General features: G+C 65.3%; 58 protein-coding genes and 1 tRNA gene (2 of these 59 cut by a window edge). 37 read left to right on the top strand and 22 right to left on the bottom strand.

Annotation, left to right across the window (positions count from 1 at the left end; all coding sequences use genetic code 11):
• The 3 genes from QMK22_RS07025 to QMK22_RS07035 form a co-directional block, all read right to left on the bottom strand.
• Positions 1-505, bottom strand: partial view of a CYTH and CHAD domain-containing protein gene (locus tag QMK22_RS07025; protein ID WP_283496903.1) — the 5' end (the start) only. The gene continues 1013 nt to the left of window position 1, outside the view; 505 of the gene's 1518 nt are visible here — the first part of the coding sequence; it begins with the start codon at positions 503-505; its stop codon lies off the left edge, out of view.
• 26 nt (positions 506-531) lie between these two features.
• Entirely contained in the window at positions 532-1695 is a 1164-nt protein-coding gene (locus tag QMK22_RS07030) for a globin domain-containing protein (protein ID WP_283496904.1), read from the bottom strand.
• 114 nt (positions 1696-1809) lie between these two features.
• Positions 1810-2253: an RrF2 family transcriptional regulator gene (locus QMK22_RS07035; protein ID WP_283496905.1), complete on the bottom strand. Its 444-nt coding sequence runs from the start codon at positions 2251-2253 to the stop codon at positions 1810-1812.
• 54 nt (positions 2254-2307) lie between these two features.
• Between QMK22_RS07035 and QMK22_RS07040 the strand changes: the two genes are divergently transcribed.
• On the top strand, positions 2308-3051 hold the full coding sequence (locus QMK22_RS07040; RefSeq protein ID WP_283496906.1) for a trimeric intracellular cation channel family protein: 744 nt from the start codon (positions 2308-2310) through the stop codon (positions 3049-3051).
• 26 nt (positions 3052-3077) lie between these two features.
• Here QMK22_RS07040 and hisN read toward each other — a convergent pair whose 3' ends face one another.
• Positions 3078-3887: a histidinol-phosphatase gene (hisN, locus tag QMK22_RS07045; protein ID WP_283496907.1), complete on the bottom strand. Its 810-nt coding sequence runs from the start codon at positions 3885-3887 to the stop codon at positions 3078-3080.
• A 125-nt stretch (positions 3888-4012) separates the two neighbouring features.
• Here hisN and QMK22_RS07050 point away from each other — a divergent pair.
• Positions 4013-4088: transfer RNA gene (locus QMK22_RS07050), tRNA-Lys, on the top strand.
• A 302-nt stretch (positions 4089-4390) separates the two neighbouring features.
• The gene (locus QMK22_RS07055) at positions 4391-5233 is read left to right on the top strand and encodes a sulfurtransferase (RefSeq protein ID WP_283496908.1); all 843 of its coding nucleotides are present in this window, start codon (positions 4391-4393) and stop codon (positions 5231-5233) included.
• A gap of 58 nt (positions 5234-5291) precedes the next feature.
• On the opposite strand, the gene heR is transcribed toward QMK22_RS07055, so the two are convergent.
• Both heR and QMK22_RS07065 read right to left on the bottom strand, forming a co-directional pair.
• Complete coding sequence (heR, locus tag QMK22_RS07060; protein ID WP_283496909.1) at positions 5292-6092, bottom strand: heliorhodopsin HeR; 801 nt, start codon at positions 6090-6092, stop codon at positions 5292-5294.
• Between the two features lie 226 nt (positions 6093-6318).
• Positions 6319-6645: a cupin domain-containing protein gene (locus QMK22_RS07065; protein ID WP_283496910.1), complete on the bottom strand. Its 327-nt coding sequence runs from the start codon at positions 6643-6645 to the stop codon at positions 6319-6321.
• Between the two features lie 430 nt (positions 6646-7075).
• Here QMK22_RS07065 and QMK22_RS07070 point away from each other — a divergent pair, with 430 nt between their 5' ends.
• Positions 7076-7198: a hypothetical protein gene (locus tag QMK22_RS07070; RefSeq protein ID WP_283496911.1), complete on the top strand. Its 123-nt coding sequence runs from the start codon at positions 7076-7078 to the stop codon at positions 7196-7198.
• Positions 7195-8538, top strand: coding sequence for a J domain-containing protein (locus QMK22_RS07075; RefSeq protein WP_283496912.1), 1344 nt, complete (start codon positions 7195-7197; stop codon positions 8536-8538). The genes QMK22_RS07070 and QMK22_RS07075 overlap by 4 nt, the downstream gene beginning before the upstream one ends.
• A 112-nt stretch (positions 8539-8650) precedes the next feature.
• On the opposite strand, the gene QMK22_RS07080 is transcribed toward QMK22_RS07075, so the two are convergent.
• From QMK22_RS07080 to QMK22_RS07090, 3 genes are all read right to left on the bottom strand, one after another.
• Positions 8651-9025 (bottom strand): YccF domain-containing protein, encoded by a 375-nt coding sequence (locus tag QMK22_RS07080; RefSeq protein ID WP_283496913.1) that lies wholly within the window; start codon positions 9023-9025, stop codon positions 8651-8653.
• A gap of 168 nt (positions 9026-9193) precedes the next feature.
• A complete protein-coding gene (locus tag QMK22_RS07085; protein WP_283496914.1) occupies positions 9194-9841 on the bottom strand; it encodes a DUF1294 domain-containing protein in 648 nt (215 codons plus the stop codon).
• A gap of 88 nt (positions 9842-9929) precedes the next feature.
• Positions 9930-10409, bottom strand: a complete 480-nt coding sequence (locus QMK22_RS07090; protein WP_283496915.1) for a PPOX class F420-dependent oxidoreductase — start codon at positions 10407-10409, stop codon at positions 9930-9932.
• A gap of 145 nt (positions 10410-10554) precedes the next feature.
• Here QMK22_RS07090 and QMK22_RS07095 point away from each other — a divergent pair, with 145 nt between their 5' ends.
• Positions 10555-11709: an enoyl-CoA hydratase/isomerase family protein gene (locus tag QMK22_RS07095; protein ID WP_283496916.1), complete on the top strand. Its 1155-nt coding sequence runs from the start codon at positions 10555-10557 to the stop codon at positions 11707-11709.
• Positions 11706-12518, top strand: coding sequence for an enoyl-CoA hydratase (locus tag QMK22_RS07100; protein WP_283496917.1), 813 nt, complete (start codon positions 11706-11708; stop codon positions 12516-12518). Before QMK22_RS07095 ends, QMK22_RS07100 begins: the two co-directional genes overlap by 4 nt.
• Here the strand turns inward: QMK22_RS07100 and QMK22_RS07105 are convergent.
• Positions 12515-13216, bottom strand: coding sequence for a response regulator (locus QMK22_RS07105; protein WP_283497117.1), 702 nt, complete (start codon positions 13214-13216; stop codon positions 12515-12517). The two genes, QMK22_RS07100 and QMK22_RS07105, sit on opposite strands and share 4 nt — an antisense overlap.
• 4 nt (positions 13217-13220) lie before the next feature.
• Positions 13221-14897: a sensor histidine kinase gene (locus QMK22_RS07110; RefSeq protein ID WP_283496918.1), complete on the bottom strand. Its 1677-nt coding sequence runs from the start codon at positions 14895-14897 to the stop codon at positions 13221-13223.
• Positions 14898-15029: 132 nt separating this feature from the next.
• Between QMK22_RS07110 and QMK22_RS07115 the strand changes: the two genes are divergently transcribed.
• The 5 genes from QMK22_RS07115 (at position 15030) to QMK22_RS07135 (ending at position 21079) form a co-directional block, all read left to right on the top strand.
• A complete protein-coding gene (locus QMK22_RS07115; RefSeq protein ID WP_283496919.1) occupies positions 15030-16433 on the top strand; it encodes a cation:dicarboxylate symporter family transporter in 1404 nt (467 codons plus the stop codon).
• Between the two features lie 394 nt (positions 16434-16827).
• The gene (locus tag QMK22_RS07120) at positions 16828-18126 is read left to right on the top strand and encodes a quaternary amine ABC transporter ATP-binding protein (protein WP_283496920.1); all 1299 of its coding nucleotides are present in this window, start codon (positions 16828-16830) and stop codon (positions 18124-18126) included.
• Positions 18123-19034 carry an ABC transporter permease gene (locus tag QMK22_RS07125; protein WP_283496921.1) on the top strand — a complete coding sequence of 304 codons (912 nt, stop codon included), beginning with the start codon at positions 18123-18125 and terminating at the stop codon, positions 19032-19034. The genes QMK22_RS07120 and QMK22_RS07125 overlap by 4 nt, the downstream gene beginning before the upstream one ends.
• A gap of 116 nt (positions 19035-19150) precedes the next feature.
• Positions 19151-20047: a glycine betaine ABC transporter substrate-binding protein gene (locus QMK22_RS07130; RefSeq protein ID WP_283496922.1), complete on the top strand. Its 897-nt coding sequence runs from the start codon at positions 19151-19153 to the stop codon at positions 20045-20047.
• 135 nt (positions 20048-20182) lie between these two features.
• Positions 20183-21079 carry a glycine betaine ABC transporter substrate-binding protein gene (locus QMK22_RS07135; RefSeq protein ID WP_283496923.1) on the top strand — a complete coding sequence of 299 codons (897 nt, stop codon included), beginning with the start codon at positions 20183-20185 and terminating at the stop codon, positions 21077-21079.
• Positions 21080-21147: 68 nt separating this feature from the next.
• Here QMK22_RS07135 and QMK22_RS07140 read toward each other — a convergent pair whose 3' ends face one another.
• The 8 genes from QMK22_RS07140 to QMK22_RS07175 all read right to left on the bottom strand — a co-directional run bounded on the left by QMK22_RS07140 (position 21148) and on the right by QMK22_RS07175 (position 27747).
• Positions 21148-21612, bottom strand: coding sequence for a DUF1801 domain-containing protein (locus QMK22_RS07140; protein ID WP_283496924.1), 465 nt, complete (start codon positions 21610-21612; stop codon positions 21148-21150).
• A 169-nt stretch (positions 21613-21781) separates the two neighbouring features.
• Positions 21782-22780 (bottom strand): FKBP-type peptidyl-prolyl cis-trans isomerase, encoded by a 999-nt coding sequence (locus QMK22_RS07145; RefSeq protein WP_283496925.1) that lies wholly within the window; start codon positions 22778-22780, stop codon positions 21782-21784.
• Between the two features lie 166 nt (positions 22781-22946).
• Positions 22947-23540, bottom strand: a complete 594-nt coding sequence (locus QMK22_RS07150) for an energy-coupling factor transporter transmembrane component T family protein (protein ID WP_283496926.1) — start codon at positions 23538-23540, stop codon at positions 22947-22949.
• A gap of 40 nt (positions 23541-23580) precedes the next feature.
• Positions 23581-24261, bottom strand: a complete 681-nt coding sequence (locus QMK22_RS07155; protein WP_283496927.1) for an energy-coupling factor ABC transporter ATP-binding protein — start codon at positions 24259-24261, stop codon at positions 23581-23583.
• A gap of 19 nt (positions 24262-24280) precedes the next feature.
• Positions 24281-24889, bottom strand: a complete 609-nt coding sequence (locus tag QMK22_RS07160) for a biotin transporter BioY (RefSeq protein ID WP_283496928.1) — start codon at positions 24887-24889, stop codon at positions 24281-24283.
• Between the two features lie 98 nt (positions 24890-24987).
• Positions 24988-26838 carry a glycoside hydrolase family 15 protein gene (locus QMK22_RS07165; protein WP_283496929.1) on the bottom strand — a complete coding sequence of 617 codons (1851 nt, stop codon included), beginning with the start codon at positions 26836-26838 and terminating at the stop codon, positions 24988-24990.
• A 97-nt stretch (positions 26839-26935) separates the two neighbouring features.
• Entirely contained in the window at positions 26936-27439 is a 504-nt protein-coding gene (locus QMK22_RS07170; protein ID WP_283496930.1) for a hypothetical protein, read from the bottom strand.
• Between the two features lie 119 nt (positions 27440-27558).
• A complete protein-coding gene (locus QMK22_RS07175) occupies positions 27559-27747 on the bottom strand; it encodes a hypothetical protein (RefSeq protein WP_283496931.1) in 189 nt (62 codons plus the stop codon).
• 220 nt (positions 27748-27967) lie between these two features.
• Between QMK22_RS07175 and QMK22_RS07180 the strand changes: the two genes are divergently transcribed.
• The 14 genes from QMK22_RS07180 to serA all read left to right on the top strand — a co-directional run bounded on the left by QMK22_RS07180 (position 27968) and on the right by serA (position 43860).
• A complete protein-coding gene (locus QMK22_RS07180) occupies positions 27968-30178 on the top strand; it encodes a bifunctional alpha,alpha-trehalose-phosphate synthase (UDP-forming)/trehalose-phosphatase (RefSeq protein ID WP_283496932.1) in 2211 nt (736 codons plus the stop codon).
• A gap of 72 nt (positions 30179-30250) precedes the next feature.
• Positions 30251-31945, top strand: coding sequence for a dihydroxy-acid dehydratase (ilvD, locus tag QMK22_RS07185; RefSeq protein WP_283496933.1), 1695 nt, complete (start codon positions 30251-30253; stop codon positions 31943-31945).
• A gap of 68 nt (positions 31946-32013) precedes the next feature.
• Positions 32014-33807 (top strand): acetolactate synthase large subunit, encoded by a 1794-nt coding sequence (locus QMK22_RS07190; protein WP_283496934.1) that lies wholly within the window; start codon positions 32014-32016, stop codon positions 33805-33807.
• A 2-nt stretch (positions 33808-33809) separates the two neighbouring features.
• Positions 33810-34319 carry an acetolactate synthase small subunit gene (ilvN, locus tag QMK22_RS07195; RefSeq protein ID WP_283496935.1) on the top strand — a complete coding sequence of 170 codons (510 nt, stop codon included), beginning with the start codon at positions 33810-33812 and terminating at the stop codon, positions 34317-34319.
• Positions 34320-34361: 42 nt separating this feature from the next.
• On the top strand, positions 34362-35390 hold the full coding sequence (gene ilvC / locus QMK22_RS07200; protein WP_283496936.1) for a ketol-acid reductoisomerase: 1029 nt from the start codon (positions 34362-34364) through the stop codon (positions 35388-35390).
• A gap of 114 nt (positions 35391-35504) precedes the next feature.
• Positions 35505-36422, top strand: a complete 918-nt coding sequence (locus QMK22_RS07205; protein ID WP_283496937.1) for a hypothetical protein — start codon at positions 35505-35507, stop codon at positions 36420-36422.
• Positions 36419-37360: a hypothetical protein gene (locus QMK22_RS07210; RefSeq protein WP_283496938.1), complete on the top strand. Its 942-nt coding sequence runs from the start codon at positions 36419-36421 to the stop codon at positions 37358-37360. The genes QMK22_RS07205 and QMK22_RS07210 overlap by 4 nt, the downstream gene beginning before the upstream one ends.
• A gap of 27 nt (positions 37361-37387) precedes the next feature.
• Entirely contained in the window at positions 37388-38041 is a 654-nt protein-coding gene (locus QMK22_RS07215) for a DUF998 domain-containing protein (protein WP_283496939.1), read from the top strand.
• A 52-nt stretch (positions 38042-38093) separates the two neighbouring features.
• Positions 38094-39332, top strand: a complete 1239-nt coding sequence (locus tag QMK22_RS07220) for a S8 family serine peptidase (protein WP_283496940.1) — start codon at positions 38094-38096, stop codon at positions 39330-39332.
• A 22-nt stretch (positions 39333-39354) separates the two neighbouring features.
• The gene (locus QMK22_RS07225; protein WP_283496941.1) at positions 39355-39588 is read left to right on the top strand and encodes a hypothetical protein; all 234 of its coding nucleotides are present in this window, start codon (positions 39355-39357) and stop codon (positions 39586-39588) included.
• A gap of 215 nt (positions 39589-39803) precedes the next feature.
• Entirely contained in the window at positions 39804-41102 is a 1299-nt protein-coding gene (locus QMK22_RS07230) for an Nramp family divalent metal transporter (RefSeq protein ID WP_283496942.1), read from the top strand.
• Positions 41103-41185: 83 nt separating this feature from the next.
• A complete protein-coding gene (locus QMK22_RS07235; protein WP_283496943.1) occupies positions 41186-41722 on the top strand; it encodes a hypothetical protein in 537 nt (178 codons plus the stop codon).
• Positions 41719-42126, top strand: coding sequence for a bacitracin resistance protein (locus QMK22_RS07240; RefSeq protein WP_283496944.1), 408 nt, complete (start codon positions 41719-41721; stop codon positions 42124-42126). Before QMK22_RS07235 ends, QMK22_RS07240 begins: the two co-directional genes overlap by 4 nt.
• Positions 42127-42267: 141 nt before the next feature.
• Positions 42268-43860: a phosphoglycerate dehydrogenase gene (serA, locus tag QMK22_RS07245; protein WP_283496945.1), complete on the top strand. Its 1593-nt coding sequence runs from the start codon at positions 42268-42270 to the stop codon at positions 43858-43860.
• A 112-nt stretch (positions 43861-43972) separates the two neighbouring features.
• Here the strand turns inward: serA and QMK22_RS07250 are convergent, their stop codons facing one another.
• Positions 43973-44530, bottom strand: coding sequence for a TetR family transcriptional regulator (locus QMK22_RS07250; RefSeq protein ID WP_283496946.1), 558 nt, complete (start codon positions 44528-44530; stop codon positions 43973-43975).
• Positions 44531-44879: 349 nt separating this feature from the next.
• Between QMK22_RS07250 and QMK22_RS07255 the strand changes: the two genes are divergently transcribed.
• The 6 genes from QMK22_RS07255 to QMK22_RS07280 all read left to right on the top strand — a co-directional run bounded on the left by QMK22_RS07255 (position 44880) and on the right by QMK22_RS07280 (position 52026).
• The gene (locus tag QMK22_RS07255) at positions 44880-46364 is read left to right on the top strand and encodes an MFS transporter (RefSeq protein WP_283497118.1); all 1485 of its coding nucleotides are present in this window, start codon (positions 44880-44882) and stop codon (positions 46362-46364) included.
• Between the two features lie 74 nt (positions 46365-46438).
• Positions 46439-46798: a hypothetical protein gene (locus tag QMK22_RS07260; RefSeq protein ID WP_283496947.1), complete on the top strand. Its 360-nt coding sequence runs from the start codon at positions 46439-46441 to the stop codon at positions 46796-46798.
• Between the two features lie 174 nt (positions 46799-46972).
• Complete coding sequence (locus QMK22_RS07265; RefSeq protein WP_283496948.1) at positions 46973-48652, top strand: ABC transporter substrate-binding protein; 1680 nt, start codon at positions 46973-46975, stop codon at positions 48650-48652.
• A 13-nt stretch (positions 48653-48665) separates the two neighbouring features.
• Entirely contained in the window at positions 48666-49628 is a 963-nt protein-coding gene (locus QMK22_RS07270; protein WP_283496949.1) for an ABC transporter permease, read from the top strand.
• On the top strand, positions 49625-50458 hold the full coding sequence (locus tag QMK22_RS07275; protein WP_283496950.1) for an ABC transporter permease: 834 nt from the start codon (positions 49625-49627) through the stop codon (positions 50456-50458). The genes QMK22_RS07270 and QMK22_RS07275 overlap by 4 nt, the downstream gene beginning before the upstream one ends.
• Entirely contained in the window at positions 50455-52026 is a 1572-nt protein-coding gene (locus QMK22_RS07280) for a dipeptide ABC transporter ATP-binding protein (protein ID WP_283496951.1), read from the top strand. The genes QMK22_RS07275 and QMK22_RS07280 overlap by 4 nt, the downstream gene beginning before the upstream one ends.
• Here QMK22_RS07280 and QMK22_RS07285 read toward each other — a convergent pair.
• Positions 52023-52274 (bottom strand): DUF6458 family protein, encoded by a 252-nt coding sequence (locus QMK22_RS07285; RefSeq protein WP_283496952.1) that lies wholly within the window; start codon positions 52272-52274, stop codon positions 52023-52025. The two genes, QMK22_RS07280 and QMK22_RS07285, sit on opposite strands and share 4 nt — an antisense overlap.
• 114 nt (positions 52275-52388) lie before the next feature.
• On the opposite strand from QMK22_RS07285, the gene QMK22_RS07290 reads away from it, so the two are divergent.
• From QMK22_RS07290 to QMK22_RS07300, 3 genes are read left to right on the top strand one after another with little or no spacing between them, the layout of a single operon-like run.
• The gene (locus QMK22_RS07290) at positions 52389-53465 is read left to right on the top strand and encodes a 3-isopropylmalate dehydrogenase (protein ID WP_283496953.1); all 1077 of its coding nucleotides are present in this window, start codon (positions 52389-52391) and stop codon (positions 53463-53465) included.
• The gene (locus tag QMK22_RS07295) at positions 53462-54574 is read left to right on the top strand and encodes a branched-chain amino acid aminotransferase (RefSeq protein ID WP_283496954.1); all 1113 of its coding nucleotides are present in this window, start codon (positions 53462-53464) and stop codon (positions 54572-54574) included. The genes QMK22_RS07290 and QMK22_RS07295 overlap by 4 nt, the downstream gene beginning before the upstream one ends.
• A gap of 60 nt (positions 54575-54634) precedes the next feature.
• Positions 54635-55375 (top strand): fumarylacetoacetate hydrolase family protein, encoded by a 741-nt coding sequence (locus QMK22_RS07300; protein ID WP_283496955.1) that lies wholly within the window; start codon positions 54635-54637, stop codon positions 55373-55375.
• 146 nt (positions 55376-55521) lie between these two features.
• Here the strand turns inward: QMK22_RS07300 and QMK22_RS07305 are convergent, their stop codons facing one another.
• Positions 55522-56127 (bottom strand): TetR/AcrR family transcriptional regulator, encoded by a 606-nt coding sequence (locus QMK22_RS07305; RefSeq protein WP_283496956.1) that lies wholly within the window; start codon positions 56125-56127, stop codon positions 55522-55524.
• A gap of 101 nt (positions 56128-56228) precedes the next feature.
• On the opposite strand from QMK22_RS07305, the gene QMK22_RS07310 reads away from it, so the two are divergent.
• Both QMK22_RS07310 and QMK22_RS07315 read left to right on the top strand, forming a co-directional pair.
• Positions 56229-57263, top strand: a complete 1035-nt coding sequence (locus QMK22_RS07310; protein ID WP_283496957.1) for an NADP-dependent oxidoreductase — start codon at positions 56229-56231, stop codon at positions 57261-57263.
• A 51-nt stretch (positions 57264-57314) separates the two neighbouring features.
• Positions 57315-57671, top strand: partial view of a type 1 glutamine amidotransferase domain-containing protein gene (locus QMK22_RS07315; RefSeq protein ID WP_283496958.1) — the 5' portion only. Its footprint extends 351 nt past the window's final position; only the first 357 of its 708 coding nucleotides appear in the window; the start codon lies at positions 57315-57317; the stop codon falls past the right edge of the window.

The following is a 57671-nucleotide window of genomic DNA, read 5'->3' on the forward strand; positions in this document are numbered from 1 at the left end:
GTTCGATCTCCCATTCGCGCCAGGCCGTCGAAGCGGGTTCGTGAACGAGCCGTTCGGACCGCACCCGATCATCGCAGAGCAGAGCGAGGGTTTCGCCGCCCGCACCGATCAGGGCATGCACGACGCGCACGGTGTGCAGGCGTGCCACGGGAACAAGCTCGGCGTCGCGCACGTACACGCGCACGAGCTGGGCGAGGGATTCGGGCACGGCATCCGCGTCAGCCTGAGCGTGCCGGCCGAACGGCACGTGAATCTCGCGGCGGCGGGTGGCGCCGAGCGGCAGTTTGAGGTGCCACCCGGCGTCATCGCCGCCGAGGCGTCGGCGGAGGGTGATGTGCGCGCTGGCCAGAATGAGGTCGCTCGTGTCGAAATAGACGGCTTCGAGGGTGAACGTGACCGGCTCGGCAATGGCCTGTACCCCGGGGAGGTCGTTCAAGCCGGGCAGCAGTACCTGTTCGTCGACGTCAAACTTGCGTTCTATCTCGATACCACCGTTAGCGTCCACGCCTCCAACCTAGCGCGGCGCGACTCTCAGGCGTTGGCGAGCCACAGGTCGGGGCCGAAGATCTCGTAGTGGATGCGGTCGGCGGGGACGCCGGACTCCAGCGCCTGGGAACGCAGGCTGCGCATGAACGGGAGCGGGCCGCAGAGGTACACCGAGGCATCCTCCGGGATCGTCACATTGGCCAGCGACATGAAGCCTTCGTGGTGGCCCTCGCTCGGGATCTCCAGCCAGAGCTCGAGTTCGGCCGCCTCCAGCAGGGCGACGTCCTCGTTCATCTGGTCGCGCAGCGCCCAGCGCTCCAGGTTGCTCTCGGCGTGCAGCACACGCACCTGACGCTTCGAGCCGGAGTCGACCAAGGAACGCAGGATGGAGGCGCTGGGCGTGCAGCCGATTCCGGCCGAGGCCAGGATCAGCGGGCCGGTGCCCGCATCGAGGGTGATGTCGCCGCACGGCACGGAGAGGACGAGGGTGTCGCCGACCTGCACGTCGCGGTGCAGCACGGGGGAGACCTCGCCGTCGGCGTCGAGCTTGGTGGTGAAGACGCGGGTCGTGGCCGTGCCGGCCGACAGCGAATACTGGCGCACCTGGCGGATTCCGTCGGGCATGACGGCGGTGACGCTGACGTACTGGCCCGGCAGGGCGGGCGTCACAGGGGTGTCGTCGGCCGGTTCGAGGGTGAATGTGACGGCGTCAGTCCCGGCCACTTCCTTCTTCACGACGGTCCAGGGGGCGAGCGGCTTGTCGCTGGCGAGTCCGGCGTAGAGGCCCTTTTCCATCTTGATCAGGGCGTGGGCCATGAGCCAGTACACCTCGGTCCAGGCGGCGGCGATCTCGGCCGTGATAACGTCACTGAGTTCGTCGGCGATGGCCTCGAACAGGTACTTGTAGACGATGTCGTACTGTTCGGGCTGAATATCCAGGGATACATGCTTGTGGGCGATGCGGGAGAGCATGGCCTCCGGCGTGGTGTCCGGGTTCTGCACCAGGTGGCTCGCAAACACGGCGATGCTTCCGGCCAGGGCCTGCTGCTGCGTGCCGTTCTTCTGGTTGGAGCGGCTGAACAGCCCGTCGAACAGCTCGGGGTGAGCTGTGAGCATGCGGTGGTAGAAGTTCTTCGCGATTTCGGGCATCCGCTCACCGACAAGCGGGAGAGTGGCTTCGATGAGGGGGATGGACTGGGGCGAAAGCATGAATACTCCTTCTGTGAACCGACACCCATTTTGGGGGCCTGCACTAAAAGTAGCATTTGAAATACCAATTAAACGGATACTTTCTACAAGTCGTAGAAAGAGGGGACTTTAGTCCTACCGCACCAATCCCAGCTCGACCAGAACCGGTCCACCCAGCTTGCCGTGCAAGATTTCGGAGATGACCAGGTCGTCCAATTCGCGATAGAAGGCTTCTCGGGCCCGGCGCAGGGCACCGCGCAGGCCGCAGTCGCTCAGTAGCGGGCACGGACCGTTGACCGTGTCGCAGGCGGCAAGATCGGTGCGCGTGTCGAGTTGGCGAAGCAGCGCCCCGACGGTGGCCTGGCGTCCGAGCGTGCTGATGCGCACGCCGCCGGTGCGCCCCCGAATCGCCTCGACCAGGCCGAGCTCGCGCAGGCGCAGCAGTGCCTTGCTCACATGGTTGTAGGGCGTCCCCACCTCCGCGGCGACAACCCGCGAGGTGAACGTCACGTTCTCCGGTGCCGCACACAGCAGCATGACGATCCGCAGGCAGACGTCGGAAAAAGCGTTGATCCTCATGCCTTAACTGTAAGTGCGCCAGTCGTCGTGCGGATATAAGAGAGAATGGGCCAAGTGAACACTGATTCGGAGACGCTGTTTGAGGTAATCCGATTCGTGGACCTCGCCGGCGTGCTCGCCAACGCCATTCTCGGCGGGGTCGCCGCCCGCACCGCACGCCTCGACATTGTCGGCTTCGTGGTGCTCGCGATCATGAGTGGGCTCGGCGGAGGAATGATCCGCGACACCCTGCTGCAGCAGGGTAGCCCGGCCGCACTGCTCGACCCGGCGTACCTGATCTGCGCCATCCTCGGCGGGGTCATTGCCTACTTTGTCACGTTCAATGGCCGCTGGACCCGCCGCGTGCTGCTGCTGCTCGACGCGCTCGCCGTGGGCTGTTGGTCGGCGGTCGGTGCGCAGAAAGCCCTCGACGCCGGCCTGGGCTGGCTGCCCAGCATTCTGCTCGGCATGATCACGGCGGTCGGCGGCGGCATGGTGCGCGACATCATGTTGCTCAAAGTGCCCACCATTTTCGGTGGTAATACGCTTTACGCCACCAGTGCGCTGCTCGCGAGCAGCGAAATGGTCATTCTGAGCAAGCTCGGCTTCGTGGCCATCGGTACCGCGGTGGCCATTCTCAGCGGCGCTGCGCTGTCCCTGCTGGCCAAGCGCTACGGCTGGATCTTGCCGACCGGATACGCGCTGCGCATCCCCAAGCCTATTTTGTTGCTGAACCCCCGGGCCTGGCGCCAGCGCCGACTCGATGCGCGCAACGCCCGAAACGGTATGAATCCCGACGATCCGGGTGCCACGGTCTAGCCCGCGAGCACCCAGCGGATGCTGCGCTAGGCCGGGTTTAACACGGCCAGCGTCGCGTCGTGCAGCAGGCCGTTCGTGGCGAGGGCGCTGCCGTGCCACGGACCGGGCTTGCCGTCGATCGACGTGAACACACCGCCGGCCTCCTGCACGATGGGGGCGAGTGCCGCCATATCGTAGGGCTGCAGGTCGAATTCACCGGCCATGTCGAGGTGGCCCTCGGCGAGCAGCATGTACGACCACATGTCGCCGTAGGCGCGGGTGCGCCAGACCTGCCGCGAGAGACTCACGATCTCGTCGAGGTGCCCGGCCTGATCCCACTGCTGCAGACTGCCATAGCTGATGGATGCCTCGGCGAGCGTGTCGACGCCGGAGACGGCGAGGCGCGTGGGGGAGGCATTCGGGGTGCGCTCATCGCTCGACCAGGCGCCGGCGCCGGCGGACGCCCACCAACGCTTGCCGAGGGCTGGCGCGCTCACGACGCCCACGACGGGAACGCCGTCTACGGCCAGGGCGATCAGGGTGGCCCAGATCGGGATGCCGCGCATGAAGCCGGCCGTGCCGTCGATCGGGTCAATGATCCACTGGCGCGATGTCGAACCCGCGGTGCCGAACTCCTCGCCGAGAATGCCGTCGCCCGGGCGCTGCTCGGCGAGCACGGTGCGGATGGCCCGCTCGACAGCTTGGTCGGCATCCGTCACCGGCGTGCGATCGGGCTTGGTGGTCACCACGAGATCGAGGGCGGTGAAGCGCGCGCGGGAAATGGCGTCGGCCGCATCGGCAAGCTCTAGGGCGAGTTTGAGGTCATCGCGGAGGGTAAAAGTTCGAGGCTCAGTCACCCTGTCAAGGATAGTAATCTTGGGTACCCACCCGCGCCACGCGCGGATTATCGGCTCGATTGGCGAAGAGCCCTTTCCGGGTGTTAGGGTTACACGTTGCCGCGGGTTGGTTCGCGGCCAAATACGCACCTCTAGCTCAATTGGCAGAGCAACTGACTCTTAATCAGTGGGTTCCCGGTTCAAGTCCGGGGGGGTGCACCAACAATCCCGTGTCATCGGCCAGCCGTCGATGACACGGGATTTTTTTGTGCACGAAAGGCGCTCGCATGCGCCCGTCGATCCGGCGAAATCCAGCCCCTCCAGCCGCAGAAAAGCCAGCAGCGAGTCGGCCAGTCGGATGCTGTTACGCGGAGTCGCGCAGCACCAGACGGGTGGGCATGATCGTGCGGAGGGGGACCTCGCTCCCCGGTGGGTATCCCCGGTCGACCTGCCGGGACGTACGGTGGAGTTAGGTACGGGCGCCGCTGGCGCACCGGCTCATCCCCAATCTCCGGAGTCGCCCTATGTCCCTGCTGATCACTGCCACCGAGCTGGCCGAGCAAATTGCCCACGACAACACGCTGCGCATTCTGGATGTGCGGTGGAGCCTTGATCGTCCCGACGGGCGGCCCGAATACCGGGCAGGTCATATTCCCGGAGCGGTATACGTCGATCTCGACACCGAGCTGGCGTCGCCGGGGGCGGCGACTGATGGTCGGCATCCGCTGCCGTCGCGGCAGCGATTGGAGCGTGCGGCCCGTTCGTGGGGGATCAACTCGGGCGACACCGTCGTGGTCTACGACGACCTGAACAATTTCTCGGCGGCTCGGGCGTGGTGGCTGCTCACCCACGCAGGTCTGGGCAATGTGCGGCTGCTCGACGGATCACTCCGAGCCTGGACGGCTGCTCGCTACGACCTCGCCACGGGAGAGGAGCCGGTCACACCCGGCACCGTTGACCTCGGCTGGGACCAACTGCCCGTGACCACGCTGGACGAGATCGCCGGCCTCACCGATACCGGTGTGGTTTTGGACTCCCGGGCTGCCGAACGCTACCGCGGAGACGTGGAACCGATCGACCCGCGCGCCGGCCATATTCCCGGGGCGTTGAATGCGCCGGCCACCGGCAATATCGATGCTGAAGGCCGGTTTTTGCCGGTCGATCAACTGCGCGAGAGATTCTTGACCGTGGGAGTGCAACCGGACCGCCCGGTTGCCGTCTACTGCGGCTCCGGCGTGGTCGCGGCCCATAACATCGTGGCCCTGACGCTCGCCGGGTTTGCTCCCGCGCTCTATCCGGGTTCATTCAGCCAATGGTCCAATCACGCCGACCGCCCCGTGGCCCTTGGGCCCACGGCCGGCGGATAGGTGGAGTGAACCGACCGATTCGGCTGGCCCAGGCCAAGAATTCTGGGTTCTCGGCGGTTTAAGTGAGCGCCGGGATGATGGCTCCCGAGAACACCTGCCACGCGAGCGCGGTCTTGGCGACCAGGCTCAGCGTGATGTAAGCGCGTTCGCCGCGCAGATAGTCGTGCCAGCCGCCGATTTGCTTGTACTGCAGCCACTGGTTGATGGCGAAGGTATTGAAGAACAAAAACAGCGAAATGATGATGCCGTAGACAAAGGCCGGCGGCGACACCTCGCTAGTGGAGCCGGGGGAGACGAAATAAATCAGAATCACGATCCATGGCACCACGCCCACCATCGAGCCGAAGATGAACGGGAGGAAATGGCCATTGCCCGGCGTCTCGTACTTCTCTTGCAGGGCGCCGAACATGATCATGGCGCCGTTGACGGCGAAGATCGAGAACAGTGCTGCGATGTCGGTGATGCCGGTGATCTGAGCAATGAGCCAGATCATGATCGACGAGCTCAGCGCGTACTCGACCCACCGAAAGTAGTTGTGGTTCTGCTTGAGCCCGGCCGCGTAGCGGGGAAAAAACCACGGCGACGAGATGAGAAAGTGAAACAACGCCGACAGGGCCAGAAACGCCACGACGCCGATGCCCACGTTGATGTCGAAGAGGGTCACCCGCTCGGGCGGCAGCGGAACGCCGGGAGCGCCAGCCAGGTAGTCGGCGGTGACGGCGAAGGTGACCTGCTGGCTCAGCAGGGTGAGTACGTAGGCGAAGCCGATGGCCTGCACCAGGTGCAGCGACCCTGCCACGATGTTGTACCGGCGCAGGCGGGAGATGTTCTGATCGGCAGTGCGAGATTTGCGGGCCATCGGGAACTCCTTCACTCGGGTGAGGCCGACACTAGCAGGCCGCCCGTGTCTCGTCTTCGTTCGCGTCGCGCGGAGGCGATTCGCGGCATCCGCTGCAGGTGAACTCGGCGATTTTCGCAGCACGCCGGCTCAGCCGCCCGGCATCACGGCGTGCCGCGAAAATCTCCGAGGATGCGTACGGTCCCGGCTCTGGCCCACGGTCCTGCGTGTGAGCGGCGCTGTGGCGCTACCCGATCATCGTGAGCATCAGGCGGGATTCCTCGAGGGCCTCGACCATGTGCGGCAGCCCCGCGTCGAGTCGCAGCAGAGCGCCGGGGGCCAGTTCGTGCGCCACGCCGTCGGCCGTGATGCGCAGCCGTCCGGCCACGGTCTGCATGAGCAGGGCCTTCGGAGACTGGTGCTCCTTGAGCACATGCCCGGCCCCAAAGGTGAGCACGACCACGCGCACGCCCGGTGCGCTGAGCACCTTGGTGTGGTGCGGGCGCCCCGCCTCCACGATGGTTCCGGCAACAATGTCGGCAATGAAAGTGGTTGGTTCCTCCGCGGTGTCCATGCTCACACGATAGCCTGCGACCCGCAGTGGATGCCCAGCTTCGCCTCCCCGAGCGAGCGGTGCCGGGTACGGGATTACCGGGAGTGCCGCTCGGCGAGGGTAACGTGTCGGCGACGTGACCGCGCATAACTCCGGCAAATCGGGCCGGCACTCGACCGTTGGCCCCGGATTGCGGGCATCTCTTGCACGCCGTCTCGGAAATAGCAGGAGTTATGCGCCGGGGCACCCACGCACTGCCCCAGGGCAACCTGCTTCACGTGCTGGCACAGAGACAACTTCGGCACCGCATTCTGCCGCCCGACGCCACGGCCACGGCGAGTAGCCGCCGGGGTGCCCTAGTTGGCGAGCATCCGTAAACGAACCGTTCCAGTCCTCGGACTGGTGTCAAAAATGGCGCGCAGCCTGCACGCAAAGGCCGGTAGGTTGAACCGTGGGGATTGGAATAACGTTGACGTTGCAGGCAGTACACATGGGGGAACAGGTCGCTGCGCAATCGGTGCTCGAGGAGCTGTTTCGGGCAGTGTCGATCGGCATGACGGCCGTCCTGCAGTGACCGCGCGTGACCACTACCACGTGCTCGGGGTGTCGGCCTCGGCCGATCCGGCTGAACTGAAACGCGCCTATCGCCGCATGCAGCGATCCAGTCATCCGGACACCGGCGGATCAGCGGAACGCTTTCGTGTGGTGCAGGAAGCCTGGGCGGTGATCGGTAACCCGAAGCGGCGTGCGGCCTATGACAGCAGCATCCGCTCGGGCGCACGCTCGGCGGAAGCAAAACATCGCGCGCGCCCGGCGGCACCGGCGGCTGGGGCGCGCGGCACCACTCGCACGGAGCAGGAGCGCCCGCGGGCGCGGCGGGCCGACAGCCACGGGCATCCCGGAGGCAGTGCGCGGCTGCTCTACCTCGACCTTTTGCGGGGATGGCTGATCAACTACCCGTCTCCGCCCACACCGCCGGTAGCCTGGGCTCCCGCGACGAAGAAACGAGGACCGTTTCTGCACCAGTGGGCGAAGCTGTGCCGGCGCATGATCGTGGTCTTTGCCACCGTCGGTGTGGTGCTGTTTCTGATCTTGGTGTGGGGTCAGGAAGTGGAAGGGATCGCTCCTCTGGGGCTGTGGGGATCGCTGGCGTTCGTGGCCGGAATCTCTGGGGCGTCTGGTGCGCTTTGCTCCGTTCCGATTGGCGTTATGCGGATGCTGCAGGACCCGTATCGCCGCGAACTGATCCGTTATCGCAAGAAGATGGCGCTGCGATACGCGGCCGCGCAGAAGGAGTACCGATCGGCCCGGCAGGCCTTCGAATGGAATCAGCGAAATCGTCCCGCCAACGTGACGCCACTATTGGAGTCCCCCTACTCGGACGAAGCCGTGGCTGCGGCGCCGGCGGCTGCACGCAGTTGGTTCGAGAAGGCGCGTGCGCAGGAGCTCACGGCTCGCGCGTTGAAACCGCTGGGCCTGGATTTCTCGATCTGGCACGATCTTCAGGTCGGACCAAAGAAGACACGCATCGATCACCTTGTGGTGGGGCCCCAGGGTCTAATTTTGATCGAGTCCATGACCGCGTCGGGACCGGTAACCGTAGAATTCGGCACCCTGATTCACTGCGGCCAGGCGGTACCTGAGGTGCTCAGCTCGATGCGCCCGCGCCTGCTGGCCGTGGCCACGGCGCTCGGCATCGGGCGAGTGTCGGCGGCCATCCTGGTTTACCCCGACGCCTTCCTGGCTGACGCTCAGCTGCAGAAGCTGAGGGGCGCCCCGGAGCCCACCTTTGTGATCGGCGCATCCCGTTTAGCGGATGCATTATCCGCGGGGCTGCCGGACATCGAGACAAGCACGCCGCGAAATATAGATCGTTTGCGCAATAGCATGGGCGTCGAGACGCAGTTCGCGTGAGCCACAGTCGCTAGTGGCCTGCGCGCAGTGCTAGCCGCAGCCCAGCATCCCGACACACACCGCGAGACGCAGAAACCCGCTGCTTCAGATCGGACGCTGGGTCGTGGCAGACCTACCGTATGTCGATGATCTGTTTGCCGAGCGGCATGAGCGCGACCGGGATCAGCTTGAAGTTGGCGATTCCAAACGGGATGCCGATGATCGTCACGCACAACGCGATACCGGAGAGCAGATGCTCGAGGGCGATCCACCAGCCGGCCAGCACCACCCAGATGACGTTGCCGAGAAAAGAGCCGACGCCGGCCGTGGGCGTGGGAACCACGGTCTTGCCGAACGGCCAGAGCGCGTAGACGCCGATGCGCGCCGCCGCGATTCCCCAAGGAATGGTGACGATGAGCACGCACATGATGAGCGCCGCGAGCATGTAGCCAAGGAACAGCCAGAAGCCCGAGAACACGAACCAGATGATGTTGAGGAGGGTCTTCATGATGGTCCTATCCTGTCAGATCGCGGTGCTTGCGGCCTGGCCAGAACTCCCGCGCCGCACGCTAGGCGGGGGCTGCGCCAGTGCGCGGGAGTTGCGCCGCGCGCACTGGCGCAACTCCCGCGCGCACCGACGTCGCCGCGACATTACCGCGAACGGGTGGTTTCAGGCTTAGGCGGATGTGAAGTTTGTCGTGACGGCGAGAAAGAGCACACCGACGATCACAACGTTGGTGATCACACTGGCCCAGAAGGCCGAGCGAAAACTTGCTTTCGTCGTCTTGTGGTGAAAAAGCTGTTGGGCCAGAATCGCTCCCGGCCAGCCGCAGGCAAGGCCCAACACCAGAAGAGTGCTCTCCGAAACACGCCAACGCCCCGCGACGGCAGCGGACTTGTCCGCGGCGTAGAAGAAGAAGCAGACGAGACTCATCACGGCGTAGCACCCCGCGACCCAGATCGGCAGCGGATGGAATGAGTCGAGAACGAGGTAACCGGCGACGAACGCGACGATGGCGAGATAGCTCCGTGCACCGAACTTTTTTCGCGCGCCGCGGCGCCGATTTTTGTCGGTTCTCGTGAACGGTCCAGCTGCCGCAGGGGACGGCGTGCGCACGCGCGTTGCCCGACTCTTGCCCTCGGCCGTGAATTCAACGTCGAACGTGAGCGACATACCCAGGCGAGGCCGATCCGAACCTTGCGGAAAGGCCTTGATGTGCACGAAGGCCGCCTTGCCACCCGTCGTCGGGGAGATAAACCCGAAACCGCGTTCGTCGTTCCACGAGGTGAGAACACCGGCAATGCGCTCAGCCCTGGCAACCATGGTTCGAGCCTAGTGCCGACCTGGCCGGGTCACAGCGAGAGGCTGCTGTGGCGCACAGGGCTCCGGATGTGTCGAGAACTCGCTTGGTTCAGCGGGCATCCAGTCGGGCGGTGACCTCGGGCGGAAAGCCGCCGGTCGAGATGGGGCTCCAGCGCGTGGGAGTGATGCGAATCAATGATTTGTTCTGAATGGCCATCGCCTCGCGATACTCGGCCCAGTTTGAATGCTCGCCGGAGATGCTGCGAAAGTACTCGACCAAACCATCAGCGGCTTCGGGCATGTGCAGAACCTCGGCGTCACCGTCGACCTGAATCCAGGCTCCGTCCCAGTCATCCGACAAAACGAGAACGGATGCCCGAGGGTCCCGCTCAAGGTTGCGGGTCTTCGCCCGGGCCGGATACGACGAGATCACGATGTGTCCGGCCTGGTCGACGCCGCCCGAAACGGGGGAGATCTGCGGGCGACCATCGAGGCGCATGGTGGCCAGCAGCAGGTGGTGGCGTGGCCGCACGAAGTCGAGCATGCCACTGCGATTCACGTCGGTATTGGTTGCACTAGTTCGAGCCATGGTGCAAGGCTACGCGAGGACACCGTTTGTGCGCGGTGCGCAGCCGACGCTCATCGAGCCGTCGCTAGACTGAGGCACATTGCCCAGCTCGATGTGCGCATCGACCCCCTGCATTGACAACCGCATCGACGCGGAAAGGTCTGTTATGCCCAGCACTGACTCGATCGACAGCCCCTCGAACAGCGCGGCGGCATCCGCTCTCACCGAGCCAGATGTGTTGCTGGAGCGCGATGGAACGCTGGCCCGCATTATTCTGAATCGCCCGAAGGCGCTCAACGCCCTGACCCACCCGATGATTTGCGAGATCGCCGCTGCCCTCACCGAGTGGGCCGACGACCCGGAGGTGCACACCGTGCTGCTCACCGGCCGGGGCGATCGTGCCCTGTGTGCCGGCGGCGATATCGTCTCGATCTACCGTGACGCGCGCACTAATCCCGACGAGAACGCACAATTCTGGGCCGACGAGTACACGTTGAACGCCCAGATCAAGCGGTATGCCAAACCCTTCGTGGCCCTGATGGACGGCATCGTGCTCGGCGGGGGAGTGGGCGTGAGCGGCCACGCCTCACACCGGGTCGTGACCGAACGCACCAAACTCGGCATGCCCGAGACCACCATTGGTTTCGTGCCCGACGTCGGCGGAACCTACCTCTACTCGCGCACTCCCGGTGAGCTCGGCACCCACCTCGCCCTCACCGGCGCGACCATGACCGGCGCGGATGCCATCGCACTCGGCCTCGCCGACAGCTTCGTCGACGGGGCCCGCCGCGACGTACTGGTCGACGCCCTCAAACGGATGCCTGCCGCCCTCGCCATCGCCCAGCACGTCTCGACCGTGCCGCCGGCACCACTGCTGGCCGAACGCGACTGGATTGACGAGTGCTACGCCGGAAACGATCTGCCTACGATCCTGGAACGGTTGCAGTCATCTCCCGTTGCCGCAGCGAACGAAGCCGCCGCCGCGATCCTGGCCAAGTCGCCGACCGCCGTCACGGTCACCCTCGAATCCCTGCGCCGTGCCCGCGACCTCGGCAGCTTGGAAGAGGTGCTCGAACAGGAATACCGGGTCTCGTTGCGCATGGTGGCCGGAGCCGACCTGATCGAGGGCATTCGTGCCCAGGTCATCGACAAGGACCGCAACCCGGTGTGGCGGCCCAACACCATTGACGCGGTGACCGACGCCGACGTGCAGGCGCACTTCGCCTCGTTGGGGGAGCGCGAACTACGCCTCCCCCGCGCGAACATAGGCGACAACGAACCCAACCAGCACGACTCCACCGAACGAGAGGCCACCGCGTGAGCGACTCCCAGACCGATGCAAACCCGACCGACGCCGACACCTACGAGAATATTCTGCTCGAACGCAACGGTCGTGTGGGTATCATCACGCTCAATCGGCCCAAGGCACTGAACGCCCTCAACTTCGCCACGATGCAGGACGTGGTCGGTGCCGCCACCCGGCTCGACGCCGACCCGGAGATCGGCGCGATCATCATCACCGGCTCCGAACGAGCTTTCGCGGCCGGCGCCGATATTAAAGAGATGTCGACCATGAGCTACATGGACATGTACCTCAACGACTGGTTCGCCGGCTGGGACCGCCTCGCCGCCGTGCGCACCCCCGTCATCGCCGCCGTCTCCGGCCACGCCCTCGGTGGCGGCTGCGAACTGGCCCTGATCTGCGACTTCATCATTGCCTCCGACACCGCCACCTTCGGCCAGCCCGAGATCAAGCTCGGCGTCATTCCGGGCATGGGCGGATCCCAACGCCTGACCCGTGCTGTCGGCAAGGCCAAGGCCATGGAGATGATCCTCACCGGTCGTACCATCGGAGCCGTCGAAGCCGAACGGGCCGGCCTCGTGTCGCGCATCGTTCCGGCTGCCGAACTGCTCGAGGACGCACTCAAGACCGCGACGACGATCGCCGCCAAGTCGGCGCCGATCGCGATGCTCGCCAAGGAGGTCGTGAACGCGGCGTACGAATCGCAGCTGAGCGCCGGCATCCACTTGGAACGTCGTCTGTTTCACTCCGTGTTTGCCACGGACGACCAGAGCGAGGGCATGGCCGCCTTCATCGAGAAGCGACCCGCGGTGTTCACCAACCGCTAGCCGGCACTCTTCCAGCGGTACTCGTTTTCGGGCCGCCCCGGCGTGCCGTATCGGGGTGCACGCAGCACCAGACCCTTGTCGGCGAGATACTCCAGATAGCGCCGCGCCGTGACGCGCGAAAGCCCAAGTGGCTCCATCAGCTCACTCGCCGACACCGGCGCGGCGTGCGCCTGCAGGTACGCGACCAGGGAATCGAGCGTTGAATTGGCCACACCCTTCGGCCGAGCAATATCGGTCGGCGCACGCAGGCTCGCAAACGCGTGATCAACGCCCGACTGCGTCACAACGGATGCCTGCCCGTTCAATTCGGCCCGAAAGTCCCGGTAACTGGATAGTTTCGTGGCGAAGGTCGAATACGTGAATGGCTTGATCAGGTACTGCACGACTCCGGCCGCGATCGCTCCGCGCACGTTCTCGAGGTCGCGCACCGCGGTGATGGCAATGATGTCCGTGGCCAGGCCGGCCGCACGGATGCGCCGGCTCACGTCTAGCCCGTGGCTGTCGGGGAGGTTCATGTCCATGAGCACGAGGTCGATCGGCGTGCCGGCCGAGGCGGCAGCGACGACCTGACGAAATGCGTCCTGCCCGGTTCCGGCTGTGCCGACGAGTTCGAAACCGGCCAGCCGACCCACATACACGGCGTGCGCTTCGGCCGCGAGCGGTTCGTCTTCGACGACAAGGACGCGAATGAGCGGCACGGCCTCAGGCATGATCGACCGCCGTGGGCGTGGGCACCGTGGGGGACACCGGACCGGGGTCGGCCGGGATCGCGACGGTGAAGACGGCTCCGTCACGGCGCCCAATGGTGAGGGTGCCGCCGAGCCGGGTGACCGCCTGGCGAACCAGGGCGAGGCCGAGGCCCCGGCCGCCGATCGACCGGCCCGGCACCGTAACGGCGTCGCCCTTGGTGCTGAAGCCGAGGCGCAGCACGTCGTCGATCACCTCGGGTGCCACTCCGGCGCCGCTGTCGGCGACTTCGATCACCACGGCCTGCTCGGTTGAGGAGACGCTCACCGATACCCGGCGGGGGTCCTCGCCGGCCGCCGCCGCATCCAGCGCGTTGTCGACCAGATTGCCCAATACCGTCACGAGGTCCTGAACCGACAGCCCCGACTGGGCGAGCGTGCCCGAGGCGGTGACGGTGAGGGCGATGCCGAGTTCATTGGCCTGCGTTGATTTACCCATGATCAGGGCGCTGATCACCGGTTCGTCCACCGAACCGAGAATCTCGTCGGCGAGTTGCTGGCTCAGCTCGAGGTCTTTCGTGGCGAACTCGAGGGCCTGCTCGGTGCGACCCAGTTCCATCAGCGACACGATCGTGTGCAGCCGATTGGAATGTTCGTGGGTTTGGGCCCGCAACGCGTCGGAGAGAGTCTGCATCGACTGCAACTCGCTGCCGAGGGTCTGCAGGTCGGTGTGGTCGCGAATGGTCGCGACGAATCCCATCGGCGTTGACTTGCCACCATCGGCCGAGGTGGAGGACGCCGGCTCCTGGTTCACTACGAGTACCCGCGTACCGGTCAGGTGTATCTCGTCGTGGGCGGTACGGCCGCTGCGCAGCAACTCACCCAGGCTGGGCGGCAGGCTCAGATCGGTGAGCGTGGGCGCCAGCTCGGTGCTGCCCATGGCGGGCCGTGGCGGAATGCCGAGCAGCCGGGCCGCTTGATCGTTGTAGAGCACGATATCGCCGTGCAGGTCGACCAATACCAGACCTTCCCGCACCGAGTGCAGCACCGAGTCGTAATACACGAAGAGTTGCGCCAGACGTTCCGGTCCCCAGCCGAGAGTGACCCGCCGCAAGTAGCGCCCGAGCAGCCAGGTCACCACCGATCCCGATGCGAGCAGTCCGAGGGCCAGCCCGAGCACCGACGGCAGGCGGGCATTCAGAGCGATGGTGATGTTCGAGGTTGTGGTACCGACCGCTACGAGTGCGCGCACGGTGCCGTCGGCATCTCGCACCGGCACGACCGCACGAACGGATGGCCCGAGCGTGCCCGTACTGGTTTCGGTGAAGGCCGTTCCGGATAGTGCCGGTTCAATCGCACCGATGTAATCGTTACCGATCTCCGATTCGGTGGGATGGGTCCATCGGGTGCGGTCCGGGGCCATGATCGTGATGAAGTCGAGCCCGGCGTCGTCGGTCAGCTCCAGGGCATAGGGCTGCAGCGAACTGCTCGGGTCGGCCGATTCGCTCGCCGCGAGCACCAGGGGACTATCGGCAATGGCGGTGGCGACGGCGAGCATCCGATCGCTGGTCTCCTCAAAACCTTGGTCGCGGGCGTCTACAAAGAACGCGGTGCCAACGAAAACGGCCATGACCACGATGAACAATGCGTGCGCGAAAAAGAGGCGTCGGGCGATGCTCCATTCCGTTCGCACTACCGATCCCCTCGTGAACTATGAACAGTATGACCGCAACCGTGCGCGAACGGCGCGCAGCGACCAGTGTGGATCTCCAGCAGCATCCGGACCCGTGGTGGGCCAGGTTAAGCCTAGACATAGGAGTCTGACATGGCATCGACGCCATCAACCCGCAGCAAAGTCACTAAGAAGTCCAAACCCAAAAAGAAACTCGACTCGTCGCACTACCTCTACATGGCCGTCATTATCGCGGTCATCCTGGGTATTGTGGTCGGTCTGGTCTGGGGCGGGCCGGAAGGCTTCGCGGTTTCCCTCAAGCCGCTCGGTGACCTGTTCATCGCCCTGATCAAGATGATGATCGCCCCGATCATCTTCTGCACGATCATTCTCGGCATCGGATCGATTGCCAAGGCAGCAACGGTCGGCAAGATCGGCGGCCTGGCCCTCGGCTACTTTCTGATCATGTCTACCTTCGCGCTGGGCATCGGCCTGGTCGTGGGAAACCTGATTCACCCGGGTGAGGGCATCAACCTCACGGATGCCACGTTCAAGGCCACCGAATCCGCCGACACCCAGTCATTCCTGCTCGGGATCGTACCCTCCACACTGTTCTCGTCGCTGACCAGCGGCAACATCCTGCAGACGCTTCTCGTGGCGCTCATTGCCGGATTCGCCCTGCAGAAGATGGGCGCGGCAGGAAAGCCGATTCTTGAGGGCATCGCCCACGTGCAGGCCCTGGTCTTCCGCATTCTGATCATGGTCATGTGGCTGGCCCCGATCGGTGCCTTCGGTGCGATCGCGGCGGTCGTCGGTGCCACCGGCATCCAAGCCGTGATCAGCCTCTTCACCCTCATGGCGGCTTTCTACATCACCTGCATCATCTTCATCGTGGTCATTCTCGGTGGACTACTCAAGCTCGTCACCGGCGTGAACATCTTCAAGCTGATGCGCTACCTCGGCCGTGAATACCTGCTGATCTTCTCCACCTCGTCGTCGGAAGCGGCGCTGCCGCGACTGATCGCCAAAATGGAACACCTCGGCGTGTCCAAGCCCGTCGTCGGCGTGACCGTGCCCACCGGATACTCGTTCAACCTCGACGGCACCGCGATTTATCTCACCATGGCCTCGCTGTTCATCGCCAACGCGCTCGGCCAGCCGCTCGCCCTCGGCGAGCAGATTGGCCTGCTCGTCTTCATGATCATCGCGAGCAAGGGTGCCGCCGGAGTCTCCGGCGCCGGCCTCGCCACACTGGCTGCCGGCCTGCAGGCCCACGCCCCGCAGCTCGTCGGCGGCGTCGGCTTCATCGTGGGCATCGACCGCTTCATGTCCGAGGCACGTGCCCTGACCAACTTCACCGGCAACGCCGTGGCGACGGTCATGATCGGTTCGTGGACGAAAGAGCTCGACCGGGTGCAGGTTGACCGCGTGCTCGACAAGCTCGAACCGTTCGACGAGCACACCATGCTCTCGCACGGTCACGTGAGCGTCGCCACCAGCCAGCGCACCGCTGAGAAGGCCGCACAGGTTGAGGTGTTGGAACGCGCATCGGTATAAATCGCGGGTATTAGAATCGCGATAAGGGTGTCGCCCGGAGGAATCCTCCCGGGCGGCACCCCTGTTTTTATGGGTAGATTGCGATGTTCGGGCCCGCGTTCGAGACCAAAGTGGAATCTAATTTCGGTCGACCGAAATATGATTGTGTTACTATTGATGCCGGTCTTACAACCCTTCACCAGGACGCGAACGCGTAGCCACCATTTGAGATGGAACGGCCGCATTCGTATGGTGTGGCACCGACGGACGCGATCCCATGATTGCTCCAGCCCGCGCTGATTCAGTTTGCACTGCACATCGCGTTCGGGCCGCTCGGTACCTACCCGTCCGACAAGACAGCATTTCGCTTCGTCAGTCGTAAAATCGACTACGTACGGTGTGCACCGGAGAACGCGTGACCAATAGCAGTATTGATTCCATCGCCGTCAAGGCAGATCACTTGTATAAGGCCTTCGGGCGTCGCCCGCACGAGATTGTCAAGAAACTCAAGGCCGGCAAAAGCCGTGCCGACATCTCATCTCTGGGCATTGCGGCCGTTATCGACGCCTCCTTCGAGGTGAAGAAGGGCGAGATCTTCGTCGTTATGGGCCTGTCCGGCTCGGGCAAGTCGACACTCATTCGCATGCTCAATGGGCTGTGGGACACCACCTCCGGCACGGTGACCATCGGTGGCACCGATATTACGGGCGTGTCCGCTCAGGAGCTGCGCGAGGTGCGTCGCAAGAGCATCTCCATGGTGTTTCAGCACTTCGCCCTGCTGCCGCACCGCACGGTGATCGACAACGTCGCCTACGGCCTGGAGATCCAGGGCATGGGTCGTGCGGAACGCCTCGCGAAAGCGCAGACCATCATCGACCTGGTCGGCCTCGCCGGCTGGGCCGACAACCTGCCGTCCGAGCTCTCCGGCGGAATGCAGCAGAGGGTCGGCCTCGGCCGGGCCCTCGCGGCTGACACCGACGTGCTGCTTATGGACGAGGCCTTCTCGGCGCTGGACCCGCTGATCCGCCGCGAAATGCAGGAGCAGCTCATCGAGCTGCAGGCCGCACTCGGCAAGACCATCATCTTCATCACCCACGACCTCAACGAGGCCATGTTCCTCGGCGACCGCATCGCCGTCATGCGCGACGGCCGCATCGTGCAGATCGGCACCCCCGAGGAGATCCTCACCGATCCGGCCAACGACTATGTCGCCCAGTTCGTGCAGGATGTCGACCGCGCCCGGGTGCTCACGGCCGCGAGCGTGATGGAACCGGTACGCGCCGTGGTTACGACCAGCGGCGGCCCGCGTGCGGCGCTTCGCGTCATGCGCGAGTTTCAGACCTCCGTCGCCTTCGTGCTCAACCGCGACAACAGCTTCGTGGGAGTCGTGCGCGACAGCGACGTGCTTAAGCTCGTGAAGTCGGGCGAAACCGACCTGCGCAAAATCATTATCGGCGACGCGTTCTCCGTCGGCCCGGACACCCCACTGGTTGACCTGGTCGAGCCCTCGGTTGAAAACGCCCAGGCGATCGCCGTCGTCGACGAGAAGAAGCGCCTCATCGGCGTCATTCCGCGGGTGACCCTGCTGGCCGCACTCGGCAACGTCAGCACCCAGACGGGTAGCCTGCCGACGATCGAACCGCGCTCGACCATCCCGTTGAGCGTGCTCGATGAAACCTTGAAAGAAACTGCCACGGAAGGATCTGAACTGTGAACGACTTCCGCCTGCCCCTCGGTACCTGGGCGGAGGGCTTCGTTGACTGGATCACGAACACCTTCGGCTTTTTCTTCGACATCCTGCGCACCGTATTCAAGGGCGCCTTCGAGGGCGTTGACTTTCTACTCGTCTCGCCGCCCTTCTGGGTGATCATGATCCTCGCCGCAGCGCTGGCCTACGGGACCCGGGGGTGGAAATTCGCCGTCGGTACCGTTGTCGGGTTGACCCTGATCCTCGGCGTCAACCAGTGGGAAAACGCGATGGACACGCTCGCCCTGGTGCTGGTCGCCAGCGTTATCGCCATTGCGATCAGCGTTCCGCTGGGAATCTTGGCGGCCAAATCATCGACCGCGTCGACCATCATTCGGCCGATCCTCGACTTCATGCAGACCATGCCGGCCTTCGTCTACCTGATTCCGGCGCTCATCCTGTTTAGGATCGGCGTTGTTCCCGGAATCGTCGCGACGATCATCTTCGCGATGGCACCGGGTGTGCGCCTGACCGAGCTGGGAATCCGCGGCGTTGACAAGGAAGTAGTTGAAGCCGGGCAAGCGTTCGGAGCGTCCCCGTGGCGTATCCTGCGTCAGATCCAGCTTCCGTTGGCGACCCCGACCATCATGGCGGGAATCAACCAGGTCATTATGCTCTCGCTTTCGATGGTCGTCATCGCCGGCATGGTCGGAGCCGGCGGGCTCGGCGCGGAGGTTGTCGGCAGCCTGAACCGCATCGATGTCGGGCTCGGTTTCGAGGCCGGGCTCTCCGTGGTGATCCTCGCGATCTTCCTCGACCGCATTACGGCGTCGCTGGGCGATACGCAATCCACCGGCATGTTCGGCACCCTTCGCCTGGCTATGCGTAACCGCAAGTCGGCGACCGCCGCGCCGGCCCAGCCCGCCCGGGTCTAACCGGCATTCCCAGACTTACGGATGTATTCGCATCCGTTCCACCTGTACGGCTTTTGCCGTATGCACCACGAGTCAACCCCCAGTCACCCACAGCAGGTGGCACGAAAGGAAGACATATGAAAACCCGTTCGAAATCCATCTTCGCCCTCGGAGCCGTTGGCGTTCTGGCCCTCAGCGGCTGCGCCGGCTCCGCCGACGCCGAAACCGTCGGCAACGGCAACGACGACCAGAAAGACATCAGCATCGCAGTCTTCAACGGCTGGGACGAGGGCGTCGCGTCCTCCGAGCTGTGGAAAGCCATTCTCGACGAGAAGGGCTACAACGCCGAGCTGGAATATGCGGATGTCGCCCCCGTGTTCTCGGGGCTCTCCACCGGAGACTACGACTTCACCCTCGACGTCTGGGCGCCCGACACCCACGCGACGTACATCGACAAGTACAAGGACGGCATCACCGACCTCGGCGCGTGGAACGATGAAGCTTCGCTCACGATCGCTGTGAACGAAGATGCCCCCATCGATTCCCTGACCGAGCTGGCCGCGAACGCGGACCTGTTCAACAACCGCATCGTGGGCATCGAGCCCGGCGCCGGCCTGACCAAGGCCGTGACCGAGAAGGTCATCCCGACCTACGGCCTGGAGGGCATGGAATTCCTGACCTCGTCGACGGCAGCCATGCTTACCGAGTTGACCGCCGCAACGGATAACGGCGAGAACATCGTCGTCACCCTGTGGCAGCCGCACTGGGTTTACAGCGCCCTCCCCCTCAAGAACCTTGAGGACCCTGAGGGTGCACTCGGCGACGCTGAGGGCCTCCACGCCTACGGCAAGTCCGAATTCAAGACTGACTTCCCGCAGGCCGCCGAATGGCTCGGTAACTACAAGATGGACCTGGACCAGCTCGGCTCGCTCGAGAACGCCATGTTCGTCGAGTATGACGGAGACGACTTCGGACCGATCGTCGCGAAGTGGATCGAAGACAACCAGGAATACGTGGACAGCCTCACCAGCTAGTCACGCTCCGTAGGGAAGGCCTGTGTCAGTTTGGCACAGGCCTTCTGTACGTCCCGGCACCGCTGCATCGGGCGCGGTGTCGGGTGAGGTGCAACATGTGCTGCCACGTCGACACGTGGCACGAGGGGAAATCTTATGAAGAATCGTTCTAAATCAATATTCGCGTTGGGAGCGGTCGGAGTTTTGGCCCTCACCGGCTGCGCCGCCTCCGGCGAGACCGAGACCGTCGGCAATGGCAACGACGACCAGAAGGACATGTCGATCGCCGTGTTCAACGGCTGGGATGAAGGCGTTGCCGCCTCCGAACTGTGGAAGGCCATTCTCGATGAGAAGGGCTACAACGTCGAGCTTGAGTACGCTGACGTCGCCCCGGTGTATTCCGGCCTGTCGACCGGTGACTACGACCTGAGCCTGGACGTGTGGCTGCCGGTCACCCACGCGAGCTATATCGAGCAATACGGCGATGACATGATCGACCTCGGCACCTGGAACGAGGAATCCCGCAACGCCATTGCCGTGAATGCGGATGCCCCGATCGACTCGCTGGAGGAGCTTGCGGCCAACGCCGACCTGTTCGGCAACCGCATCGTGGGCATTGAGCCCGGTGCCGGTCTCACCAAGGCAACGACCGAGAACGTGATTCCGGGATATGGCCTGGAAGACATGGAATACCTGACCTCGTCGACGGCGGCCATGCTCGTTGAGCTGCAGACGGCCACCGACAACGGCGAGAACATCGTTGTGACGTTGTGGGAGCCGCACTGGGCCTACGGCGTGTTCCCGCTCAAAAACCTTGAGGACCCGCAGGGCGCTCTCGGCGGCGTGGAGAGCATTCACTCGTATGCCAAGAGTGATTTCAAGACCGACTTTCCGACGGCAGCCGGTTGGATCGAGAGTTTCGACATGGACCTCGACACGCTGTACTCGCTCGAGAATGCCATGTTCGTCGACTATGACGGCCAGGACTACGGACCGATCGTCGCCCAGTGGATCGAAGACAACCAGGAGTACGTGGACGGCCTCACCAGCTAGTCACGTCGTGTGCGTACAGAATGGCCCGCGTCCTTGGACGCGGGCCGTTCGTTTAACGTCTAGTCAAGCTAGGCGGCTTCGAGCTCGCGCACCTGCTGCAGCCAGCCGTCGAACAGTGCGTCGTCGAAGTCGTCAACACCGCGCAGCTTGTACTCGCTCATTTCGGCCGAGCCGCTCGCGTTGAGCTTGCCCGAGTCATCGGTGATGGCTTGACCGCGCCAGAACAACACGGTGACAAAGGTGGGGTACGCCTTGAAACCGGCGACCGGCAGCTCGTCGTCAAGCCAGACCGGATGCCCGTGCCACAGTTCCGTCGACGTCTCCGGCAGACCCAGATCAAACTTCTCGCGAAGCAGACCGACGACGCTCGCGAGCGGCTCGGTGGGAGTGGCCACGTATTCGTCGATGTTCGTCGGCTTCGCGGTGGCCGCAACAGTGGCGACGGTGGGGGCGGCGACGTGGAATTCCGTGGGGGAAGCAGCGGGGGTAGACGTGGGAGCGACTGTGGATGTCAGGGGAATAGCCTCTTTCAAGTAGGGAGTTCAGACCCGACACGGTGCCGGGCAGGTTGTGCCTTCCCTTCACACTCTCACGGATTTTTCCTGCGCGGCTGGGCGTCCATTCAGGAACGTGCTGTGGCCTGCGTGCAAAAAGGCGCCGCCGTCGACCCGAAAGTCGACAGCGGCGCCCGTGCTGCGGAGATTATGCGGCGGGTGTCGTACCCACGATGTCGACGACGAACACGAGGGTGTCCGTGCCGGTGATGCCGGCCGAATCATTGCCGGCTTCGCCGTAGCCTTCGGCCGGCGGCAAAACAGCGAGCACCTGGGAGCCGACGGTTTGGCCGACGAGCGCCGCGCCGAATCCGGGAACAACCTGGCTGGTGACGAAGGTGACCGGTCCCACGGTGGTCCAGGACGAGTCGAAGGTTTCGCCGGTACCCCAGATCACTCCGGTGTATTCGACCGAAACAGTGTCGCCGTCGGCGACCACGGCCCCGTCGCCCAATTTCAGGGTGGAGATCTGCAAGTCGGTCGGCGGGTCGGTCTTGGGGATGGTGATGGTCGGAGCGCCGTCGTCGGCGAGTTTCACGGTGGGCATACCGTCTATGACCGGCTGGTCCTCGCCGTCGGCACGGTCGGCGAGCTTGGTGACGGAGATGACGTCGATGACGAACACCACCGAGTCGCCCGCAGCGATTCCGATATCGGATGCGCCGGTGTCGCCGAAAGCATCGTCGGTCGTGCTGACGGCGACGATGCGATCGCCTTCAACGGAGCAATTGACGGCGCGCACCAGGCCGGCGAGGAAGGTTTCGCCGACCGTGATTGTTTCGCTGGTGCCGTCGGTCGGGTAGGTCGTTTCCTGCACGACGGCGCCGGTGGTTCCGTTGTAGACCGAGAGCGACGCCTCAACGAGAGCTCCGCCGCTCGCTTCAGTCTTGCCGGAACCCTCGATAGCCACGGTGCGCTGGGTCGACGACGGCTCGAGCGGCTCGGCAAAGTCAACGGTGGGCACTGCCCCGAAATCGCCGCTCACCTTGACGGCGTCCGACACATCGCCGGGTGCGGTGCACTCGGCGTAGGCGGCGTCGGTCGCTGCCGCATCCGTTGCTGTGGGGGTGGGTGTATCGCTGCTGCCACAGGCGGTCAGCGCGAGCGTCAAGCCCACAATGGTCAAGAGCGCGGGGATTTTCGACACGAAGCCTCTTTCGAGAATGTACCTGACATGCAGGCAATGATCTGGGGATGTCTGCTGGCGCGAACGGCCAGTCACCTACTCTGCCACGGGTCGGCTATGAACCGGCTGAATGAGCGGATGGCGCGGCGCGAATAATGGGGAATTCTCGGTGTGCGCGCGGTGCGAATCAGTCGTCGAGACCGCGCGCGACGAGGGCCTCGCCGAGGGCATCCGCTGCGTAGAGCGAACGCACGACCACCGGAACGGCGATGGACATGAGCGAGCCCCGCGTGCCACGCGCTGTGCGAGCTTCCATGACCTCGCGCACAATGTCGGCGACCAACGGAATGCAGCGAATGGTGAGGGCCACGAGCAGCCCCACCCGGTCGGCGTCGATGAATCGGCGGAACGGACGCAGCAGGGTCTGGAATGCAAGGAGCACCGCGGTGACCGTTGTCGTCATCGTGAACAGGGCCGCCAGGGCCACCGCTACGAGCAGCCGGCCGGCCATGAGAGCGGCGACCAACCAGCCGGACAGGAATCCTTGGATGGGTAGCGCCACCACCAGGATGAGCAGGATGGGGGCGATCTGAGCCGTGGCAGCCCGCAGCGGAACCCGCGCGACGACAAACAACAGCACGACACCGGCTGCGGCGCCCCCCACGACACGCAGGTCGGGTGACAGGCCGATCACCACAATGCAGAGGGAAAGCAGCACCAACTTGAGCAGGGTGGGTGCTCGATGCACGAACGAGGTGCCCGGGCTGTACAGCCCGATCATGGGCGACCTGTCACTGTGCGACCTGTCACTGTGCGACCGGTCACTGCACGAGGTCGCGGTAGGTGGCCAGGGCCTGCGCGGGCGCGCCGTCGGCGGCGACTTCACCCGCTTCAATGACGATCACGCGGTCGAAGTCCTCGACCAGGTGCAAATGATGCGTGACGACAATGACCTGTTGGGGGAGCGTGTGCAGCAACTCACCGATGCGCCGGGCATTGCGGGCATCGAGCAGGGTGGTTGGTTCGTCGGCGACGATGGTGGCCGGCTCCGCCACGAGCACGGCGGCCAGGGCGAGCAGCTGCTTCTGCCCACCCGAGAGGCGGTGCGCCGGGTGATCGGCGTGCGCCGCCAGCCCGAATTGTTCCAGCGCGGCCGCGGTGCGCTCGGCAATCTCCGCGGGGGAGAGGCCGCGGCGGCGCAGTGTGAACGCCACGTCTTCCTGCACGGTGGGCATCACAATTTGGTTGTCCGGATTGGTGAAAATGAATCCCACCCGGCGGCGCACCTCGCGGGCCCGACGGGCCACGTTCAGCCCGTCGACGGTTACCGTGCCGCTCGTGGGTGTGACGAGCCCATTGATCATGCGCACGAGTGTCGACTTGCCAGAGCCGTTCGCACCGATGATTCCGATGCGGTGCTCGGTGAGGGTCAGATTCACGTCCCGCAGTACCGTGCGGTCACCGAAGGACTGCGACACGGCTTCGAAGTGGATGGTGCTCACGCGACGTTTTCCCGCCTGTCTAATTTCTGGCCGTGCGACGTTGCGGCGGCGTGATCAGGCCAGGGTAGGCCCGGTGCACCTGACTGGCGACCAGCACGGTCACAACGACCTTGATCAGGTCTCCGGGCAGAAACGCAACGTTCAGGCCGAGCGCCGTCCACAGCGGCAAAGCAAGGTTCATGGCCATGACGGGGATGCCGATGAGGTACACGGCGACGATGCCGCCGAGGATCGTGGCACCGAGGGCAGGCAGAAATGAGTATTTCGGCATCAGTCGAGCCGTGAGATATCCGGTGACGAACGCACCGAACAGGTAACCGTAGAGATACCCGGCCGCCGGGCTGACGGTGAACACACCGATGCCGCCGCGCCCACCGGCCAGCAGGGGGAGCCCCAGCAGGGTCAATACGAGAAACAGCAGCACGGCGAGGCTGCCCTTGCGCGGGCCGAGTACGGCCCCGGCAAGCATCACACCGAGGCTCTGCATGGTGATGGGTACCGGACCGATATTAAGCGGTCCGGGTAGGCCGAGCGCTGCGATGAGGGCAGCGAAGATGGCGATTTGGGCCAGATCGCGGGCGGGCAGGATGCGCCGCGTCGGGGCGGTGGCGCGAACGGGATCGGTCATGGTTTCAAATCTAGAATTCGGGGCGTACCGGCCGCTGAAGAATACCTACAACGAATGGGCACGAACTGTAGAGGATCGCGTTTTGCGGCGGTCTTGCGCTAGCCGTCGGTCGAGCTGGTCGACACCAGATTGGGCACGGTGGTCTCGACCGGCTCGACCACCGGCTCCACCGGGGACGACCAGCGGGCCACGATCGCATCCGCTGCTCGCACCAGTGCCAGGTGCGAGAGCGCCTGCGGAAAGTTGCCCACCTGATGACCGTTGGCCACGTCGTATTCCTCCGAGAGCAGCCCGACATCGTTCACGAATCCCATGAGCAGGTTGATGAGCGCATCGGCGTCATCGAGGCGACCAGACCGGGCATACTGCTCGACCAACCAGAACGAACAGGCCAGAAACGGATGCTCGCCCGGCGGCAGCCCGTCGACCTCGGCGTGCGTGCGGTAGCGCAACAGCAGTCCGTCGTGCATGAGATCGTTCTCGATCGCGGCAACGGTGCCGAGCATGCGCGGATCGGTGGGGGCGCAGAAGCCGACCTGCGGCAGCACGAGGAGGGAGGCATCCACTTGGGTGCTGCCATAGAACTGCACGTAGCTGTTTCGATTCGCGTCGAAGCCCCGAGTCTCGATGTCGGCGCGCACCTCGTCGCGCAGGGCTTTCCACCGCTCGAGCGGACCGTCGAGGCCGCACTCCTCGATGCCGCGCACCGCCCGATCAAAGGCAGCCCAGACCATCACACGCGAGTGGGTGAACTCCCGCGCCTGGCCGCGCACCTCCCAGATGCCCTGGTCGGGGCGGCGCCAGTTCTCTTCGAGAAACTTCATGAGTGCACGTTGCAACGGCCAGGAGAACTCATCTTCGTGCACGCCGGCGGCGCGGGCGGCGTGCAGGGCCACCATGACCTCGCCGATCACATCGGACTGAAACTGGTCGACCGCTCCATTGCCCACCCGCACGGGGGAGGCGCCGTTGTACCCGGGCAGGGTGGTGACCTCGTGTTCGGGCAGGTAACGCTCGCCGGAGAGGCCGTACATGATCTGCACGTCCCCCGGGTCGCCGGCAATGGCGCGCAGCAGCCAGGCGCGCCAGTTGCCGGCCTCTCCCTCGTAGCCGTGGCTGAGGAGTACCTCCAGGGTGAGTGAGGCGTCGCGCAGCCAGACGTAGCGGTAGTCCCAGTTGCGGCTGCCGCCGAACTTCTCGGGCAGCGACGTCGTTGCGGCGGCCACAATGCCACCGGTCTGCTCGTGGGTCAGCGCTCGCAGCACGAGCAATGAGCGCACGACCTGGGCGCGGAGAGGCCCCTCGTGGCTGCAACTCGATGCCCAGTCCTGCCACCAGGCGCAGGTAGAAGCATAGGCGGCATCAATATCGATGGCCGCGGGGATCTCTCGGTGCGAGGGGTACCAGGTCATTTGTGCATCAACGGTCTCGCCGGCAGCAACGTCGAAGTGCGAGACGTGTCGATGGTCGGAGGCGCGCAGGGCCGGGCCGCGCACCACGATGGCGTCTGGACCGGCGATCGCGATGAGGCCGCGCACGGGCTCGCCCTTCAGCTGTCGTACCCACGGCACGATCGAGGCATAGCCGAAGCGAAATCGCAGATCCTGGGTCATGTGCACCGTGCCACTGATTCCACGCACACGACGCACGAGGTCGGCTCGGCCATCGCCGTGCGGCATGAAATCGAGAACCTCCACCTGACCGGTGGTCGTGGTCCACACGGTAGACAGCACGAAGGTATCAGCGTGATAGCTGCGGGTCGCGATGGCCTCGTCGTCGGCCGGGGCGAGCAGCCACCGGCCGTGGTTCTCGTCGCCGAGCAGCGCGCCGAACATTGACGCGGAGTCGTAACGCGGCAAGCAGAGCCAGTCGATGCTGCCGTCTATGCCCACGAGGGCTGCCGTGTGGCAGTCGCTGATGAGCGCGTAATCCTCAATGGGGAGAGCCATCAGACCATCCTGTCAGCGGCCGGGTGAGAATTGGCTCAGTATCGGCCGGCGGCCATGCACCATGCCGCTAGGAGACGAGACGAGACGAGACGGGCCGTCAGGCGACGAGACGGGCCGAAGCGAGCGTCGCCGACGCTTTTTCGATCCAGGCAGCGGATGCCGCATCCAGGTCGTCATCGTGTGCTCGCGCTGCTTCGATCAAAGCGGCCTCGATCGGAGCGGCCTCGATCAAAGCGGTACCTCTCGAAGCGGGATCAGCGGTCGTGCTCTCGATCGCGGCCGGCTCATTCCAAGTCGATATCGGCGCCGGAGTCCACGACAGCGCGGTCGGCTCGCCACTGGTCTCACCGCGCAGAGCGGCCTGCTCGGTGGTGATCGCATCGGTCAGTTCGAGAGCGATTTCGCGGGCCTTCAGCCCGTGAAAGATAACCTCGGTGTCGTCGGTACTGCGGGCCACCAAAGTCCACGCGCCGTGCTCGCCGACCAGCGTTTGAAGCTTGTCATGTAGCAGCTCGAAGATCTGCTCGTCACGCAACACCGGAGCGGGGGCGACGGTCAGTGCTGCGCTCGCGGCCAAACGTCGGCGTCGACGACCAAACATGACAAACCCCTTTCAGGTGCGAAGCGTGCAGCCGGAACCAGCCACTCAGCCTATTTTCGGTGACAAACTACCGACTCGCCGCCGGACACGCCGCCGGACCCACCGATTGGGTACCGAAATCAGCTCTCAATTTCACGTTTGTTCGCGTCTTCAATGACGGTGCCGATGGCGACGGCGGCGCTCAGCGCCCAGCCGATCCACAACATCACCAGTCGCCAGTCACGGGGACCGTGCCGTGTGGCCTGCACGGTGTTCCATCCGCCGGCGACGACGCCGATCATTGCACTGCTGAATACGAACTTTCGCATGTAAACCTCCGGCGTTATGTTTCCCGCACTAAGTTACCCGGTATCGGCGTGAGCGTGGTCGAGATCGCATGGGCACCACCCGGACGGGCCCCGAACGGCCAGGGCCGCACTGGTAACCTTGATCGGCAAGATAGGTGTGCACCTCGGGTGCGCCCGGAACGGATGATCCATTACCTCTTCAGCCGAATCCACACGGTCCCAGACTGACCCCGCCCTGCTTGTGCCCGCCGATGCCCCGGCCGGCACGTATTCGCTTGTCGTCGTGTCGAACCGGCTACCGGTTGACTTTGAAGAAGCCGAAGACGGCACCGTAACCTGGCGTACCTCGCCCGGTGGTTTGGTCACCGCGCTTGAGCCGTTGATGCGGTCCTCGCACGGAGCCTGGGTCGGCTGGCCGGGCGTCGCCGACCGCGATTTCGAACCCTTCGAAAACGACGGCATCTCGCTCGTACCGGTGCGGCTGAATGAAGTTGACATCGAGGACTACTACGAGGGTTTCTCCAACGACACCCTCTGGCCGCTCTACCACGACGTCATTGCACCGCCGAGCTTTCACCGCGAAACCTGGGACGCCTACGTTGCCGTCAACCGCCGTTTCGCGGCGTCTGCCGCGGCGATTGCCGCCCCGGGCGCCACGGTGTGGGTGCACGACTACCAGCTGCAGCTTGTGCCGCGCATGTTGCGCGAAGCCCGCCCCGACCTCGTTATCGGTTTTTTCAATCACATTCCCTTTCCCCCATACGGGATCTATGCGCAGCTGCCGTGGCGCAAGCAAATTCTGCACGGACTGCTCGGCGCCGACGTCATTGGCTTTCAACGCGTGGCGGATGCCGGTAACTTCTCCCGAGCCGTGCGCCGCCTCTACGGCTACCCGACTCGCGGAGTGGTCATCGATGTGCCGACCGGCGAGAAGGGCGATACCCGTCGCGTCATCGCCAAGCACTTTCCCATCTCGATTGACGCCGCCGCCTACGAAGAATTGGCGCGGCGCCCCGAGGTTCAGGCACGCGCCCGCCAGATTCGCGAAGACCTCGGCAACCCCAAAACCCTCATGCTCGGCGTGGACCGGCTCGACTACACCAAGGGAATCGGTCATCGCATCAAGGCCTTCGGGGAACTGCTCGCGGAGGGCCGGCTGAGCGTCGAAGACGTCACCCTGGTGCAGGTCGCCAGCCCCTCCCGGGAACGGGTCAGTACCTATATGGCCCTGCGCGACGAGATCGAACTTGCCGTCGGTCGGCTCAACGGTGACTTCTCCACGATCAGTCACACCGCCATCAGTTATCACCATCACAGCTACCCGCGCGAAGAAATGGTCGCGATGTATCTGGCAGCGGACGTCATGCTCGTCACCGCCCTGCGCGACGGTATGAACCTCGTCGCCAAGGAGTACGTGGCCGTGCGTTTCGACCAGGACGGGGTGCTCGTGCTGAGCGAGTTCGCCGGCGCCGCCGACGAACTCAAACAGGCCATTCTGATCAACCCGCACGATATTGACGGCACCAAAGACGCCATTGTGCGCGCGGTGGAGATGCCCAAGCGGGAGCGCACCCGGCGCATGCGGTCGCTGCGCCGCAAGGTGGCCGAGAATGATGTCGCCGCCTGGTCGGCGTCGTTCTTGCGAGCCCTTACCGGCGGCGCCGCCGTGCCGGCCGGTATCCCCGACGACCTTGAGTTGGCTTTGCAGAGCATCGCGGGGGCCGAGAACCTGCTGATCGCTCTCGACTTCGACGGCACCCTGGCCCCGCACGTTGATCGCCCCGAGGATGCCCGGGCCATTGCCGGCACCCGGGAAGCCGTGCAGGCGCTGCTCGATCTGCCGGGTGTGCGCGTGGCCTTCGTTTCCGGTCGGGCGCTGGTGAGCCTGCAACACGTTGCCCAGCCGCAGAGTTCCGTACTCCTCACCGGTTCGCACGGCATCGAGGTGCAGTTGGACACCCCCGAGATCGAGCTCAATCTGGTCGCCACCGAGCTTGACCAGCTCGATACCCTGGCCCGGGTGCTGGAGAGCATCTCCGGATCGATCGCCGGCACCACCATCGAACGCAAGCCCGCCGGACTGGCCCTGCACACCCGCCTCGCCACCACGAAAGACGGTCAACGAGCCGAGCGGGAGGCGCGGGAGCAGCTCGGTGCACAACTCCCCGGGTTGACCGTTCGTGATGGCAAGAACGTGCTCGAATTCTCGGTGCGTTCAAGTACCAAGGGCGACGCTGTGGCGCAGTTGCGTGAGTACACCCGGGCCGATCGCGTCTTCTACGCCGGAGACGACGTGACCGATGAGGATGCCTTCGCCGCCCTCGACGAGGACGACGTCGGGCTCAAGATCGGTCAGGGGCCTACCCTCGCCGGATACCGGGTGCGCAGCCCGCACGAGGTCACCCAGGTTCTGGTGCGCATCGCCGCACTGCGGTCGGAGCTGGCCCTCTGAGCTGTCCCTCTGAGCACGCACCTCCGCCCGAGCTGAACCACAGGTGGCCTGCGAGGTTCTAGACTCGGACACATGTCTGAGATCGATGTGAAGCCCCGTAGCCGCGACGTCACCGACGGGATCGAGGCCACCACGTCTCGTGGAATGCTCCGTGCTGTCGGCATGGGCGACGCCGATTGGGACAAGCCCCAGATCGGAATTGCGAGCTCGTGGAACGAGATCACGCCGTGCAACCTATCCCTGGATCGCCTGGCCCAGGCCGCCAAGGAGGGCGTGCACTCCGGTGGCGGCTACCCGCTGCAGTTCGGAACCATCTCCGTCTCCGACGGAATCTCGATGGGCCACGAGGGCATGCACTTTTCCCTGGTCTCCCGTGAAGTGATCGCCGACTCGGTTGAGGTCGTTATGCAGGCCGAACGCCTCGACGGCTCCGTGCTGCTGGCCGGCTGCGACAAATCGCTGCCCGGCATGCTCATGGCCGCCGCTCGCCTCGACCTCGCGAGTGTCTTCCTCTACGCCGGATCGATTGCGCCGGGCTGGGTCAAGCTCAGCGACGGTACCGAAAAAGACATCACCATCATCGACTCCTTTGAAGCCGTCGGCGCCGTCAAGGCCGGCCGCATGAGCGAAGCGGATGCCAAGCGCATCGAATGCGCATTCGCTCCGGGCGAAGGCGCCTGCGGTGGCATGTACACCGCCAACACCATGGCCAGTGTCGCGGAAGCCCTCGGAATGAGCTTGCCCGGTTCGGCGAGCCCGGCATCCGCCGACCGTCGCCGCGACTACTTCGCGCACCGCTCCGGCGAGGCCGTCGTCAACATGCTTCGCCTCGGCATCACCGCGCGCGACATTCTCACCCGCAAGGCGTTCGAGAATGCCATCGCCGTGGCCATGGCCTTCGGCGGTTCGACCAACGTCGTGCTGCACCTGCTCGCCATCGCCCGCGAGGCGGAGGTTGAGCTCGACCTCGACGACTTCAACCGCATCGGCGACAAGGTGCCGCACATCGGCGACCTGAAGCCGTTCGGCAAGTACGTCATGAACGATGTCGACCGTCAGGGCGGTGTTCCCGCGGTGATGCGGGCGCTGCTCGAAGCCGGCCTCATCCACGGCGACGCGCTCACCGTCACCGGCAAGACCGTGGCCGAGAACCTGGCCGAGATCGACCCGCCCGCGCTCGACGGCGAGGTGCTGCGCACCCTCGACAACCCCATTCACAAGAGCGGTGGTATCACCATCCTCAAGGGAACATTCGCGCCCGAAGGTGCCGTGGTGAAGACCGCCGGATTCGATGCCGCCGTGTTCGAAGGCCCGGCTCGGGTGTTCGAGCGTGAACGCGCCGCAATGGACGCGCTGACCGAGGGAAAGATCTACAAGGGTGACGTTGTCATCATCCGTTATGAAGGCCCCAAGGGTGGGCCGGGCATGCGCGAGATGCTCTCGATCACTGCCGCCATCAAGGGCGCAGGCCTCGGCTCCGATGTACTACTATTAACGGACGGTCGATTCTCAGGCGGCACAACCGGACTGTGTATCGGCCACATAGCACCCGAAGCGGTGGACGCAGGTCCAATTGCCTTCGTGCGCGATGGGGATCTGATACGGGTCGATATCGCAGCTCGCACGCTTGACCTACTGGTCGCACCTGCGCAGCTGGCCGCCCGCCGAGATGGCTGGGCGCCTCTTCCCCCGCGCTATACCCGTGGCGTACTCGCGAAGTACTCGAAGCTCGTGCATTCCGCGGCTGAAGGCGCCATCACCGGCTAGCTTTTGTGCCCGGCGGGCACACTGTTACATGTCGAAACGACCGATTTCGAAGTAGGGATTTAACGACCATGACCACGGAAACCACGCCCGTGCCCTCGGCCCCCGCGTCTGCGGAACCGGAGATGCTCACCGGTTCGGGTGCGATCATTCGCACGCTCGAGCTGCTCGGCGTCACCGATGTCTTCGGCATTCCCGGCGGTGCCGTCATTCCGCTCTACGACGAGCTCATGACGCAGAACAAGATCCGCCACATTCTGGTGCGTCACGAACAGGGTGCCGGCCACGCCGCCGAGGGCTATGCCTCGGCTACCGGTCGCGTCGGCGTGGCGATTGCCACGAGCGGGCCCGGAGCCACCAACCTCGTCACGGCGATAGCGGATGCCTACATGGACTCCGTTCCGCTGCTCGCGATCACCGGCCAGGTGTTCTCAACCTCGATGGGAACGGACGCCTTCCAGGAGGCCGACATCATCGGCATCACCATGCCGATCACCAAGCATTCCTTCCTCGCCCGCCGCGCCGAAGAAATTCCGGCCGCGATCGCCTCGGCCTATCACATCGCCTCGACCGGGCGCCCCGGTCCGGTGCTCGTGGACATCACCAAGGACGCGCAGCAGAACCTGGCGCCGTTCATCTGGCCACCCCAGCTCGACCTGCCCGGATACCGCCCGATCGTCAAGGCCCACGGCAAGCAGGTGCAGGCGGCAGCCCAGCTACTGCTGAACGCGAAGAAGCCCGTGCTCTACGTCGGTGGTGGTGTCATTCGTGCCCACGCCTCGCCCGAGTTGCTCGCACTGGCGGAAGCGACCGGCGCGCCGGTGGTCACCACGCTCATGGCCCGCGGAGCTTTTCCCGACTCGCACCCGCAGCACCTCGGCATGCCGGGCATGCACGGCACGGTTCCGGCCGTGCTCGCGCTGCAGGAGAGCGACCTCATCATTTCGTTCGGAGCACGCTTCGACGACCGGGTAACCGGAAAGATCAGCGAATTCGCACCGAACGCGAAGATCGTGCACGTTGACGTCGACCCGGCGGAGATCTCCAAGATCCGTGTGGCCGACGTACCCATCGTCGGTGATGCCAAGGACGTCATTGCCGACCTGACTTTGGCCTGGGCTGACGCAGCCCAGGGCGCCGCGCCGGACACCACCGAATGGTGGACGTACCTGCACGGTCTGAAGGCGGAGTTCCCGCTCGGTTTCACCGAGCCCACCGATGGCTTGCTGGCCCCGCAGTACGTGATCCAGCGCATCGGCGAGCTCACCGGCCCCGAGGCGGTGTACGCGGCCGGTGTCGGCCAGCACCAGATGTGGGCGGCGCAGTACATCAAGTACGAGCGCCCCAACTCCTGGCTCAACTCCGGCGGCGCCGGCACCATGGGCTACTCCGTGCCGGCCGCCATGGGCGCCAAGGTCGCCGAACCCGACCGCGTGGTCTGGTCGATCGACGGCGACGGCTGCTTCCAGATGACCAATCAGGAACTCGCCACCTGCACGATCAACAAGATCCCGATCAAGGTCGCGATCATCAACAATTCCTCGCTCGGCATGGTGCGGCAGTGGCAGTCGCTGTTCTACGACGGACGCCACTCCTTCACCGACCTCAACACCGGTCACGGCACCGCCATGGTGCCCGACTTCGTCAAAATGGCGGATGCCTATGGCGCGCTCGGTATTCGGGTCACGAGCAAGGACCAGGTTGATGACGCCATCAAACTGGCCCTCGCCACCAACGACCGCCCGGTCGTTATCGACTTCATCGTGAGCCCTGGCGCCATGGTGTGGCCGATGGTGCCGCAGGGTGTCAGCAACAGTTTCGTTCAGTACGCCAAAGACCACGCACCGACCTGGGGAGAAGAGTAACCGTGACGAGCCACGTTCTGAGTCTGCTGGTTGAAGACAAGCCCGGCCTGCTCACGCGCGTCGCCGGCCTGTTCGCGCGTCGCGGCTTCAATATTGAAAGTCTCGCCGTCGGGCACAGCGAGATCCCCGGCCTGTCCCGCATCACGATTCTCGTCGACGTCGAAGACGTGCCGCTCGAGCAGGTGACCAAGCAGCTGAACAAGCTGATCAACGTCATCAAGATTGTGGAGTTGGACGGCGCGCAGTCGGTGCAGCGCGATCACCTGTTGATCAAGGTCAAGGTCGACAACTCGACCCGCTCCCAGGTGCTCGAAGCGGTCAATCTGTTTCGCGCCCGCGTCGTCGATGTCTCCACGGATGCCGTCGTCATCGAGGTCACCGGGGGAGCGGGCAAGACCCAGGCGCTGCTGCGGGTGCTCGAGCCGTTCGGTATTCGCGAGCTCGCCCAGTCCGGTCTGCTCGCCATCGGCCGCGGATCCAAGTCCATCACCGAACGAGTCTTCAAAAACTAACGCTTCAGCTTTTCTAACAATCAATTCACGAGGAGAAACACATTGTCTGAGATTTTCTACGACAAAGACGCCGACCTGTCGATCATTCAGGGCAAGAAGGTGGCCGTCATCGGCTACGGCTCGCAGGGCCACGCCCACGCGCAGAACCTGCGCGACTCCGGCGTCGAGGTCAAGATCGGCCTGAAGGACGGCTCCAAGAGCAAGGCCAAGGCCGAAGAGGCCGGCTTTACCGTTCTCTCCACAGCGGATGCAGCAGCCTGGGCCGACGTCATCGTCATCCTGGCACCCGACCAGGTGCAGCGTCACCTGTACAAGGACGACGTGCTGCCGAACCTCAAAACCGGCAAGGCACTCGTCTTCGGACACGGTTTCAACATCCGCTTCGGTTATATCGAAGCGCCCGAGGGCGTCGACGTCATCATGGTCGCCCCCAAGGGACCGGGCCACACCGTGCGTCGCGAATTTGAAGCCGGTCGCGGCGTTCCCGTGATCGTCGCCGTGGAGAAGGACGCATCGGGCCAAGCCTGGCCGCTCACCCTCAGCTACGCCAAGGCGATCGGTGGCCTGCGCGCCGCCGGCATCAAGACCACCTTCACCGAAGAGACCGAAACCGACCTGTTCGGTGAGCAGGCTGTTCTCTGCGGCGGCACGTCGCAGCTCATCCAGTACGGCTTCGAGGTGCTCACCGAGGCCGGCTACCAGCCGCAGGTGGCCTACTTCGAGGTGCTGCACGAGCTCAAGCTCATCGTTGACCTCATGTGGGAGGGTGGCATCGCCAAGCAGCGTTGGAGCGTCTCCGACACCGCCGAGTACGGCGACTATGTCTCCGGCCCGCGCGTGATCGACCCGAGCGTCAAGGAGAACATGAAGGCCGTTCTCGCCGACATCCAGAGCGGCGCATTCGCCGAGCGTTTCATCGCCGACCAGGACAACGGCGGCGTGGAGTTTCTCGCCCTGCGCAAGAAGGGCGAAGAGCACCCGATCGAGGCCACCGGCCGCAGCCTGCGCAAGCTGTTCGCGTGGAACGCGTCGAACGACGACGACTACACCGACGGCTCGGTCTCGCGCTAGCGACACCCGCTTAACCGGGTAGAAGGGGCCCTCGATTTCGGGGGTCCCTTCTGCTGTCGATGACGCCCTGTGTTGATAACACCGCAGTAACGCCACCGGGTGTGCACTCTTCCCATGAGGGCAGCGGGCCGAATTATCGTGCTGGCGGCAGCCTGCGCTGCCCTGCTCCCCGCGTGTGCCGGTCCTGGCCAGAGCGACGCCCGCATCGATGCCGGGAGCGGTTCTGGCGTGACCGCTGCTCCGGACAACGGCGACACCGCCGCTGACCTCGTAACCGCTGACCCCGGTCGCGCCGACCCGGGCATCGCCGACCCGGGCACCGCAGGCCCCCGACCGCCCGGTCCGGCGGCACCCGACGACCCTGGTGCCGAGGGGACCACCGTTTTGTGGCTTCCCATCGGACCGGTGAGCCCGAGCGATCCGCCCCCGAACTTCTGGTACTCCCTGCTGCAGAACCGGGACTGCGAGTTGCTCGCCGCCAACGATACGAGCGCTGACCCGCTCTGGAGCGCGGCCAGCGCACTGTGCACGGCGGTCGTGACCGACAATGCGCAGGACTGGACCCGCGGGACCACGCAGCTCACCGCCGTACCGGCCCCGGCCGCCACCGACTGTCTGGGGCGAGCCGTGTACACGACGCTCACCGCCATCGCCGAAGCCCACCGCCGCAATCCGGCAGAACGCCTGGACCCGGTCGCGCCCGGCGCCGGCACGGCCTGCCCACTCGGCCTCGACGGGGTGTCCAGCAGCGGGATCAACAGCCCCGATCCAGACCCGCACACCTCGGTCTGCGGCGGTGCGGAACTGCTGTTGGCCGGCCGATTCCTGGTCGTTGACCGCGTCGAGGTCGGCGGCAGGAGCGTCGATGTGCGGCGGGCCGGCGAAAACAGTTTCTTCTTCATCACCCCGGCGTCCAGCTCCGGTGTGCAGGAGATCACCGCCTGGGGCCCGGACGGTCGGCTGCCGGGCACGGCCACGATCACGGTCGACGGCGACCCGGCGACCTGCTCCGCGACCGGATCAGGGCAGTGAGACGCCCTCATCGCCGACGCGCGCGTGCTGCCGACGCGCGTGCTGCCGACGCGCGCGACCCCGACGAGCCCGATCAGGCGGTAGCCGGGGAGGCCACGCCGTGGGTGAAAGCGGTCACGGTCATCTCCGCCATCGGACCCCCCGTGACGGTCGTCACCGCCCTCCTGCTCTACTTCGGCTGGGCGCGCACCGACAGCCAGGCACGGGCGATGGGGCTCGACGTGAGCCTGTTCGGCTACAGCCCGCAGGACTACATCCTGCGCAGCATCAATTCCCTGTTCCTGCCGCTCATCGTTCTGCTCGGGCTGGGCGTCGCGGTCACCGGCATCCGGCGAGCCCTGGGCCGACGCGCGGATGGCGAGCGCGGTCGAGAAACGGTGCGCCGGGGCGCGGGCGTCGTGGCCGTGGCCGCCGCCGTGGTCGCGGTCGGGCTACTCATCCTCGTGCTGACCCGCCCGCTAGACAGCCACGTGTACGTTCCCTATGCCCTGGCCGCCCTGGTCTGGCTCGTCGCGGATGCCACCCGCCTTCGCCGGCGGGCCGCTGCCCGCGCCGCCCTCACCCGGGAACAGCGCGCCGTGGAGACCACGCTGGTTCTGTGCATCGTCACGTTGCTGCTGTTCTGGGGCACCGCCGATTTCGCGCAGACCGTCGGGCGCTCGCTCGCGGCCCGGTACGAGCAGTCCGTCGGTACGCTGCCGCGCGCCGAACTCGTCAGCCCGCACCGCCTGGCCATCAATTCCCCCGGCGTCACCGAGCGGTCCGTGGGCACAGCGGATGCCCCGCTCTACCGCTATTCCGGGCTGCGGCTGCTGGTGCTCAGCAACGGCCGGTTCTTCTTTCTGCACGACGGGTGGACCCTGGCGCGCGGCCGGATCGTGATCGTGCCGGATGACGGCGCCGTGCACTTCGAATTCGGAAACGGACCGGCGCCGTAGTCCGGCCCGGTGTGGAAGGCTGGGCGGATGGCATCAGGGAACAGAGTCCGGCGCGCCTGCGCGACAGCCGCCATGGTCGGGGTGGTGTTGTACGTGCTCATCGACGTGGTGTTGCAGTTTCTGCCGCCGCATTACAGCCCGATCAGCGACGCCGAGAGCAACCTCGCCGTCGGTCCGTATGGCTGGATCATGAACATCAACTTTTTGGGCCGCGCGGCATTCTGCGTCGCCGTCGTCATCGCGATTCTCCTCACCGCGCGGGTGCTGGTGCCCGAGCGTCGGGATCCGATGCTCGGCCTGGGGCTCGTGCTGTTGCTCGTGGGGGGAGCCAGCTCGGCTGTGCTCGCCTTTTTTCCCACCGATGTCAGTACCTCCCACGAAAGCACGTTGCAGACGTCAACCCAGGTCGGCGCTGTGCATCTCGCCGTCGCGTCCTTCGGCTTCGTCACGGCTCTCGTCGCGATCGTGCTGCTGACACTCTGGCTGCGTGTGAACCGGGTCTTGCCGCACGTACTGCCGTGGGCGACCGCGTTCGCCGCACTCACCCTCACCGGCCTGCTTCTCGTCGTCGCGGCGAGCCAATGGCTGCCCGGGGTCGTCGGTCTCGCTGAACGCATTGCGCTGGTCGGAATTCTGGGCTGGACCTTTTCGGTGAGCGCCGGCACGGTAACGCCTCGGTAACGCGGCGCGTGGCATTCTCGCCTCAAGAATTTTTTTCTGAGAGGAGAAGCGCATGCTGGAACCTGAAGATTTCGCGAGCGGAGGCGGTGAGCGACAGGGGAACGGCCCCGAGACGACGGGTCGTTTCATCGTGGTCTTCGACGACGACGTCACCGATCCCGGAGAGGTTCTGCGCACGGCGGCGGGACTATCGGACGTTGCGAATTCGCGTGATTTCGCCGACCAGGCGGTGGACCCGTCGAAGACCGGCATCGCCGACGCCACCGTCTTCGCCACGCTCGGCATCGCCGTGGTCGAGGCCGACCCGAACCAATTCGCGGCCCTGCGGGACGCAGCAGGAACCGGCGACCGCCGGATCCAATCCGTGTCCCCGGAACTGGTGCACCATGCCCTGCTCGACACGGCCGCGCGCACCACGGTTGCGGCACCGAGAATCTTTCAGGATTCCACGGACTTCACCTGGGGGTTGCAGGCGACACAGGTCCCCACCTCCGGCTTCACCGGGCTCGGCATCAAGCTCGCGGTGCTCGACACGGGTTTCGATGCCGCACACCCCGACTTCTCGGGACGCGGTGTCACCATGCAGTCGTTCATTGCCGGGGAGACCGCTCAGGACGGTCACGGGCACGGAACGCACTGCATCGGCACCTCCTCCGGCCCGAAGTCTCCTGCTGCCGGACCCCGGTATGGGATCGCGTTCGAAGCGGACATTCTGGCCGGTAAAGTGCTCAGCAACCTCGGATCAGGAACCGACGGCGGCATCATCGCCGGGATAAATTGGGCCGTCGCAAACGGATGTGCCATCATCTCGATGTCGCTGGGAGCCGACGTACCCCAAGTGCACCCGCCGTACGTCGCGGCCGGCCGCCGAGCACTCGACCTGGGGTCCCTCATCATCGCCGCGGCGGGCAACAACGCTGATCGCATGAATTTCGACTACGGCTTCGTCGGCCCGCCGGCCAACAGCCCTTACATCTCGGCCGTCGCGGCACTCAACCAGCAGCTGGACATGGCATTTTTCTCGGCGCGAAGCCTGCCGGTGAACGGCGGTCAAGTGGATGTCGCGGGGCCCGGCTGGCAGGTCTACTCCTCCTGGATTCTCCCCACGGCCTACCGCATCATTAGCGGGACCAGCATGGCAACGCCGCACGTGGCCGGACTCGCCGTCTTGTGGGCGCAAGCGACGGGGTACCGTGGTCGGGAATTGTGGGCCACGATGGCGCAGGACGGTCGACGGTTGCGGGAGCCATCGTTCGACGTCGGAACCGGCCTGTTGCAGGCACCACAGTGATCCTGGAAGCCGGAGGTGACCGGTGATTTCCGTCAGCATCGTCGTCGACGACTCCCACACGGCCGGGATCGTTGACGTCGCCGCGCGGCTGCGTGCGGCCGGAATGTCGGTCGAGAACGTGCTCGACACGGTCGGAATCATCACCGGATCAGTCTCGGAGCAGCAGCTGGGCGCACTGGGCCGTGTGGAGGGCGTGGAATCCGTCGATCGCGACCGGCAGGTGCACCTGCCGCCGCCGGAGGACGACGTGCAGTAGCGGTCGGAAGAAAGAGTGGACATCGACTGCCCGGCCGTGCCGGGAAGCGGACGGTAGCTATCTCGACGAGAGCGGCCGCCGTTCTCGGGCTGTTCGTGCCGGTTCGGCTCAACGGCACGTCCGCATCGTTGCTCACCAACCCCGATCGGGGGCCTTAGGGTGGGGAAGGTGCCCCGGGATCCGGCGCACCTCACGACGACGTCAGGACCCTGTACATGAGCTCCCAAGGAAACTCCGGCGACGGTCTCGCCGTCGCTGATCCGGCTGTTGCAGACGGCCCCCTGCCCAAGTGGAAGATCGTCGGCCCCGGACTCGTCGTCGCCGCGACCGGAGTCGGGGCCGCCGACATGGTCGCCACCCTCGTGGCCGGCTCGCGCTACGGTTATGCCCTGCTGTGGGCGGTCATCCTCGGCGTGATCCTCAAGATCGTGCTGGTCGAGGGCGCCGGCCGGTTCACGCTCGCCACCGGCAAGACCATTTTTGAGGGCTGGCGCACCCTCGGTAAGTGGACCACCTGGTACTTCGGCCCGTACATCATGCTGTGGGGCTTCGTCTACGGTGCTACGGCGATGTCGTCGGCCGCACTGCCGCTGGCGGCGCTGTTCCCGGTCTTTCCGCTGCCGGTCTGGGCCGTCGCGATGGGCCTCGCCGGACTGGCCATGGTCTGGTTCGGGCGCTATGCCATCTTCGAGAAGGTCACCGCTGCCCTCGTGGGCATCATGTTCATCACCGTCGTCGGCCTGGCCGTCATCGCCGTACCCGACTTTCCGGCCATGCTGCGCGGTCTCGTGCCGATGATTCCCGAAGGCGGCGTGCTCTACACACTCGCCCTCGCCGGCGGCGTCGGCGGTACCATCACCCTGGCTGCCTACGGCTACTGGCTGCGCGAAAAGGGCTGGTCCACTCCGCGCTGGATGAAAGTCATGCGCATCGACAACCGCATGGCCTACGTCATGACCGGAATCTTCGTCGTCGCCATGCTTATCGTGGGCGCCGAAGTCGTCGCAGCCGCCGGCATCACGCTGAGCGCCGGCGACAAGGGCCTCGTCGACCTGTCGACGGTGCTCAATGAAAAGTACGGCGTCGTCGTCGGTACCGGGTTTCTGGTGGGCTTCTGGGCGGCATCCTTCTCGTCGATCATCGGCGTGTGGAACGGCGTGAGCCTCATGTTCGCCGATTTCTGGGGCAACATGCGCGGCAAGAAGTCCGGCCACCCTGACACGCTGGTCGGTGGTAAATACTTCAAGTTCTACCTGTTGTGGCTCACCTTTCCGCCGATGATTTTGTTTCTGCTCGGTTCGCCGATCGGGCTCATCCTCGCCTATGGCGTGCTCGGCTCGCTGTTCATGCCCTTTCTCGCCATCACCCTGCTCGGCCTGCTCAACAGCAAACGTGTGCCGAAGGAATGGCGCAACAAGTGGTTCACCAACATTGCCCTCGGTATCTGCGCGTTGCTCTTCATCGTGCTGGGCGTGCAGCAGCTGATCACGGCGCTCACGCCCGTGTTCGGTTAGTTTCAGCGGTTTGTTTCAGCGGTTAGGGCCGCAATCGGTGCCCCGATCGGGCACCGATCGCGGCAACCGGATACTCTGGGGAAATGAACCCGACACGCGACAACGATGCGCTGAACTGGGCCGGTGATGACGATCCAAGTCTGACCCCCGGAGGCGCCGAACGGGATGCTCCCGAACCGCGTGGTCTGCCCGAAGGGTGGACCATTCCGCAGCAACCGACCTCGGGGCAGCACCCGGCCGATACCGTGCAGACGGCCGCCACCGACACCGATACCGGCACGGATATCGACGAAGCGACGGATGCCGACGGCGCCGAACCCGAGTCAGCCCCCAGCTCGGTGGCACTGGTCGGCATGGGGATCCTGGCCGGCGTGTATCTGCTGTACACGATCGGGTGGTTCATCGGGGTCGCCCGCATGGAGAAGCCGATCAGTGACCCCGTTGCCGAATTCATGTTCTCACTCGGCGCCTGGCTGGCCGTGGCAGCGCCCCTGATCTGGTTCGGAGTCACCTATTGGCTCACGACGAGCCACCCGCGTGCCCGACTGGCCTGGTTGCTGTTCGGCGTCATCGTGCTCGCTCCATTGCCATTCATCGTCGGATCGGGAGCAGGCTCATGAGTGACGCAGGCACCATCGACTCCGGCGGCAGCATCCGCTCGGGTGGCAGCAGCGAAGCCGGCGCACCGACGGCGACCCGTCGCCGACCGCCGCGCTGGCTGCTGCTCACAATCGCGGCTTTCTTCGCCCTGTTCTACGCCTACGACATCTGGGAAGCCATCGGCAACCTGGTCGGGCTCAACCTGCAGGCCCAGTCCCTCGACACCCAACTGAGCGTTTTCGGCTGGGCTGTGCTCATTGTCGGGGTGCTGCTGCCGGTCGTGGTCTACGCCATCGCGTACCGGCTCGGACAAAACCGGGCCTTCGGCGTGCAGGCGCTGACCCTGCTGGTGGGGCTCTGCGCGGTCGCGGCCATCTCGATCAACATGGCCGCCGTCTTCGGCTTTGCACGGTTGATCGTCTAGTCCCGGACGGCCGGCACCCCACCCGGTGGAGTCGGTCTGTTACGCCGCTGCTTCGAGGACTATGGTGCAGCCGGTAGGGTGGAATACGAATAGCGCACTTTCTCGCGCCACCGAACCATGCTATCTAAGGATCCGATTTTATTGTCGAAGCCCGTCGTCCTGATCGCCGAAGAACTTTCTCCCGCCACCGTCGATGCCCTCGGGCCCGACTTTGACATTCACAACGTCGACGGCACGGATCGCTCCGCGCTGTTCGCCGAGCTTGCCACTGCGCAGGCAGTTTTGGTGCGTTCCGCCACCAAAATGGATGCCGAAGCTATCGCCGCTGCGCCCTTTCTGAAGGTCATCGCCCGTGCGGGCGTCGGCCTCGACAACGTTGATATCAAGGCCGCCACCGCGGCCGGCGTTATGGTCGTCAACGCTCCCACCTCCAACATCATCTCGGCCGCCGAGCTGACCGTTGGACACATCCTGAGCCTGGCCCGTCACATTCCGGCCGCCTCCGGCGCGCTGGCCGATGGCCAGTGGAAGCGCTCCAAGTACACCGGCGTCGAGCTGTACGAGAAGACCATCGGCATCATCGGCCTCGGCCGGATCGGTGCGCTCATCACCGCCCGCATGCAGGCGTTCGGGACCAACGTCATCGCCTACGACCCCTACATCACCTCGGCCCGCGCCCAGCAGCTCGGCGTGACCCCGGTCAGCCTCGACGAGCTGCTCGCGCAGTCCGACTTCGTCACGATCCACATGCCGAAGACCCCCGAGACCACCGGCATGATCGGTGCCGCCCAGCTCAAAATGATGAAGCCGACCGCGTTCGTCGTCAACGTCGCCCGCGGCGGACTCATCGATGAAGAGGCGCTGCACGAGGCCCTCCTCGCCGGCACCATCGCCGGTGCCGGCCTCGACGTGTTCGTCAGCGAACCGCCGACCGGGTCGCCGCTGCTCGGACTCGAGAACATCATCACCACGCCGCACCTCGGTGCCTCGACCGATGAAGCTCAGGAAAAAGCGGGAGTGTCCGTGGCCAAGTCCGTGCGCCTCGCGCTCTCGGGTGAGCTCGTTCCCGACGCGGTCAACGTGGCCGGTGGCGTCATCGACTCGTACGTGCGCCCCGGCATCCCGCTGGTCGAGAAGCTGGGTCAGGTGTTCTCCGGCCTCGCCGCACACAGCCCGCTCACGAGCGTGGACATCGAGGTGCACGGTGAACTGGTCGAGTACGACGTGAGCGTGCTCAAGCTCGCCGCGCTCAAGGGCATCTTTACCAACGTTGTCAGCGAAACCGTTTCGTATGTCAACGCTCCGCTGTTGGCCGAGCAGCGCGGAGTGAGTGTGCGCATGCTCACCGACGCCGAATCGCCCGACTACCGCAACGTCATCACCCTGCGAGGCGCCCTCGCCGATGGCTCGCAGGTCTCCGTCTCGGGTACCCTCACCGGTACCAAGCAGATTGAGAAGATCGTCGGAATCAACGGCTACGACGTGGAAGTGCCGTTCGCGAAAAACCTCATCGTCATGATTTACGCTGACCGCCCCGGAATCGTTGCCGTCTACGGCCGTGAATTCGGCGAGGCCAACATCAATATCGCCGGTATGCAGGTCGCCCGCGACGTGGCCGGCGGCAAGGCACTCAGCGTGCTCACGGTTGATTCCGAGGTTCCGGCCGGGCTGCTCGCCTCGGTGCGCGCCGCGATCGACGCCGAGATCATGGTGGAGATCGACCTCACCGAGTAAAGCTGATCAGAACGGATGCGAGTGGGCGCCTGCCAGTCAGGTGCCCACTCGTTTTTTCTTGCCGCGAACTTTTAACGGCCTGCGGCTCGGCGGGGTTCGTTCGCCCGAATTCTTAGGGGCGCGGCAGCAGCCGGTCGATGACGCCGATCAGGCGGTCCATGGCCGCGCCGTCCTCCGCGCGGAGGTCGTTCTCCGCGAGCGAGGAATTTACGTACAACCCGTCACTGATGAGCATGATGGCCTGAGCCGTATCCGGGTCGTGAACGGCGTCTTCAATGACCTGCAGCCAGCGGCGACGAATATCGGACAGGACTTGCATGGCGCGTAAGTCGCGCCCCTGGGCGAGGCGGGAGCCGGCGATATAGGCACGATCCAGCGGGCTGCCGGTGTGCACCGAGGTGCGAATGAGGTAGTCGATCGGGCCGGCCGGGGCGGTACGAATATTCTCGGCGTCTTCGTTGGCGAGCGCATCGAGCCGAGCGAGCATCCCGTCGATGAGGGCATCCTTCGATGCGAAGTGATAGAGCAGGCCCCCCTTGGACACCGCGGCGGCGGCGGCGACGGCGTCAAGCGTTGCCGACCGTTCCCCGCCCTCGACCAGCAACTCCGCAAAGGCGTCAAGAAGTCGATCCCGGGTGGGAACGGTGAGGTCAGGCGCAGATTTTGGCATAGGGGCCATGGTAACGAACACGCAGACTGTCGGTGAAGCGCGGAGGGCTGACTCGACAACTATACCGTCTAGCCGGTACAGTGGAATTCGGTTCGACCCGTCGAGTCGAGCGCTCCGTATTCAAGATGTAACCGAGAAAGTGAACGAGATCGTGTCTGCCCCCGTCGTCCCGACCAATTCCATTGTGCTGCCCGGCCCCGCCCGAGCGTTTGCCGCCGAGGGCGGCGCCGTGCCGAACGCCGCGGCTTCCGGCACGGCGGTTTCGGGCGCGTCGATCGCCGGTGCGGCGACTGCCGGTGTGTCGTCACGGGGTGCTGGGGCATCCGCTGCGGCATCCGCTGTATCGACGGTGCACGACCGTCGACGCTGGTGGGCGCTGGTCGTGCTCATGCTGCCGGTGTTGCTGGTCTCCATCGATAACACCGTGCTCAACTTCGCTCTTCCGGCAATCTCGGAGGCCACGAAACCCACCGGCGTGCAGTTGCTGTGGATGGTCGACATCTACCCGCTCGTGCTGGCCGGTCTGCTCGTTGCCATGGGCAACGTCGGTGACCGTATCGGGCGGCGACGCCTGCTGCTCATCGGATCGGTGGGATTCGGTGCGGTCTCGGTCGCGGCGGCATTTTCGCCGAGCATTGAATGGCTCATCCTCGCTCGGGCAGTGCTCGGCTTTTTCGGTGCGATGCTGATGCCGTCGACCCTGTCGCTGTTGCGCTCGACCTTCACCGATCGAAACCAGCGCCGGCTGGCAATCGCCATCTGGGCGACCGGGTTTGCCGCCGGAAGTGCGCTCGGGCCCGTTGTCGGCGGGATCCTGCTGGAGCACTTCGCCTGGGGCTCCGTCTTCCTGCTCGCGGTGCCGCTCCTGCTTCCGCTGGTCGTGCTCGCGCCCCTGCTCGTGACCGAATCGCGCGACCCGAACCCCGGTCGCGTCGATGTGCTGAGCATTGTGCTGACCCTGGCCACCATGCTGCCGATCGTGTACGGCATCAAGGCGGTCGCCGAAAACGGACCGACCGCACTGGCGCTGGCGCCGATCGCGGTGGGACTCGCGCTGGGAGTCTGGTTCGTTCGACGTCAGTTGCGCCTGCCCAACCCGATGCTCGACATGGGCCTTTTTCGCCTGGGTGCCTTCAGCGGCGCCGTGGTGATCAACCTGCTGAGCGTTACTGCCCTGGTCGGATGCCTGTTCTTCGTGTCGCAGCACCTGCAACTCGTGCTCGGTCTGTCACCGCTTGCGGCCGGCCTTGTTCTCGTGCCCGGGCTCGCCGCGATGATCATCGCCGGGCTGGCCATCGTGCCGATCGCCCGTCGGGTGCGGCCCTCACGGCTGGTGCCGATCGGACTGTTCATTTCCGCCACCGGATTCGGGGCCATCGCCATCTCGGGCGGGCAGATCGACGCACCGGGCGTTGCGATCGCTTTCGTGCTGCTCGGCATCGGAATCGGCGCGGCCGAGACAGTCTCGAACGAGCTGATCATCGCCAACGCTCCCGCTGACAAGGCGGGCGCGGCATCCGCTGTTTCGGAAACCGCCTACGAACTCGGGGCGGTGCTGGGTACCGCGGTACTCGGCACCATTCTCACCGCGTCGTACCGGAGCGCCGTCGTGCTGCCCGACTCCCTCACTCGCGCCCAGGAACATGCCGCGGGGGAGACGCTCGGCGGAGCGGTTGCCGTGGCCCAGCAGCTGTCTGGCGGCACAGCCGATGCCCTGCTGCAATCGGCGCGACACGCCTTCGACAGCGGCGTCGGCCTCGCCGCATGGATCGGAGTAGCCCTCGTGCTGAGCGCCGCCCTCGTTGCCGTGATCGCCCTGCGGCGCGCCCGCTAGGCCACCCGGGCCGTTCGGCGGCCGAAAATCTCCGAGGCAACGGTTCGAGCGCGTGCGCAACCTCGGCGTTTTTCATGACACTCCGTGCTGCCAGTGTCTGGAACGGGCGTGTCGCGAAAATCACCGAGCGGGAGTCTGGTCTGCACCTGCGACGGCCACCCCACGCCAATCCGTCCCAGAATGTCGATGCTGCCGGCAAGCCCGTGCACATTCACTGGACCGCTGTGCGCTGCGAGGATGCCGGACACTCCTGGCTCGTCTCCCCGATAAATGCGGTCTGGCAAGCCATCCACGGCCTTGATGAAGAAAATGCGATCGCGTGCCTCGAGTCCGCGGTGCACGATAATTTCCTCACCGTCGACCAGGTTCAGGAAATCTGCCGGGCTGCTCTGGCACGGTTGCAGCCGGCCAGGCCGCACAGGGCCCGGCCGTGAACGGCTCCGAGTTTATGAACGGCTCCGCGTGCACCCCCGGATGCGCAGATAGCGGATGCCAGGCTTGCCGAGCGGTTGCGTGGGCGAGATTCCAGGGAATGCGCGGGGCCGGCATCCGCTTAGGCTTAGAGAGAGAATGAACAGCCCCGCATCAACTGAAAAGAGAACGTTGTCATGCGCATTCGCGCCCACGCTCCCGCACGTACTCGCACCCCCTGGATCACCGCCGTGGCGTTGGCCTCGGTCGTCCTGCTCGCCGGGTGCACCAGCTCGCCCACCACGTCGGCGAACGCCTCGGGGGAGCTCACCTACGCGATCTCGGGGGGAACCCTGAGCAGCGGCAAAATGGACATTCATTCCTCGGCCTTTCAGGTGACCGCACTGGTTATGCGCAACTCGTTCGATTCGCTCGTGTACCAGCAGACCGATGGCACTTTTGTGCCGTGGCTGGCGAAGTCCTGGCAGATCTCCGACGACGGCCTGCACTACACCTTCACGCTGCGCGATGACGTGACCTTTCACAATGGCGAAAAGTTCAACGCTGCCGCGGTCGTTGCGAACTTCGACCACGTTGTCGCCCCCGAGACCGCGTCGGCCGACGCAGCCAGCCTGATCGGCTATGCCGAGACCGGCGGGTTTTATGCGGGCGCGGTGGCCGAGGACGAGTTCACCGTTCGCGTGGACTTCACCCAGCCCTACGCGCCATTTTTGCAGGCCGTCAGCACTGCAAAGCTGGGTTTCTACGCTCCTGACGTGCTGGCGAACAAGGCCGCAGAATTACCGGCCGGCGGCCCGGACATCTCGGTGGGCACGGGACCGTACACCCTGACCTCGTACACTCCCGATCAGGAGATCGTCTTCACGGCCAACCCGGACTACAACTGGGCTCCCGAGGGCAGCGCTCATCAGGGGCCGCCCGAGATTGAGACGCTCAGGTTTCGAATCCTGCCCGAATCAGCGGTGCGCACCGGGGCCCTCACGAGCGGCGAGGCCCAGATCGCCAGCGATATCGCCCCCAACACGGTCGGCCAGATCAGCGACGACTTCACGGTTGAGAAGGCCGCCATCCCCGGCCTGCCGTATTCCCTGTTTTTGAACGAGAAGAACAGCACCGCGGGCGGCAACGGTGTCTTCGCCGATGTCAACGTGCGCCGGGCCTTCGCCCTCGCCATCGACATCGACCCGGCGGTCCAGACGATTTATCAGGATCAGGTTGAACGGGCCTGGAGCATCCTTTCTCCGACCACACCGGATGCCTACGACGCCACTCTCGAAGACAGCTGGTCGTTCGACCCGGACGCGGCCAACGCCCTGCTCGACGAAGCCGGATGGGTCGAGCGCGATTCCGACGGTTATCGCGTGAAGGATGGCAACCGGCTCAGCGCCCGCTGGATCGCCTGGACTCCCGTCTCCGACGCGAACGCGAGCCTCGGCGATGTCGTGCAGTCTGACCTCAAACAGGTCGGTTTCGAGATCGTGCGCGACAATCTGGAGGTGGCGTCGTACTACGGCGAGTTCGAGAAGCGCAGCTATGATCTGTCGGACTGGAGCTTTCCGAGCGTGGATGCCGACGTGTTGCGGGCCCACCTGCACACCGGCGGGTACAAGAACGGCGCCTCGGTGAGTGACCCCACCGTTGACGCCCTGCTCGATGGAGCCGTCGCCGCCAGTGATCCGGCCGTGCGTGCTGACCTCTACGCCCAGCTGCAGCAGTGGAATGCCGAGCAGGTGGCGATCCTTCCGATTTCGGTATCGTCGGCGATCACCGCTTACAGCAGCGCCATTACCGGGCTGAGTTTTGACCTGTACGGACAGCCGCTGTTCTACGGTGCGTCGCTCGAAAGCGCCGACTGAGCACCAACCGCCCATGAAGAACTCGGAACAGCACACGTCGGGGCTGCGCCGACGCACCCTGTTCGGGCGCCTCGGCGGCATGGTGCTGGTGGTCTGGGGCGCGGCAACCGTGGGGTTCCTGGCCTTGCGCCTTGTACCCGGTGACCCGGTCGACGTCATGCTGGGTGTGCACGCCGATGTCAGCGAGTCGGTGCGCGAGTCGGTGCGCGCCGACTGGGGCCTCGCCGATCCGCCGATCATGCAATACCTCGCCTACCTCGGGCGGCTCGTGCGCGGCGACCTCGGCACCTCCTACCGGCTGCAGAGCCCGGTGGCCGACATCATCGGGGCCCAGCTCGTTCCCACCGTGGCGCTCATGACCCTCGCCTTGGCCGTTGCGCTGGTACTCGCCGCCGGTTCGGCGCTGCTGGCCCGCGGTGCGCGCAGCCGGGCGTTGTTGTCGATGCTGGAACTGTTTGCCGTCTCATCTCCGACATTTTGGACCGGCCTCGTCTTGATCTCGATCTTCGGCTTCGGCCTGGGCTGGTTTCCGGTGGTGGCCACCGGGGGGATCGCCGCGCTGGTGCTGCCGGCGGTGACGCTGGCGCTGCCCGTGGCCGGGATCATCAGCCAGGTGTTTCGGCAGGGGTTGGACGCGGCATCCGCTCTGCCCTTTGTCGACACTGTGCGCGCTCGGGGTGCAACCCACGCCCGGCTGGTCGTACGGCACACGCTGCGGCATGCCGCCGCGAACAGCGTCACGCTCACCGGCTACATCGTCGGTTCGCTGCTCGGCGGCTCGGTGCTGGTCGAGACCGTTTTCGCCCGCCCCGGTCTGGGGCGCGTGGCGCTGAACGCCATCATCAACCGGGACATACCGATCGTGCTCGGCATTATTGTGCTGGCCGCCGTGGTGTTCTCCATCGTCAATCTGCTCGTTGACCTGCTGGCCGACCGGATCGACCCGCGCCTTACGGCGCCGGCGGTGTATTCGTGAGCGGGGTGTTCGGGCAGCGAACGCTCCAACGCCGGGTGCCGGCGTTGTTGGCCGCCGCGTTTCTGCTGCTGCTCGTGATGAGCGCCGTGGCACCGGCACTGTTCACCTCGGCGGATCCGTTGCAGACCGACGTGGCGGCCGCCCTGCTGCAGCCCAGCCGGCACCATCCGTTCGGCACTGACCAGGCCGGCCGGGATGTCTTCTCCCGCGTTCTCTACGGATCGCGCTATTCGCTCGTGATCGGTTTCGGGGCAACCGCCATTGCCCTGGCCATCGGTCTCGCTGTCGGAGCGGCCGCGGCTTCGATGCGTCGATTCGGTGACGGTGTGCTGTCGCGGGCGATTGAGATCGTGATGGCTTTTCCCGAGTTTCTGCTCGCGCTGATCGTTATTGCCATTATCGGACCGGGCGAGTCGAGCCTGCTCATCGCCGTGGCCATCGCGGTGATGCCCGCCTATGCCCGGGTCGCCCGGGTGCAGACCCTCGTGGTGCGCCGAGCCGGATATATCGAAGCGGCCCGCACCCTCGGGGTGGCGCGCACCTCCACCCTGCTGCGGCACATCATTCCCAATACTCTCGGCCCGCTGCTGGCGATGGCGACCATGGGGGTCGGCACGGCCATCGCCGCCGGCGCCGGACTCAGCTTTCTGGGACTTGGACCGAAACCTCCCACGCCGGAGTGGGGACTCATCCTCTCGGAGGGGCGCAATTTTCTAGCGACCGCCTGGTGGATCGCGGTGTTCCCCGGCCTGGTGATCACCGCCACCGTGATCGCGACCAGCCTGCTCGGCCGCCACCTGCAGTTTGTGAGTGCGGGGCGCCGCCCATGATCGAGGTGCGCAACCTGCGTGTTGACCTGCCCGGCACCCGCGGCCCCGCCGTTGACGGCATCTCCCTGTCGATCGCCCCGGGCGAGTGCCTGGCCATTGTCGGTGAATCCGGGGCCGGCAAGTCCATGCTGGCCCGCACGCTGCTCGGGCTGACCCCGGCCGGCGCCGCGATCACCGCCGACGAACTCAGCGTGAACGGGGTTGACGTTCGAGGCCTCGGGGAGGCCGGCTGGCGCGCCCTGCGCGGAGCATCCATCGCTTTGGTCAGTCAGGACGCCCTCGTTGCCCTCGACCCGCTGCGCCGGGTGGGGCGCGAGATCGCCGAACCGTTCGAGGTGCACGAGAAGCGGATGCCGCGCCTCGAGCGCGACCAGCGGGTGCAGCGTCTGTTGCAGCGGGTGGCCGTGCCCGAGCCTCTGCTGCGCGCAGGCCAGTTCGCGCACGAGCTCTCGGGCGGACTGCGCCAGCGAGCGCTGATCGCCTCGGCTCTGGCGGCGAATCCGGCGATACTCATCGCCGACGAACCGACCACGGCCCTCGACGTAACCGTGCAGGCGCAGATTCTGCGTCTGCTGGCCGAGCTGAAGGCATCCGGTATCGCCGTCTTGCTGATCAGCCACGACCTCCTCGTCGTCGCTGAGCTTGCCGACCGAATCGCCGTGATGCAGCGCGGTCGATTTGTCGAGGTGGCCCCGGCGGCCACCCTGCTGGCCGACCCGCAGCACCCGTACACCCGCGAGCTGCTCGCGGCGGCGCCGTCGAACCGGCCGCGCGCGGCGGCGGCACCGGCAGCCCCGACCGGCGCCACCCCGCTCCTATCGGCGCGTTCCCTCATGAAGTCTTACGGGCGGGGAGTGCGCGCCGTCGACGACGTGTCGTTCGACCTTTTTGCCGGGGGCACCGTGGGAATCGTGGGAGAGTCCGGCTCGGGAAAAACCACCGTCGCGAAACTGTTGCTCGGTATTGACGAGACCGACAGCGGCACCGTGCTGCTCGATGACAAGCCGTGGAGCGGCGTGAGCGAATCGAGGCGGCGCGCTCGCCGCGGCCAGATTCAGCTGATCCACCAGGATTCGCTCGGTACGTTCGACCCGCGCTACTCGGCACAGCGAATTCTCGCCGAGGCTACCGGGCTCGACTCCGCCGTCACCCGCGCCGGGCGACCGGCGCGAATCCACGAACTGTTCGACCAGGTCGAGCTGCCCCGGGCTTTGCTGGCTCGCCGCGCACAGGAACTCTCCGGCGGTCAGCGTCAGCGGCTGGCTATTGCCCGGGCGCTGGCACGCCGGCCTCGTGTACTCGTGCTGGACGAGCCCGTCTCGGCGCTGGACGTGCTGATTCAGTCACACGTGCTCGACCTGCTGGCCACACTGCGGGAGCGGATGGGGCTGGCCATGGTGTTCATCTCGCATGACCTGGCCGTCGTGCGCGGTCTCTGTGACCAAGTACTCGTCATGAAGGAGGGGCGGGTCGTCGAGCAGGGGGCCACCGAGACCATCTTTCGACTCCCGCAGCATGCCTTTACCCGGCAGCTGCTCGCGGCGGCCCGCCTCGTCGAACAGGCCTAAAGGTCGTCGATCGAGTTCTCTCGGCGGGTGACCTGCTCGCCGTGCACAGGATCGGCGATCGTGCGGGTCGTGCTCACGCTGTTGCGGCGTCGTGTCATCAGGATGATGCCGAGAATCACCACGAACGCGCCGGCGGCCAGCAGTATGTAGCCCACCAGCTGCAGGTCGACTCCGGTGACGGTCACGTCGACGGCCCACACCAGGATGGCGCCGACGACCAACAGAAAGATTCCTAGTCCGATGCTCATGATCTGCTGCTTTCTGTAAATGATGCCCGCTGGGGAACAGCCTAGGCACTTCGGCGACAAAGGTAAGGTTTGACTATACGCATTTCAAGTGTTTGTTGAATGGTTCGGAGCCGCATGTCTCGTACGATCAAACTCGCAGTCATTCCCGGAGACGGGATTGGACCGGAAGTTGTCGCTGAGGCGATGAAGGTGCTCGGCACCGTCACCGCCCGCGAAGATATCACGATCGAGACGAGTACGTTTCAATTGGGTGCCGCGCGGTTCCTCGAAACCGGTGATGTGCTCACCGACGGTGATCTTGCGTCCATCCAGCAGCACGACGCCATCCTGCTCGGTGCCGTCGGCGGAGTTCCCGGCGACCCGCGCCTCAAAGACGCGAACATTGAGCGGGGGTTGCTGCTCGGCCTGCGCTTTGCGCTCGATCACTATGTCAACCTGCGGCCCTGCACGATCTACCCCGGCGTGGCGAGCCCGCTCGCCGCTCCCGGTGTGGTCGACTTCGTCGTCGTGCGCGAGGGAACCGAGGGCCCCTACGTGGGCAACGGCGGCGCCATCCGCCGCGGCACCCCGCAGGAAGTGGCCAACGAGGTGTCCGTGAACACCGCCTACGGGGTGGAGCGCGTCGTGCGCTATGCCTTCGAGGTGGCGCAGGGGCGTGAACGTAAGCGGCTCACCCTCGTGCACAAGACCAACGTGCTCGTTTTCGCCGGCAGCCTGTGGCAGCGCATCGTGAACGAGGTTGCGGCGGAGTATCCCGAGGTCGCGGTGGATTACCTGCACGTCGACGCGGCGACCATCTTCTTCGTGACGAATCCGAGTAGATTTGATGTCGTCGTCACGGATAACCTCTTCGGCGACATCCTCACCGACCTGGCTGCAGCGATCAGCGGCGGCATCGGCCTGGCGGCCTCCGGCAATATCAACCCGACGGGCCGCTTTCCCAGCATGTTCGAGCCCGTACACGGCTCGGCACCCGATATCGCCGGCCAACAACTCGCCGACCCGACCGCGGCCATCCTCTCGGTGGCGCTGTTGCTCGATCACCTCGGGCTGACGGATGCCGCGGCTCGCGTTAACGCGGCGGTGGCCGATGACCTGCTGCGCCGCACCGAGAACGCCCCGGTTCGTCGGAGCACCGCTGAAGTGGGAGACGCCATCGTGACCCTTTTGACAGACAAGGTACTGAAATGAGCAACACCGAATCCACCACCAGCTACCCGCTGAGCTTCGCCCTCACGCCGTCAACCGATGCGCGCGCCGAAGCTGAACGCGAAGAGATTCTTGCCGACCCGGGTTTCGGCAAACACTTCACCGACCACATGGTCACCATCGACTGGTCGGTGGACGCCGGCTGGCACGATGCGCGCGTCACCCCGTATGGCCCGCTGATGCTCGACCCCGCCTCCTCGGTGCTGCACTACGGCCAGGAGATCTTCGAGGGCCTCAAGGCCTACCGGCACGCCGACCAGTCGATTTGGACCTTCCGGCCCGAGAAGAATGCCCAGCGGCTGCAGCGTTCAGCGCACCGCCTGGCGCTGCCCGAACTGTCGGTCGAAGACTTCATCGAATCGGTCAGGCAGATGATCGCCGTTGACGGTGCCTGGGTGCCGTCCGCCCCCGAGACCAGCCTGTATTTGCGCCCGTTCATGATCGCCAACGAGAGCTTTCTGGGCGTGCGCGCCGCCCACCGGGTGAGTTTCTACGTGATCGCGAGCCCGGCCGGCGCCTACTTCGCCGACGGCGTCGCCCCGGTGAAAATTTGGCTGTCGACCGAGTACTCCCGCGCCGGCCGCGGCGGTACTGGCGCCGCGAAGTGCGGTGGCAACTACGCCGCCTCGCTGTTGCCGCAGATGGAAGCCTACGAGAACGGCTGCGCGCAGGTGCTCTTTCTCGACGGTGAATCCGGCAGCCACGTCGACGAGTTGGGCGGCATGAACGTGTTCTTCGTGCACGGTTCCGACACGCTCGTGACGCCGCGCCTCACCGGATCCATTCTGGAAGGCGTGACCCGCGACAGCATCATGCAGCTCGCCCGCGACCGCGGTATGACCGTGGAAGAGCGCGACGTGACGCTGGGGGAGTGGCGTGAGGGGGTGGCATCCGGTGCCATCACCGAGGTCTTCGCCTGCGGAACCGCAGCGGTGGTCACCCCGATCGGCCAGCTCAAGGGCAAGGACTTCACGATTGGCGAAGCGGATGCCCCGGCCGGCGCGATCACGCTGTCGCTGCGCCAGGAGCTCACGGACATTCAGTACGGCCGCGTGCCCGACCGGCACGGCTGGCTGACCCGCCTCGACTGACGTAAACTGAACCTTTTGGCCCCGCTTGACGGCGCGGGCCACAACAGGCGGGAACGACACGTGAAGATCGCACGCTACAGCTATCAGGGCGCCATCGCGTTCGGCATTGTTGACGACGATGAACTGGTCGTACTCACGAGCGACCCGATGTTCGCCGGATTCGACACCACCGGCGACCGGGTCGCGCTGGCCGAGGTGAAACTCCTCGCGCCGGTGATTCCCCGGTCGAAGATCGTGGCGGTGCAGAGCAGCGCGGCCGAGCCGGCGTTCGTGCTGAAGCCCAACACCGCCGTCGTCGGCCCTGGCGATGCGATCGTGCTGCCCGCTGCGTCGGAGCGGGTCGAGGTCGATGGCCAGCTCGCAATCATCATCGGCAAGATTGCCAAGAACGTCACGGCAGCGGATGCCGCGAGCCGCGTCTTCGGCTACACCGTCGCGACGGTCGTCTCCGCGGCCGACCTCGCCGAACGAGATGCCACCCGGGCCGGCGCCTTCGACACCTTTTTGCCGCTCGGGCCGATCATTGAAACCGACTTCGACGACGCGGCCACGCCGTTGCGCGGTCTCATCAACGACGAAGAATTTCAGGCCGTGGAGCTCGGCAACGATGATTCCACGCCCACCGAGGACACCGTCGCGGCCCTCGTCGCGTTCGCCTCGAGCGTGTTCACTCTGCTGCCCGGCGACGTAATTCTGGCCGGTCCGATGGACACCGCCGCCGCGGTCGTCGACGGCGACACGGTCACGATGTCGATCGCCGGCATCGGAACCCTCGTGAACTCGGTGGTTCGCCCGGCCTAAGGTGTGAGGTCCCCCGCGCACGGTGTGGGGCCCTCCGCGTCGGGCCCACCTTATGCAACGGGGCCCGTGATAGATCGTGGGCCCAGTTGCATAAGGTGGGCCCGGGTGCGCGAGTGGCTGCGCGCGCGTGTGTGCGGTGGCGGGGCTCAGCGGCTGGAGCCCGGGAACCAGGCTCTGACCTGGTTCGATGCGGTGTTCAGCAAGGCAATCGCTTCGGTTCGGTTGACCCGGGCTATCAGCATGGCGCTCATTGACAAGGATGCCAGGGTGCGCACGCGCTCCTCGAGCACGGCATCCGCTGAATGCTCAGCATCGGAGGCCGCCAGGAGCGCGTGCCGGAGCGCAGCCGACAGTTCGATGCGGTAACCCTCCACGACCGCTCGGGTCGGATCGTCGTGGGCGGCGAGGCCGGCGGCGCAATTAACGAGCAGGCAGCCGGTTTGCACGGAGTCGGGCGCCTGCGTGGCCGTGGCCACAGCGAGGCTGCCGAAATAGTCCAGCAGGGCCGAGGCATCCGTGGTGCCGGCGCGCAGCACGGCTAGCCGGGGTCGGATGACCGTCTCGAGATAGTCGGTGACCGCGGCGTCGAAGAGACCGCGTTTGCTGCCGAAGGCGTGGTACAGGCTGGAGCGTCCGAGGCCCGTGGCCGCTTCCAGATCGGCCAGGGACGCTGCCTCGTAGCCCTTGTCCCAGAACAGGTCTCGTGCAGCTTGCACGACCACGCCGTTGTCGAAGGTCTGTAGGCGCCCCATGTCCACTCCTTGAATCGTGTCTGACGATCGGTCAATTTTGTGTACCGATAGGTCCACTATATAGTAAAACGATCGTTACAAAACTAGCAGAGGAGCCCACCATGGCGACATCCACCATCAGTACCCAGATCCAGCTCGTGAACCGTCCGGTCGGCTGGCCAACGCATGCGGACTTCCGCACCGTGACCGTTGACCTGCCCGAGCTTGCGGCCGGCCAGATTCGGGTCGCCAACGAATTCATCTCCGTCGACCCGTACATGCGCGGCCGGATGAATGACGCGAAGAGCTACGTGCCGCCGTTCGTTCTCGGCGAGACCATGGGCGGCGGGGCGGTCGGCCGCGTCGTCGCTTCCGCCGACGACGCATTCGCCGTCGGCGATGTCGTGACCCACGGCTACGGCTGGCGCGACCTGGTTCAGGAAGACTCCGCCGGATTCCGAGTTGTTCCTGAACTCCCCGGAATCTCCCTCTCCGCCTACCTCGGCGTGCTCGGCATGACCGCCCTCACCGCCTACGTCGGCCTGCTCGAGATCGCCAAGCTCAAGGAGGGCGACACCGTATTCGTCTCCGGCGCCGCTGGCGCCGTGGGCAGCATGGTGGGCCAGATCGCGCGGCTCAAGGGCGCCAAGCGCGTGATCGGCTCCGCTGGATCAGCCGAAAAGGTGGCCCTGCTCACGAGCAAGTACGGCTTCGATGCCGCGTTTAACTACAAGGATGGTGCCATCAAGGACCAGCTCGCCGCCGCGGCCCCCGAGGGTATCGACGTGTACTTCGACAACGTCGGAGGCGAGCACCTCGAGGCGGCCCTCGCCTCGTTCAACGACGGCGGACGCGCGGCCCTGTGCGGCGCCATCTCCCTCTACAACAGCACGGACACTCCGGTCGGTCCGACCAACATGATGAACATCGTCACCCGCGGCCTGACCCTCACCGGCTTCACGCTCGGCAACTACTGGAATCACCTTCCGGCGTTCACCGCTGAAATGACTGCCTGGCTCACCGCGGGCCAGATCGTCTTCGATGAGACCGTCGTTGACGGCGTCGACAACACCATCGACGCGTTCCTCGGCCTGATGCGCGGTGAGAACACCGGCAAGATGGTCGTTCGCACCGGTGAGCTCGTACCGGCGCTCTGACTCAAATCAACCCGCACGTCTTACCCACCACGTCACCTTCAAGGAGAATTCATGACCCACGTACTTTTCGTGGTCAGCGCCGCTGACCACTGGACCCTCAACGACGGCACCCTGCACCCCACCGGGTATTGGGCCGAGGAACTCGCCGAGCCGCACCGCCTGTTCACCGAGGCCGGATACCAGATCAGCATTGGCACGCCCGGCGGCGTGGCCCCGACGATCGACGCGGTCAGCCTGCGCGCCGATGCTGCCGGGGGAGAGGAGCGCGCGGCACAGATCGTCGACTACATCGCGACCATCTCCAAACAGCTCGACTCGCCGCTCAGTCTCGACGACATCAACGTCGGCGACTATGACGTGGTCTTCTACCCGGGCGGTCACGGCCCGATGGAAGACCTCGCCGTCGAC

The sequence above is a fragment of the Cryobacterium sp. PH29-G1 genome, assembly GCF_030063365.1.
Classification (GTDB): Bacteria; Actinomycetota; Actinomycetes; order Actinomycetales; family Microbacteriaceae; genus Cryobacterium.

Coding starts and splice junctions, on each gene's coding strand:
- QMK22_RS07295 (WP_283496954.1), top strand. CDS start 53,462: ATGAGCAACACCGAATCCACCACCAGCTACCCGCTGAGCTTCGCCCTC.
- QMK22_RS07215 (WP_283496939.1), top strand. CDS start 37,388: ATGGCATCAGGGAACAGAGTCCGGCGCGCCTGCGCGACAGCCGCCATG.
- QMK22_RS07130 (WP_283496922.1), top strand. CDS start 19,151: ATGAAAACCCGTTCGAAATCCATCTTCGCCCTCGGAGCCGTTGGCGTT.
- QMK22_RS07250 (WP_283496946.1), bottom strand. CDS start 44,530: ATGCCAAAATCTGCGCCTGACCTCACCGTTCCCACCCGGGATCGACTT.
- QMK22_RS07280 (WP_283496951.1), top strand. CDS start 50,455: ATGATCGAGGTGCGCAACCTGCGTGTTGACCTGCCCGGCACCCGCGGC.
- QMK22_RS07310 (WP_283496957.1), top strand. CDS start 56,229: ATGGCGACATCCACCATCAGTACCCAGATCCAGCTCGTGAACCGTCCG.
- QMK22_RS07305 (WP_283496956.1), bottom strand. CDS start 56,127: ATGGGGCGCCTACAGACCTTCGACAACGGCGTGGTCGTGCAAGCTGCA.
- heR (WP_283496909.1), bottom strand. CDS start 6,092: ATGGCCCGCAAATCTCGCACTGCCGATCAGAACATCTCCCGCCTGCGC.
- QMK22_RS07065 (WP_283496910.1), bottom strand. CDS start 6,645: ATGGACACCGCGGAGGAACCAACCACTTTCATTGCCGACATTGTTGCC.
- QMK22_RS07150 (WP_283496926.1), bottom strand. CDS start 23,540: ATGATCGGGCTGTACAGCCCGGGCACCTCGTTCGTGCATCGAGCACCC.
- QMK22_RS07235 (WP_283496943.1), top strand. CDS start 41,186: ATGAACCCGACACGCGACAACGATGCGCTGAACTGGGCCGGTGATGAC.
- QMK22_RS07230 (WP_283496942.1), top strand. CDS start 39,804: ATGAGCTCCCAAGGAAACTCCGGCGACGGTCTCGCCGTCGCTGATCCG.
- QMK22_RS07165 (WP_283496929.1), bottom strand. CDS start 26,838: ATGGCTCTCCCCATTGAGGATTACGCGCTCATCAGCGACTGCCACACG.
- ilvD (WP_283496933.1), top strand. CDS start 30,251: ATGTCTGAGATCGATGTGAAGCCCCGTAGCCGCGACGTCACCGACGGG.
- QMK22_RS07030 (WP_283496904.1), bottom strand. CDS start 1,695: ATGCTTTCGCCCCAGTCCATCCCCCTCATCGAAGCCACTCTCCCGCTT.
- QMK22_RS07190 (WP_283496934.1), top strand. CDS start 32,014: ATGACCACGGAAACCACGCCCGTGCCCTCGGCCCCCGCGTCTGCGGAA.
- QMK22_RS07160 (WP_283496928.1), bottom strand. CDS start 24,889: ATGACCGATCCCGTTCGCGCCACCGCCCCGACGCGGCGCATCCTGCCC.
- QMK22_RS07290 (WP_283496953.1), top strand. CDS start 52,389: ATGTCTCGTACGATCAAACTCGCAGTCATTCCCGGAGACGGGATTGGA.
- QMK22_RS07090 (WP_283496915.1), bottom strand. CDS start 10,409: ATGGCTCGAACTAGTGCAACCAATACCGACGTGAATCGCAGTGGCATG.
- QMK22_RS07135 (WP_283496923.1), top strand. CDS start 20,183: ATGAAGAATCGTTCTAAATCAATATTCGCGTTGGGAGCGGTCGGAGTT.
- QMK22_RS07270 (WP_283496949.1), top strand. CDS start 48,666: ATGAAGAACTCGGAACAGCACACGTCGGGGCTGCGCCGACGCACCCTG.
- QMK22_RS07080 (WP_283496913.1), bottom strand. CDS start 9,025: ATGAAGACCCTCCTCAACATCATCTGGTTCGTGTTCTCGGGCTTCTGG.
- QMK22_RS07035 (WP_283496905.1), bottom strand. CDS start 2,253: ATGAGGATCAACGCTTTTTCCGACGTCTGCCTGCGGATCGTCATGCTG.
- QMK22_RS07260 (WP_283496947.1), top strand. CDS start 46,439: ATGACACTCCGTGCTGCCAGTGTCTGGAACGGGCGTGTCGCGAAAATC.
- QMK22_RS07055 (WP_283496908.1), top strand. CDS start 4,391: ATGTCCCTGCTGATCACTGCCACCGAGCTGGCCGAGCAAATTGCCCAC.
- QMK22_RS07085 (WP_283496914.1), bottom strand. CDS start 9,841: ATGGTTGCCAGGGCTGAGCGCATTGCCGGTGTTCTCACCTCGTGGAAC.
- QMK22_RS07285 (WP_283496952.1), bottom strand. CDS start 52,274: ATGAGCATCGGACTAGGAATCTTTCTGTTGGTCGTCGGCGCCATCCTG.
- QMK22_RS07095 (WP_283496916.1), top strand. CDS start 10,555: ATGCCCAGCACTGACTCGATCGACAGCCCCTCGAACAGCGCGGCGGCA.
- QMK22_RS07175 (WP_283496931.1), bottom strand. CDS start 27,747: ATGCGAAAGTTCGTATTCAGCAGTGCAATGATCGGCGTCGTCGCCGGC.
- QMK22_RS07170 (WP_283496930.1), bottom strand. CDS start 27,439: ATGTTTGGTCGTCGACGCCGACGTTTGGCCGCGAGCGCAGCACTGACC.
- QMK22_RS07205 (WP_283496937.1), top strand. CDS start 35,505: ATGAGGGCAGCGGGCCGAATTATCGTGCTGGCGGCAGCCTGCGCTGCC.
- QMK22_RS07265 (WP_283496948.1), top strand. CDS start 46,973: ATGCGCATTCGCGCCCACGCTCCCGCACGTACTCGCACCCCCTGGATC.
- QMK22_RS07240 (WP_283496944.1), top strand. CDS start 41,719: ATGAGTGACGCAGGCACCATCGACTCCGGCGGCAGCATCCGCTCGGGT.
- QMK22_RS07220 (WP_283496940.1), top strand. CDS start 38,094: ATGCTGGAACCTGAAGATTTCGCGAGCGGAGGCGGTGAGCGACAGGGG.
- QMK22_RS07115 (WP_283496919.1), top strand. CDS start 15,030: ATGGCATCGACGCCATCAACCCGCAGCAAAGTCACTAAGAAGTCCAAA.